The following is a 47239-nucleotide window of genomic DNA, read 5'->3' on the forward strand; positions in this document are numbered from 1 at the left end:
TGAGCGAGTTCGTGAAACAGCAGGCGCGCCAGCTCGCCTTCGGGGTAGCCCATGAAGGTGTTGAGCAGCGGGTCACCGCCGGCCCAGTTCATCCAGCCCAGGGTGGAGTACGCCGGCACCGGGTACACCGTCACTTCCAGCGTGTCGGGCAGGCTGCGGGCAAAGGCCTGCGCATCGGCCTCGCTGAAATAACCCTTGTAGCCCACACAGCCCGCCACCGGAAAGCACCAGGTGTGCAGCGTCAGCGAAAGGGCGGGCGCCGCCACCACGTTGTACACCGCCGCGCGGCGCTGCAGGTCGGCGTAGCGGTGGTAGCTGGCGTTGTCGGGCAGGCCCAGTTCAGTCACCGCAAAGGCTCGGATGCGCTGGGCCAGCAGCAGGCGCTGTTTCAGGTTGGCGGGTGTCTGGTGGTCGTCCAGCCAGTCTTGCACCGGCCTGGCTGCGTGCATCAGGCGCAGGTGCCCGGTTACCGACTGCCAGTAGTAGCCAACCCCCAGGTCGCGGCTGGCGCAGCCCGACAGGGCCAGCGCCAGCGCCAGGGCGGTCAGCGTGGCGCGCCAGCGCATCAGGTGCTCTCGGGCAGCCCGGCCACTTCAACCAGGCAGTCGTAAAACACCGGGCCATTGCCCATGTCGGTCAGCTTCTGGCTGGTGAGTTCGTTCACGTTGGTGCCAAACGGCCCCAGCTTGCGCCACCACACACCCAACCCGTTGACCACGCCCGGCCGCGCGCGCGCGCTCACCTTGACCTTGCAGCGGTATTCACCGCGGTCGTTGAACACGCGCACCATGTGCCCGGTCTGGATGCCGCGCGCCAGGGCGTCGTCGGCGTGCATCTCCAGCAGCGGTTCGCCTTCCATGTCGCGCAAGCTTTTCACGTTGACGAAGGTCGAGTTCAGAAAGTTGCGCGCTGGCGGCGAGATCATGGCCAGCGGGAAATGCGGGCTGCTGCCTGCGACCTCGAAGTTGGGCAGGTGGTCGGGCAGACCCTCTTGGCCCTGCGCGGCCAGCCGGGGGCTGAAAAAGGTGCAGCGGCCTGACGGGGTGGGGAAGCCCCCGTGGGCAAACGGCGCCTCGGGCAGGGGCAGGGTGGCGTAGCCCTGTTCCAGCAGCGTCTCAAAGCTGACCGTGTCGCCAAAGGCGGTGCGGCACAGTTGCAGGTCGTCGTCGGCAAAGCATGGGTCGTCAAAACCCAGGCGCGTGGCCAGCGCACGGAAGATGTCGGTGTTGGTGCGCGCCTGGCCCAGCGGGGCAATGGCAGGGCGGTTCAGCAGCACGTCGGTGTGGCCGTAGCTGGTGTGTATGTCCCAGTGCTCCAGCTGGGTGGTGGCCGGCAAAATGTAGTCGGCGTAGTCGGCCGTGTCGGTCTGGAAATGCTCCAGCACCACGGTGAACAGGTCGTCGCGCGCAAAGCCCTGCACCACCTTGCCCGACTCGGGCGCCACCGCCACCGGGTTGCTGTTGTAAACGATGAGCGCTTCGATGCGCGGGCCGAATTCGGGCGACGCTTCGCGCAACAGGTCGTTGCCAATGGTGGCCATGTTGATGGTGCGCGGTGTGCGCTGGCCCAGCAAATCGGGCCGGTGCAGCGCCGCACGTTGCACCGAAAAATGCCCCGATGCCGACATCAGCAAACCACCCGCTCGGTGCCGCCAGGCGCCAACCAGTGCCGGCAGGCAGGCCACGGCGCGCACCGCGTTGCCGCCGCCGCGCACGCGCTGCATGCCGTAGTTGAGCCGGATGGCTGCAGGTTTTGTGGTGCCGTAGGCGCGCGCCAGGTCGGTGATTTGCTGCACAGGCACGCCGCACACGGCGGCTGCGCGCTCGGGCGGCCATTGCAAGGCGCGCTCGCGCAGGCCTTCCCAGCCTTCGGTGTGTTGGGCGATGTAGTCGTGGTCCAGCCAATCGTGCTGGATCAGCTCGTGCATCAGGGCCAGTGCCAGCGCTGCGTCGGTGCCCGGGCGCAGCGCAATGTGTTCGTGGCATTTTTCGGCGGTTTCGCTGCGCCGGGGGTCGATGCACACCAGCCGCGCACCGTCGCGCTTGGCTTGCTGCGCCAGGCGCCAGAAATGCAGGTTGCTGGCAATCGAGTTGCTGCCCCAGATGAGAATCAGCCGGGATTCGGCAAAGTGCTCGACCTTCATGCCGACCTTGCCACCGAGTGTGTTCATCAAGCCCTCGGCGCCCGCCGATGCGCAGATGGTGCGTTCCAGGTGCGCAGCTCCCAGCCGGTTGAAAAAGCGCGCCGCCATGCCCTCGCCCTGCACCAGGCCCATGGTGCCGGCGTAGCTGTAGGGCTGAATGGCCTGCGGGTCGCGCGCCGCAATGGCCTTGAGCCGCTCGGCGATGTCGTCCAGCGCGGTGTCCCAGTCCACCGGTTCAAAGCGTCCGCTGCCTTTGGGCCCCATCCGCTTGAGCGGCTGCAGCAGGCGCTCCGGGTGGTAGCTGCGCTCGGTGTAGCGCGATACCTTGGTGCACAGTGCGCCGTCGGTGTGGCGGTGGGCCGGGTTGCCCTGCACGCGCACGGCCACACCATTCTCAACGGTGGTGATGAGCGCGCAGGTGTCTGGGCAGTCGTGCGGGCAGGCGCCTCGCACGGCTTTTTGTATCGGGCTTGTCGGCTGATGGCTGCCGGAGGTCGGTTCAGACATGGTCAAAACCAGTGTATGTTGTAGGGTACATAAGTATTCATCCCGGGGTCTGCCGCGCAGGAATCGGACAAAGAAAAACAGCATATCAGGAGAACCCGTATGCGACGTCGTGAGGTCATTTCAAACGCGGGCACGCTGCTGGGTGCGGCGGCCATGGGGGCTTGGAGCAGCACCGCGCAGGCCCAAAGTGCCGGTGTGAGCGACACACGGATCTTGCTGGGCCAGTCGGCGCCGTTCAGTGGCTCGGCCACGCAGCTGGGCTTGCAATTTCATCTGGGCGCCCAGCTGTATTTTGAAGACTTGAACGCCAAGGGCGGCGTGAACGGCCGCCGCATTGAGATCAAGCGGCTGGACGATGGCTACGAGCCCGAGCGCTGCGCGGCCAATACCAAGCAACTCATCGGCGACGATGTGTTTGCCCTGTTTGGCTATGTCGGCACCCCCACCAGCCTGGCGGCGCTGCCGCTGGCCACCGAGGCCAAAGTGCCTTTTTTTGCGCCCTTTACGGGCGCAGAGGCCTTGCGTGAACCCTTCAACCGCTACGCCATCCATGTGCGGGCTTCGTATTTCGACGAGACCGCCGCGATCGTGCGCCAGGTGACGGCAGTGGGTATCAAGAAAATTGCGGTTTTTTACCAGAACGACGCTTACGGCAAGACCGGGCTGGAGGGTGTGGCCCGCGCCATGAAGGGTCTTGGTCTGGAGCCTGCGGCCCTGGGCACGGTGGAGCGCAACACCGTTGATGTGGAGCAGGCGATCAAAACCATCATGGCGGTGAAGCCCGAAGCCATTGTGCAGATTGGCGCGTACAAGGCCTGCGCCACCTTCATTCGGCTCGCCCGCCGACAGGGGTTCGTGGGCAACTTTTACAACGTGTCGTTCGTGGGCACGCAGGCGCTCATGGATGAGCTGGGTGCCGAGGCTCGTGGCGTGGTGGTGAGCCAGGTGATGCCCTTTCCTTATGCGCCCGTGACCCGGTTGTCGGGTGACTACCTGGCCGCGTTGAAAGACAAGCGCGGAGTGGTGCCCAACTACTCGGGCATGGAAGGTTTCGTGGCGGCCAAGGTGTTTGCCGAAGCGGTGAAGCGGGCCGGGCGCGCGCTGACCCGCGATGCGTTTATTACCGCCATTCAGGGCATGCAAAATGTCAACCTGGGGGGCTTTCCGGTGGATTTTTCCCCCAGCAAACACACGGGCTCCAAGTTCGTTGAGCTGACCCTGCTGACCGAAGACGGTCGCATCCGCCGCTGATTCTCTTGCCACCACCCGGCGGTTGTTAGGGGTGTCGCCCACGGGGCGCTGGTACCGGGCGGGTCTTCGGTACCATGGTCGTTTTTCAACCTGGTGCCGGCCTGCGGCACTGAGAGGCGCCCATGCAACTGATCGACTCCATCCTGACCCAGGCGGCGGGTATTGCCGCTGTGCGGCGTGACATCCACGCCCACCCCGAACTCTGTTTTCAAGAGGTGCGCACGGCCGATGTGGTGGCCCAAAAGCTGACCGAGTGGGGCATTGAGGTGCGCCGCGGTCTGGGCACCACAGGCCTGGTGGGCATCGTGCACGGGCGCGATGGCGGCGCCTGCGGCCGGGCCATTGGCCTGCGTGCCGACATGGACGCCCTGCCCATGCAGGAGCACAACACCTTTGCACACGCCAGCCAGCACGCCGGCAAGATGCACGCCTGTGGCCACGACGGGCACACCGCCATGCTGCTGGCAGCAGCCCAGCATTTTGCCAAGCACCGCCATTTTGACGGCACGGTGGTCCTGATCTTCCAGCCGGCCGAAGAAGGCGGCGGTGGCGCACGCGAGATGATCAAGGACGGCCTTTTTGAACAGTTTCCAGTGGAAGCGGTGTTTGGCATGCACAACTGGCCCGGCCTGCCGGTGGGCACGTTTGCTGCCAGCACCGGTCCGGTGATGGCGTCCAGCAACGAGTTTCACATCGTCATACGCGGCAAGGGTGCGCACGCCGCGCTGCCGCACAACGGCATCGACCCGGTGCCCGTGGCCTGCCAGATGGTGCAGGCCTTTCAGACCATCATCACCCGCAACAAAAAGCCGGTGGACGCGGGCGTGATCTCGGTCACCATGATCCACACCGGCGAGGCCACCAACGTGGTGCCCGACAGCTGCGAGATCCAGGGCACGGTGCGCACCTTCACCTACGAGGTGCTGGACATGATCGAGCGCCGCATGGGCGAGATCGCCCAGCACACCTGCGCCGCTTTTGGTGCCACCTGCGAATTCCAGTTCAAGCGCAACTACCCGCCCACCATCAACCACCCGGTGGAGACCGCCTTTGCCCGGGCTGTGATGGCCGAGATTGTGGGAGCGGACAAGGTGCTGGACCAGGAGCCCACCATGGGCGCCGAAGACTTTGCCTACATGCTGCAAGAGCGGCCCGGTTGCTACGCCTTCATTGCCAATGGCGACGGCGCGCACCGAGAGATGGGCCACGGCGGCGGTCCCTGCATGCTGCACAACCCGAGCTACGATTTCAACGACGACCTGATACCGCTGGGTGCCACCTTCTGGGTGCGCCTGGCCGAGAAATGGCTGGCCCAGCCCCGCACCGGGGCGGGCGCATGATCAGCGCGCAAGCCGCGTTTTCGCCGTCCTACGCCCGCGCGCGGGTGCAGTTCCTGGAGGGGGCTGCCACCGCCGGCATGGCCATCACCAGCCACAACCACCCGTTGCCCGGCAGGGACGGCGAGACCCTGGCGATGGACGTGGCGATGGACGGCGCACCCGACGCCGAGCGCCTGCTCATCGTCAGCAGCGCCTGCCACGGGGCTGAAGGCTACTGTGGCTCCGGCGTGCAGGTGTTTGCCACCCACGACGCCGAATGGCGCGCACACGCCCGCGCGGCCGGGGTGGCGGTGTTGTACATCCACGCGCTCAACCCGCATGGCTTTTCATTTGTGCGCCGTGTGACCCACGAAAACGTGGACCTCAACCGCAACTTTCAGGACTTCAGCCAGCCCCTGCCGCAGAACCCGGCCTACGCCGAGCTGCATGCGCTGCTGTTGCCCCACGACTGGCCGCCGCAGCCCGACAACCAGGCCGCGATAGACGCCTATGTGGCCACCCACGGCCTGGCGCGTTACCAGGCCGCGGTGTCGCAGGGGCAGCATGCGTTTGCCGACGGCCTGTTTTTTGGCGGCACAGCGCCCACCTGGAGCAACCTGACCCTGCGCCAGGTGTTGCGCAGCCATGCGCGAAAGGCCCGCCGACTGGCCTGGATCGACCTGCACACCGGGCTGGGCCCGAGCGGTGTGGGCGAGCGCATTTGTGCGTGTCGCGACGAGCCCGCCGCGCTGGCCCGGGCCCGCCGCTGGTGGGACGGCAGCGGTCAGACGCCGGTCACCTCCATCTACGACGGCAGCTCCACGTCGGCGCGCCTGACCGGGCTGATGTGGGGTGCGGCCTACGAAGAGTGCCCGCAGGCCGAGTACACCGGCATGGCGCTGGAATACGGGACCTTGCCCATTGAAGACGTGATCAACGCTTTGCGTGGGGACCACTGGCTGCACCAGCATCCCGAAGCGCCGGCGGCGTTGCGACAGGCCATCAAGCAGCGCATGCTGGACACATTTTATGTCAACACCGATACCTGGCGCGCCCAGGTGGTGGCGCAGGCGCGGCAGGCGCTGTTTCAGGCGGTGGATGGTTTGAACACGCCCTGAGCCGGTACCCAGAGCGGTCGCCTGCCGCAGGCGCTTACGTGCGAAGCGCCACGCGGGCGGCGTCCACGTACAGCCGCTCCATGGCGTCCAGGGGTTCAAAGGCGGCGCAGCGTTCTTGCAGGCTCAGCGCTTGCTCGGCGGCGCTCTCGCCTTCCAGCATCAACAGCCCGCTCGCGTATTCACCCAGTGTGATGGGTGAGTCCGGGTTGAGCGCCAGGGCCTGCTGGTACAAGGCCAGCCCGGTGTCTTTTCGCGCGCCGTAGGTCATGCCGCCAATGAGGCTGCCCACCTTGTCGATCACTTCGGCATGAAACGCCGCCAGCGCCAGGTGGGCGTCTGCGTGGTGGGGCGCCAGCCGCAGGGTGGTTTCCAGCGCGGTTTTGATGCGCAACCCCAGCCCTTGTGCCAGCGCCTTGGCCACACTGATGCCCTGGCTGTAGCGGCCCAATGCGTAGGCTTCCCAATACCAGGCGCCAGCCAGATCGGGCGCCTGCTGTTGCTGGGCCTCGGCCCGGCTGGCCGCTGTTTTCAACAACAGCAGGCGTGCTTCTTCGCGGGGTTCGAGGTAGTTGGCGTAAATGCAGGTGGCCTTGTTGGCCACGGTGGCGCCGGCAGCATCCAAGGCCAGCCCAGCTTCTGCGGCTTGCTGAAAGTCGCCGTTGTGAAACAGCGCCCAGGCGCGCAGCACATCGGGCTCGGTCGGCAGCGGTTCCGCGTCGCCGCGGTGCAGGCGCGCCCAGTGGTCCGGCAGGCTCGCTGCGTCGAAACGGTACGCGCCCGGGTACGGGAAAGGGGGCCATTGGTGCATGTGTGTGGCTTGGACCGGTTCAGGTTGGGGCGGTGTACGCGCCGGTGAGCTGCAGCAGGTGCTGGCGCTGACTGGCTTCCAGGTAGGGCGCCAGCAGGTTGAGCACATGGTAGGCGCCGCGCATCAGCGCTTGCTGCGCGTTGTCGGGTTCCAGCGCGTTGCGGGGGTCGCGCACATATTCAAAACTCAGCCAGTAGGTCAGCACCACCACCATGCAGTGGGCGGTGGGCTCCACTTCGCGTGCGTCAATGTCGACCGCGCCGCTGCGGCTCATGCTGGCCAGCAAGGCGCGGATGGCGCGGGTCTTGTTTTTCAGCACCGCCTGAAAGTGGGTCTCGAGCATCCGGTTTTTGGACAACAGGTCGTTCAGGTCACGGTACAAAAAACGGTAAGCCCAGATGGTTTCAAACAGCGAGTGCATGAAAAACCAGGCGTCTTCTACGTTGCGCACACCATCGCTGGCATTGAGCAGCTCGCTCAGCGAGCGCTCGTAGCGTTCAAACAGCGAGTTGATGAGTTCGTCTTTGGCCGGGTAGTGGTAGTACAGGTTGCCGGGGCTGATACCGAGTTCGGCCGAGATCAGCGTGGTCGACACGTTGGGCTCACCAAAGCGGTTGAACAGTTCGAGCGTCACCTCCAGAATGCGCTCTGCGGTGCGGCGAGGGGCTTTTTTGACCATGTGGCGTGTGTCCTTTGGCCCGCTCAGTGGCTGCGCGTGGGGTGTTGGGGCAGCCCGAGTTGGTGTTGCAGCTGGTCCAGTGTGGCGTGCAGCCGCTGGGTGGCTGATGCGCCTCGCCCCTTTTGCGCCTTGGCCCGGCGCCGCGCGGGTGCCAGCAGGTGCCGCGCGGGGTCGTTCAGCGCGGCGGTGTCCAGGTGCACGCCGTGACGGGCCAGCTTCGGCGCCAGTTCGGCCTGGCGTTCGAGCAAAAGCTGCCGCGTCTGCTGGTAGGCGTGTTCGGCCATTTCGCGGCGCTGGCGGTAGCTAAAGGTGTTGGCAAAAAACAGCTCGGCATCGCGCTGGTCGGGTTCGATCAACACGATGTCGCTCTCGGGGTAGGCTCGTTCGTAGTGCTTCAGCCCCAGCGCCAGCCGCGAATGGATCATCGAGCGAAAGGTCTGGCTCATCACGGCGGGAAAGCCGCCTTCCACCAGCGAGGGGATGCGTTTGGTGCTGCGCGGGTGCTCACTGGCGTGAAACGGCACCAGCGGGTTCAGGCACAGCAGCAGGCCCACGCCCTCGTCCAGTGCCACGGTGGCGTGCAGGGTTTTCTTGAGGGCACCGTCCACATAGTACTTGCCTTCAATATTGACCGGCGGGAACAGCCCAGGCAGCGCGGCGCTGGCCTGTATGGCCCGCGAAATGGGTACGTGGTCCCAGCCTGGGCGGCCAAACGGGGCGGCGTTGCCGGTATCGAGCTGGGTGGCCACCAGCGTCAGGCGCGCACGCAACTCGCGGAAGTCGTTGCTGCGGCCCTCGCGGCTGAACAAGTGCTCAATGTGCTGGTGAATACCCTCGTTGTCGAGCAGGCCGGTGGGCAAGGCGGCACCCAGCCGCTCAAAGGCGTTGGTCAGCGGCTTGCCCTGCACACCCCAGGCCCACAGGGCGCTGCCCAGCAGGCCTGGCAGGCGCTGCAGGCGGTGTCCAAACTCGCCCCAGGCGGGCTTGAGCAGCCAGGAGGGATCGAAGTTTTCTGGATTGGGCAGGTCTTCAATGAACATGGCGCAGAGCTGGCGCGGTGTCATGCCGTTGGCCAGTCCTGCCGCAATGAAGCCCCCGGCCGACACACCCACGTAGTGGTCGCAGGCATTGAAGTCCAGACCTTGCAGGCAGTCGTCCAGGGCGCACAGCGCACCTATTTCGTAGATGGCACCCAGCGGCCCGCCACCGGCCAGGGCCACCGCAATGCGGGGGCGCGCACGCCGTTCGGTGCGCTGGCGCGCAGCAGGCGCGGTGGAGCGGGCGGGAGCTTGGCGGGCTTGCATCATGCGTTCGAGTGTAGACCTCGGAGGTTGCTGGAAGTGCTGCGCTGCAGCATGCCTGGCAGGCGTAAAAAAGGGACGTCAAGCGTCCCTTCTCGTGTCTGGCAATGCGCTGCCAGGTTGTCGTTCAGACGGCTTCGACCACGGGTTCAGCCGCCTTGCGTGGCGCGGCCTTGCGGGCCACTTTTGCTGCGGCTTTGGCCGGCGCTTTGGCCGCCGGTTTTGCAGGGGTTTTGGCGGCAGTCTTGGCTGGGGCTTTCACGGTAGCCTTGCGCGCAGCGGGCTTGGCCGCTGCCTTGACCGGGGCCTTGGTGGCCGCCTTGGCCGGCACTTTGCCGCCCAGGCGGTGCACCGCCTGGCTCAGGGTGTCAATGCGCTCCATCAGCGATTCGATGTCGCGCGCCGAGGGCACGCCAAGCTTGTTCAGCGCCTTGGCCACACGGTCTTCAAAAATGTTTTCCAGCTTGTCCCATTGGCCTGCGGCTTTGCTGGAGATGTCCGTGGCCATGTTGCTCACCCGGTTGGTGGCTTCAGAGATGCGCTCTTCGGCCACGGCCTGTGTCTTGCGCTGAATCGACAGACCCTCTTTCACCAGCGAGTCAAAGGCTTTGCCGCCTTCTTCCTGGGCCTTGGAAAAAGCGCCCAGACCGGCCAGCCAGATCTGCTGCGCCGAATCTTTGATGGCGCCCGACAGGGGCGAGTTGAAGCTGGCTGCAGCGGCTTTTTTGTCGGTGCCAGATTTCTGGATTTTCTTGACCATGGTGAACTCCAAGGAATGCGTTAAGGGTAATGTGGGCAGGGCGATTGGCCCGTGACGTGCTGGCAATGTAAGCCGGCAGGCCCCCGCCTGTGTAGGGGCGCGTGACTAAAGCGAGCGCTTGAACACATGCGGTGGACAGCGGTCGGGCAGGCGGTGTTGAGCGCGGGTTATTGCGGAATCGCCGGACCGCATTCGTGGTCAAAAATGGCGGGTTGAATGGCCGTCATTTTTCAGTACCGCGAACGCAGAAAACCGCAATCAGGAGTCCTTATGCATTATTTCGTGACCGGAGCCACCGGTTTCATTGGCAAGCGCTTGGTCAAAAAACTGCTGGAGCGCAAGGGCTCGGTGGTGCACTTTCTGATCCGCCAGGCGAGCGAAGGCAAGGTGCCCGCATTGCTCGAATACTGGGGTGTCGGCCCGGCGCGGGCCGTGCCCGTGTTTGGTGACCTGACGAGCAAAAAACTGGGCGTCAGCGCCGACGCGGTGAAAGCCCTCAAAGGCCAGGTGGACCACTTCTACCACCTGGCGGCGGTGTACGACCTCGAGGCCGACGCCGAGAGCCAGATCGCCGTGAACATTGATGGCACGCGCAACACGGTGGAGCTGGCCAAGGCCATCGGCGCGAAGCATTTCCACCATGTGTCATCCATCGCAGCAGCCGGCCTGTACGAGGGCGTGTTCCGCGAGGACATGTTTGACGAGGCCGAGAACATCGACCACCCGTATTTCATGACCAAGCACGAGAGCGAAAAGATCGTGCGCAACGAATGCAAAGTGCCCTGGAGCGTGTACCGGCCGGCGCTGGTGGTGGGCGACAGCCAGACCGGCGAGATGGACAAGATCGACGGGCCCTATTACTTCTTCAAGTTGATCCAGCGCATGCGCCAGATCTTGCCGCCCTGGATGCCCAGCGTGGGCCTGGAGGGCGGTCGTATCAACATCGTGCCGGTGGACTTCGTGGTGGATGCGCTCAACCACATCAGCCACCACAAGCGCGCCAGTGGCCAGTGCTTCCACCTGGTCGACCCCATGGGCTACCGCGTGGGCGATGTGCTCGACATTCTGAGCAAGGCCGCGCACGCGCCCAAGATGAATCTGTTCATCAACGCCGCGCTGATGGGCTTCATACCCAATAGCGTGAAGAAGGGCCTGATGGCGCTGGCACCGGTGCGCCGCGTGTACCGCGCCATCATGCAAGACCTCGGGCTGCCCGAGGACATGATGAACTTCGTCAACTACCCGACGCGGTTTGACTGCCGCGAAACGCTGGCCGCGCTCAAGGGCAGCGGCATTGCGTGCCCGAACCTCAAGGACTACGCCTGGCGCCTGTGGGATTACTGGGAACGCCACCTCGACCCGGACCTGCACATCGACCGCAGCCTGAAGGGCACGGTCGCGGGCAAGGTGGTGCTGGTCACCGGCGGCAGCTCCGGCATTGGCCTGGCAGCCGCGCACAAGTTTGCAGAAGCGGGTGCGGTGACGATCATCTGCGGGCGCGACCAGGACAAGCTAGATGAGGCCTGCAAGGAAGCCCAGGAAAAGGGCTATGCCTTCATCGCCTACGCCGCCGACATTGCGGACATGGCCGACGCAGACCGCTTTGTGCAACTGCTGATCGCCAACCACGGCGGTGTCGATTTCCTGATCAACAACGCGGGCCGCTCGATCCGCCGAGCCATTGAAGGCAGCTACGACCGCTTCCACGATTTCGAGCGCACCATGCAGCTCAACTACTTTGGCTGCCTGCGCGTGACCATGGGCCTGCTGCCGGGCATGGTGGCCAAACGCAAGGGCCATGTGGTCAACATCAGCTCCATTGGCGTGCTGACCAATGCGCCTCGGTTCAGTGCCTACGTGGCCAGCAAGGCCGCGCTGGATGCGTGGACGCGCTGCGCGTCGAGCGAGTTTGCCGACCAGGGCATCAGCTTCACCACCATCAACATGCCGCTGGTGCGCACGCCGATGATCGCGCCGACCCAGATCTACAAAAATGTGCCGACTCTGGCGCCTGAAGAGGCGGCTGACATGATCGCGCAGGCCTGCATTTTCAAGCCGGTGCGCATTGCGACGCGATTGGGCGTGACAGGGCAGGTGTTGCACGCGTTTGTGCCACGGGTCGCGCAGATCGTGATGAACACCAGTTTTCGCATGTTCCCGGATTCTTCTGCGGCGAAGGGGGAGAAGGGGGCCAAGCCACAGTTGTCGCCGGAGGCGGTGGCTATGCAGCAGATGATGCGGGGGATTCACTTCTGATTTCTTTGCCTTTGTGTTGTTCGCTTTCGTGGCTTTTGTGGCTTTTGTGGGCCGGGTCTCGGCCCGGCGGCCGCCTTACTTTTCTTTGCTTCGCCAAAGAAAAGTAAGCAAAAGAAAGGCGAACCGAAGTCCGGGCCGCTGCGCGGTGCCTTGCGCTGCTTGGTTCGAGCGGGGTCGGGCTGAACTCGCTTCGCTCAAACAACGCCCGCCCTGATCCGCTCGCCCCTGCGCTGCTCAGCCCGGCCACACGGCGTGGGTTTGGGAGCGGATTCGGGAACGGGAGCGGGTTCCCCTTTTTCATCCGTCTCCCGCTGGGCATGGGCAGGGGTGAGGGCAACGCCAGCCAGGCAGCCGAAGAAAGTGCATCCGCATCCGCATCCCGCCGTCATGCGCTGGCGAGTAGCGCAGGGCTGGGCGGAGCAGGGCGGGCGTTGTTTGAGCGAAGCGAGTTCAGCCCGACCCCGCCCAGACCGAGCAACGCAGTGTGCCCGCAGCGCAGCGAAGGGACAGCGCATCCGGCTCGCCTTTTCTTTGCTTACTTTCTTTTGGCGAAGCAAAAGAAAGTGAGGCGCCCGCCGGGGCGAGACCCGGCAAGCCACAGGAGAAGAAACGCTCCACCGACGCCTACAATTTGCCAACCCAACAGCCCCACCGGGAACCCGAAACATGACCACCCACATCCCCGTCGACCTCTCCACCATCCAACCCCGCGAAAAAGCTGAAATTCTGGCCCAGGCCTTGCCCTACATCCGCAAGTACCACGGCAAAACCATGGTCATCAAGTACGGCGGCAACGCCATGACCGACCCGGCCTTGCAGCAAGACTTTGCCGAGGACGTGGTGCTGCTCAAGCTCGTGGGCATCAACCCGGTGGTGGTGCATGGCGGTGGCCCGCAGATTGAAACGCTGTTGCAGCGCCTGGGCAAAAAAGGCGAGTTCATCCAGGGCATGCGCGTGACCGACGCCGAAACCATGGAAGTGGTCGAGTGGGTGTTGGGCGGCGAGGTGCAGCAAGACATCGTGGGCCTGATCAACGCCGCGGGTGGCAAGGCGGTGGGGTTGACCGGGCGCGACGGCGCCATGATTCGCGCCCAGAAGCTTCGCCTAGCCGATCAGCAAGACCCCAGCAGGGAGCACGACGTGGGCCAAGTGGGCGACATCGTCAGCATCGACCCGAGCGTGGTCAAGGCCTTGCAGGACGACCAGTTCATTCCCGTCGTCAGCCCGATTGGTTTTGGCGAGCACAACGAGAGCTACAACATCAACGCCGACGTGGTGGCGGCCAAGCTGGCCACCGTGCTGCAGGCTGAAAAGCTGCTCATGCTCACCAACATCCGCGGCGTGCTCGACAAAGAAGGCCAACTTTTCACCGAGTTGACGCCGCGCCGCATTGACGAGTTGTGCGAAGACGGCACCATCAGCGGCGGCATGATTCCCAAAATCGCTGGCGCGCTGGACGCGGCCAAGAGCGGTGTCAACGCGGTGCACATCATCGACGGTCGTGTGCCCCACGCGCTGCTGCTGGAAGTGTTGGGCAACGAACCTTTCGGCACCATGATCCGTTCACACTGAGGTCTTTTTCCGTGCGGCATGGGGTAGGCGGCGGGGCCGCAAACCCCTGTGCGAGAATCAAAATGTAAGCAGGGGAAGACAACCACCGGGCCGGGAACGCAGCCCGCTAGCCGAACACGAACGGACCGACTGCCCATGACACCCAACGGCCCAGAGCCCATGCCCACCGGGGCATCTGACGACACCCAACGCCACGAGACGGCTGAGCCAGCTGAAGGCGCGGCGGGGCGCAAACGCCCCAAGCCGGGTGAGCGCCGGGTGCAAATTTTGCAGGCCCTGGCCACCATGCTGGAGCAGCCGGGCGCCGAACGCATCACCACGGCGGCGCTGGCAGCGCGGCTCGGCGTGAGCGAGGCCGCCCTGTACCGCCATTTCGCCAGCAAAGCGCAAATGTTTGAAGGTTTGATCGAGTTCATCGAGCAATCGGTGTTCGGCCTGATCAACCAGCTGGGCGACCGCGAGCCCGATCCGCTGCTGCGCTCGCGCCGCCTGGTCACGCTGCTGCTGCAGTTTGGTGAAAAGAACCCTGGCATGGCGCGCGTCATGGTGGGCGACGCACTGGTGTTTGAAAACGAGCGCCTGCAGCAGCGCATGAACCTGTTTTTCGACAAGATTGAAGCCGCCCTTCGGCAGAACCTGCGCGAGGCGGCGGTGCTGGTGGGCACATCCACGCCGACCGTGGACGCGCAGGCAGACGCTTCGGTCATCACCGCGTTTTGCGCCGGCCGGCTGCAACGGTTTGCACGCAGCGGCTTCAAGCGTGTGCCCACCGAAAGCCTGGAACACAGCCTGTGTTTGCTGCTGCCGGCTGGCCGACTCTGAGCGTGAGCAGCCAGGGGCAAAGAGCAACGCATTGAACTACGGGTTAACCCTTGTCAGGCGGCTGTCCTGGCGGTTTTAGGGCTTGTGCTCTAAGCAATTCCCCATAAAAAAAGCCCTGCAATGCACCGCAGGGCTTTTTTTGCGGTAAAAATAGCACGACCGTTCGATTTATCGCGCGGTTTGCTTTTTTCGCCACCCAACGCGGCCCTGCCGCCCCCACCGCATGCGCGTCACTTCCATTGTTCGCCGTTCGCAAAGCGCCAGCGCCGCCAGCAAGCCGATGCAAAAAGGCCAGCAAACCAAGGCAGCGATTGTTGAGGCCGCCCTTGGCCTGGCCACGCAGATCGGCCTGGAAGGTTTGTCCATCGGTGCGCTGGCCGAGGTCATGCAGATGAGCAAGTCGGGCGTTTTTGCCCACTTCGGTTCGCGTGAAGAGTTGCAAATTTCGGTGGTGCGTGAGTACCACACGCGGTTTGAAGAAGAGGTGTTTTACCCCGCCATGGCTGCACCCCGCGGGTTGCCGCGCCTGCGGGCCATGTTTGACAACTGGATGAAGCGCACCTCGGTGGAAATCGACTCGGGTTGCATCTACATCAGTGGCGCGGTGGAGTTTGACGACCGCCCGGGCCCTGTGCGCGACGCGCTGGCCAGCTCGGTCAACACCTGGTTGTCGGCGATGCGCCGGGCGGTGGAACTCGCCGTGGCCGAGGGCCATCTGAACCCCGACACGGACGCCGACCAGATGGCTTTTGAAATCCATGCCCTCATTCTGGCGCTGCACTACGAAGCCCGCTTTTTGCGTAGCCCCGACTCGTTGCGCCGCGCCTTGAAAGCTTTTGAAGGCATCGTGGGGCGCTTCAGCTCACCCGTACCCGCCGCGGCCAGCCCCGCGCGCGTTTCTCGGGCGCGCAAACCCCGCGTTGCCTGACCCTTTTTCTCTCACAAACCCATTTCAGGAGTTTTTCATGCCCGTCTACAACCCGCCTTTGCGCGACATGCAGTTTGTGATGCACGAGGTGCTGCACGTCACCGACGAATTCAAGTCGATGCCCCAGCACGCCGACACCGATGTGGACACCATCAACGCGGTGCTGGAAGAGGCGGGCAAGTTCGCTTCCCAGGTCATTTTTCCGCTGAACATCAGCGGCGACACCGAGGGCTGCAAGCTCAACCGCGACACCCACGAAGTGACCACGCCCACCGGCTTCAAGGAAGCCTACAAAACCTACGTGGACGGCGGCTGGGCGGCCCTGAGCTGTGACCCGGCCTACGGCGGCCAGGGCTTGCCGCTGGTGGTGAACCAGTGCCTGTACGAAATGATGAACAGCGCCAACCAGGCCTGGACCATGTACCCTGGCCTCACGCACGGCGCCTATGCTTCGCTGCACACGCACGGCACCGACGAGCAGAAGGCCACCTACCTGCACAAAATGACCAGTGGCGAATGGACCGGCACCATGTGCCTGACCGAACCCCACTGCGGCACCGACCTGGGCCTGATGCGCACCAAGGCCGAGCCACAGGCCGACGGCACCTACAAGCTCACCGGCAACAAGATCTTCATCAGCGCCGGTGAACACGACATGGCCGACAACATCATCCACCTGGTGTTGGCCCGCCTGCCCGATGCGCCTCCCGGCATCAAGGGCGTGAGCCTGTTCATCGTGCCCAAGTTCCATGTGAACAAGGACGGCACGCTGGGCGAGCGCAACGGCATCTACTGCGGTGGCCTCGAACACAAAATGGGCATCCACGGCAATGCCACGGCGCAGATTGTGCTCGACGGCGCGGTGGGCACGCTGGTGGGCCAGCCCAATAAGGGCATGCAGGGCATGTTTGTCATGATGAACGCCGCCCGCCTGGGCGTGGGCAACCAGAGCCTGGGGCTGACCGAGGTGGCTTACCAGAACGCCCTGGCGTATGCCAAAGACCGCATCCAGATGCGCAGCCTGACCGGCCCCAAGGCCAAAGACAAACCAGCCGATCCGATCATTGTTCACCCCGATGTGCGCCGCATGCTGCTTACCGCCAAGGCCTACGCCGAAGGCGGCCGCGCGCTGGCCATTTACAGCTCGGTGCTGCTGGAAAAGTCGCACAACCACCCCGACGAAAAGGTGCGCAAAGAGAGCGACGAAATGCTGTCGCTGCTGACGCCCATCGTCAAAGCCTTCTTGACCGACAACGGCTACAACGCCGCCACCCAGTGCCAGCAGGTGTTTGGTGGCCACGGCTACATCAAGGAATGGGGCATGGAGCAGCATGTGCGCGACGCCCGCATCAACATGATTTATGAGGGTACCAACACCATCCAGAGCCTGGACTTGCTGGGCCGCAAGGTGCTGGGCAACAACGGCGCCACGCTGAAGAAGTTTGGCAAGCTGGTGGGCGCGCTGGTGCAAGAAGAGGGCGTGAACGAGAAGATGGCCGAGTTCATCAACCCCATCGCGGTGCTGGGTGAGCAGATCACCAAGTTCACCATGGAGCTGGGCTTCAAGGGCATGCAAAACGCCGACGAAGTGGGCGCCGCTGCGGTGGACTACCTGCGCGTGGCCGGCCACCTGGTGTTTGGCTATTTCTGGGCCCGCATGGCGCAGGTGGCCTTGCGCGAAATTGCCGCCGGCAACACCGACCCGTTCTATGTGGCCAAGCTGCAGACCGCGCGGTTCTACTTTGCCAAGCTGTTCCCCGAAACCGCGACGCTGATGCGCACGGCGCGCACCGGCAGCAAGGTGCTGATGGACACCGACGCGGCCTTGGCTTGAGCCGGTTGATCCCTTCCTCACGTCCCATCTTCAGAGGTGTTCACATGATCAAGACTTCCCTGGTTACCGTTGTTCTGGCGGTTTTTGCGACCGGCGCCTGGGCCCAGAGCACCCCCGTGGGCGTCTGGCATTCGATCGACGACAAGACCAAGGAGATCAAGTCCGAGATCGTCATTGCCGACAACGGTGGTGTGCTCTCTGGCAGGGTGGCCAAGCTCTTGCGCAAGGACGCCAAGCAGGACGCGGTGTGCGATCTGTGCACCGACGACCGCAAGGGCAAACCGGTGCTGGGCATGGAAATCATCCGCGATGCCAAGAAAACCGAAGGCAAGGACGTATGGGAGGGCGGCAAAATTTTGGACCCCGAAAACGGCAAGGCTTACACCCTGCGCCTGACACCGATTGAAGCCGGGAAAAAACTGGAAGTGCGCGGTTCGGTGTTCGGCATTGGGCGCACGCAAACCTGGGTTCGGGTGACCAACTGAAGTACCTCCTCCGCGCCCGGCGCGACCCCTTCAAGGGGGCGGCACCAGCAGCCGACCAAGCCGGTTCTGCGGTGCCTCTCGACCGAATCCCCCTCCAGTGCTGCCCATTGAGCAGCGCCCAAAGGAAACCAACTGATGAACCGATTTCAAGTAAAAAAAGTCGCCGTGCTCGGCGCCGGCGTGATGGGCGCGCAGATCGCTGCGCACCTGGTCAACGTCAAAGTGCCGGTGGTGCTGTTCGACCTGCCGGCCAAGGAAGGCCACAAAAACGGCATCGTGACCCGCGCCATCGACAACCTGAAAAAGCTCAAGCCCTCGCCGCTGGGCGTGGCGAGCGACGCCGAGCTGATTGGCCAGGCCAATTACGAAGAGCACATGGAGCAGCTGCGCGACTGCGACCTGATCATCGAAGCGATTGCCGAGCGCATGGACTGGAAGCTCGACCTGTACACCAAGATCGCGCCTTTCCTGGCACCGCACGCGATCGTGGCGAGCAACACCTCGGGCCTGTCGATCACGAAGCTGAGCGAAGCGCTGCCCGAGAGCATCAAACCGCATTTTTGTGGCATCCACTTCTTCAACCCGCCGCGCTACATGACGCTGGTGGAGCTGATCGCCACTCCCACCACCGAGCCGCAGGTGCTGGACGACCTGGAAGCCTTTGTCACCAGTGGGCTGGGCAAGGGCGTGGTGCGGGGCAAAGACACGCCCAACTTCATCGCCAACCGCATCGGCATTGCCGGCATGCTGGCCACGATGAAAGAGGTGGACAACTTTGGCCTGACCTTTGACGTGGTGGACGACCTGACCGGCAAGCGCCTGGGCCGCGCCAGCAGCGGCACCTTCCGCACCGCCGACGTGGTAGGGCTGGACACCATGGCCCATGTGGTCAAGACGTTGCAGGACAACCTGTCTCTGGAGACCGACCCGTTTTACGAGAGCTTCGGCACACCGCCGGTGCTCAAGGCGCTCATTGACGCTGGCCACCTGGGCCAGAAGGCCAAGGCCGGCTTCTTCAAAAAGGTGGGCCGCGACATCTTGCGCTACGAGCTGGAGAGCGGCGAATACGTGCCCGCGGGTGCCAAGGCCGACGAGGTGTATGGCCGCATGCTCAAGCGCCCGGCCGCCGAGCGCCTGAAGTTGCTGCGCAACGCCGAAGGACCGCAAGGCCAGTTTCTGTGGGCGATTCTGCGCAACAGCTTTCATTACGCCGCCGTGCATCTGGCCAGCATTGCCGACACCGCCCGCGACGTGGACCAGGCCATGCGCTGGGGCTTTGGCATGAAGCAGGGTCCGTTTGAGCTGTGGCAAGAAGCAGGCTGGCTGGACGTGGCAAAGATGGTGCAAGAGGACATTGACGCAGGCAAAGCCCTGAGCCGCGCACCCCTGCCGGACTGGGTGTTCAAAGGCCCTGTGGCCGAAGCCGGCGGCGTGCACACGGCGCAGGGTTCGTGGAACCCTAGCAAGGGCGTGTTTGAAGCGCGCCGCAGCCTGCCGGTCTACGCACGCCAGCACTTCCCCGAGCTGTTGCTCGGCGAAGCGGGTGCAAAGTTTGAAACCGCGGGCACCACCATCGAAGAAAACGACGGCCTACGTGTGTGGACGCTGGACGGCGAGTTGCTGATCGCCAGCATCAAAACCAAAATGCACGCCATCAGCCCCGACGTGTGCGAAGGCTTGATGGCGGCGGTGGACCTGGCCGAGAAGGAATACCAGGGCCTGGTGGTGTGGTCGGGCGACGAGCCCTTCAGCGCCGGTGCCGACCTGCAGGCCATGCTGCCCGCCTTCATGGCCGTGGGTGTGAGCGCCATTGAAGATGCCGAGGGCTTCATGCAGCAAACCATGCTGCGCCTGCGCTATGCCAACGTGCCGGTGGTGAGCGCCGTGCGCGGCCTGGCGCTGGGCGGTGGCTGCGAACTGGCCGTGCACAGCGCGCGCCGCGTGGTGCACATGGAAAGCTACATCGGACTGGTGGAAGTGGGCGTGGGCCTGGTCCCCGGCGCCGGTGGCCTGACCTACATCGCCCGCCGCGCCGCGGAAAACGCCGAAACCTCCACCGCCAAAGACCTGCTGCCCTTCCTGACCGAAGGCTTCACCGCAGCGGCCATGGCCAAGGTGGGTACGAGCGCGCTGGAATCGCGTCAGCTGGGTTATGTGCTGCATTCCGATGTGATCGTTCCCCACAAAGACGAGCTGCTGTTTGTGGCCCTGAACGAAGCCAAGGCCCTGTTTGTCGGCGGCTACCGTGCACCGCACAAGCGCCTGTTGCCGGTGGCGGGCCGCTCGGGCAAGGCCACCATTCTGGGCAGCCTGGTCAATATGCGCGACGGCGGTTTCATCAGCCAGCACGACTTCCACATCGCGTCGCTGATTGCGCACGTGGTGACCGGTGGCGACGTGGACCCCGGCACGCTGGTGAGCGAAGACTATTTGATGACCCTGGAGCGCCAGGCGTTTTGTTCGCTGATCGTGCATCCGAAGACGCAGGAGCGGATTCTGGGGATGCTGAACACCGGGCGGCCTGTGCGGAACTGACGCAATGCAGTCGACCGAGGCCGCAGTGACTTACCCCCTCTCCCGCGTGCGGGAGAGGGTTGGGGTGAGGGCGGACGCCAAGGTGAAAGCACGTGGGTTGCGCGGGCAGATGACCGATGCCGAGCTCCTGCTGTGGCAGCATCTTCGTGGCCGCCGTTTCCAGGATTTCAAGTTTCGCCGGCAGCGCCCGCTCGGCCCTTACATCCTCGACTTCGTTTGTCTGGAAGCAGGCCTGGTGATCGAAGTCGATGGTGGCCAGCACAGCGAGCAGCAGGCATATGACCAAGCGCGAACCACGTTGATTGAAGCCCAGGGCCTGACCGTGGTCCGGTTCTGGAACCATGAAGTGATGAATGAAACACCTGCCGTGCTGGAAAGAATCTGGCACCTGTTGCAGGCCCTCACCCCAACCCTCTCCCGCATGCGGGAGAGGGCGTAAAAACGAATACCGAAGGCACCTCCCATGAAACAGATTCAAGACGCCTACATCGTCGCCGCCACCCGCACCCCCATTGGCCGCTCGCACAAGGGTTCGTTCAAGCACCTGCGCCCCGACGACCTGCTGGCCATTGCGCTGCGCTCGGCGCTGGTCCAGGCCCCGGGTCTTGACCCGAAGGCCATTGAAGACATCATTTGTGGCTGCGCCATTCCCGAAGCGCAGCAAGGCCTGAACGTGGCGCGCATTAGCGCCATCCTGGCGGGCCTGCCCAACACGGTGGGCGGTATCACCGTGAACCGGTTTTGTGCGTCGGGCCTGTCGGCTGTGCAGATGGCGGCCGACCGCATCCGGGTCGGCGAGGCCGAGGTGATGATTGCCGCCGGTGTGGAAAGCATGAGCATGGTGCCCATGATGGGCAATTCGCCCAGCTTGTCGCCCGCCATTTTCAGCAACACCGACGACGTCGAAAAATACGGCATTGCCTACGGTATGGGCCTCACGGCCGAGAAGGTGGCGCAGCAATGGAAGGTGTCGCGCGACGCGCAAGACGCTTTTGCCGTGCAGTCGCACGCGCGCGCCGTGGCGGCCATGAAGGCGGGCGAGTTCACCGACGAAATGACGCCGGTGGAAGTGACCGAGCGCCAGGTGAACCTGGAGACCGCCGAGGTGACCACCACCACCCGCACCGTGAGCCTCGACGAAGGCGCGCGCCCCGACACCACGGCCGAGAGCCTGGCGCGCCTGCGCACGGTGTTTGCGGCCCGCGGCTCGGTCACCGCCGGCAACAGCTCGCAAACCAGCGACGGTGCGGGTGCGCTGATCCTCGCCAGCGAGTCGGCCATCAAGCGCTACAACCTCACGCCGTTGGCGCGTTTCGTGAGCTACGCCAGCCGCGGTGTGCCGCCGCACATCATGGGTATTGGTCCGGTGGAAGCCATTCCGGCCGCGCTGAAATACGCCGGCCTGCACCAGAACGACATCGACTGGTTTGAACTGAACGAAGCCTTTGCCGCGCAGTCGCTGGCGGTCATGAACACGCTGGGCCTGGACCCAGCCAAGGTCAACCCCATGGGCGGCGCGATTGCGTTGGGCCACCCGCTGGGCGCCACCGGTGCCATCCGTGCGGCCACCGTGGTGCACGCGCTGCGCCGGCACAACAAGAAGTACGGCATGGTGACGATGTGCGTGGGCATGGGGCAGGGCGCTGCGGGTATTTTTGAGCGGGTGTGAACACCCGCCCCCCCGCGCCGCTTCGCGTCACCCCCCCCCAAGGGGGGCGGCACTGGCGGCCCGGCAAAGCCGGTTCCGCGGTGCCCTTGCCGAATGCACATCGTCTCGGAGACGACTCAGGATCGGCGCCGTCTTCTGCAAACTGGGGCCCATGAACCCACACATCTTTGACCAGGCCATCGCGCTCACCGCCACCGGTGATGGCCAGTACACCGGTGCTACGTCACCCGCCTACGCCAACATGGTGGGGCCATTTGGCGGTATCACGGCGGCCACGGTGCTGAACGCGGTGATGCAGCATCCCGCCTTGCTCGGCGAGCCGCTGTCGCTCACCGTGAACTTTTGCGCCGCCCTGGCCGACGGCCCTTTCACGGTGTCTGCGCAGCCGGTGCGCACCAACCGCTCGACCCAGCACTGGGTCATGGCGATCACGCAGATCGCCGCTTCGGGCGAGGCTGAGACGGTGGTCACTGCGTCGGCCGTGACCGCCGCGCGCCGTGAAACCTGGAGTGTGGACGACGAGCCCATGCCGGCTGTTCCGACCCCGGCCGAGGTGCCGCCGTACACCGTGCCGTCACCGGTCGAGTGGATCAGGCGCTACGAGATGCGCCCTATCGAAGGCGCGATCCCGAACAGCTGGGACGGTACGGGCAGCGACAGCCTCTCGCGGCTGTGGATGCGTGAGCACCAGCCACGTTCGCTGGACCTCTGCGGCCTCGCTGCATTGGCCGATGTGTTTTTTCCGCGCATCTGGCTGCGCCGCGCCACACACGTCCCTGCGGGCACGGTGTCGATGACGGTGTATTTCCACGCGGGCTCCGCGCTGCTGGCCGAGGTGGGCCACGGCTGGGTGCTCGGCCAGGCGAGGGCGCAGGCCTTTCGTAACGGTTTTTTTGACCAGACCGCCCAGCTCTGGACCGAAGCCGGCCACCTGCTGGCCACCAGCCATCAGGTGGTGTACTACAAAAACTGAAGCTGGCTCACGGCCGGCCCAGGAACAGGTACAGCCCGGTGTAGCCGCGGGGTGCGCTCACCACGCTCAGGTACAGCGGCCCAATGCCGGTATCGGCGCCTACAAACAGACTGCTGCCCGCCCGCAAACCATCAAAGCTGATGTCGCGGCTTTGCGCCCAGGCGTTGCCCGCTTCCAGCGAGCCACCCGCAAACAGGGCTCTTGCCACCCCGATGCGCACCGGCAGGCGCTGGTAGTAGGTGAGGCGCCCAAACAGCAGGTAATTGCCCGCCACCTGGCCCACCCGGTAGCCCGACAGTTGCTGGAAGCCGCCGAGCGAATACTCGTCAAGTGCCCCGGGCGGGATCTGGCTGGCGCGTGCGAAACGCGCCCCCAGGTTGAAGGTGTGCACGCCCCAGGTCTTGACCCCGGTGGCGGTGCCTTCCATGCGGGTGAAACTGGTGCTGCTGTTGCCCTCGAAGCTGCGCCGGCCCGCCACCACCTCGCCTTTCAAGCGGTAGCCGTCCGACGGAAAGTTGGCGAAGTCGAGCTGGTCTGAAATGACGGCTGCGCGCAGGCCCACTTCGCGCCACCCCAGCGATTGCACCACCTCCTTCGGTACCAGTCCGGCCACCAGCTCGGGCGTGGTGCGCCGCTGCGAGGCCACCACGCCCACACGCATGTCACCCAGATTGCCGAGCAAACCCATGGGCCAGCCCACGTCAGCACCGACCTGAATGCCCTGGCGCTGCACGAGTGCAAGCGCATCGCCGTTGGCGCCGAACAGCTCCACCTTGCGCAGGCTCGCGTCCACATACGCCGCCGCAAAGCGCTCGCTGGCGTTGTCCAGCGGCTGGTAGATTTCAGAATACAGACCCAGGGTTTCGCCCAGCTGCACGCGGTTGCGCCATTCGGCGCCGTGCTCGTTGAGCCAGTGGCGGTTGTGGCTGATGCGCAGGTTGAAAGCGCCTTGGCCCTGGAAATCGGTGCGCAGGTCCAGGCCCACGCGCAGGTAGTTGGGGCCCCAGTCGTTGGGGCGCAGGCGAATCGTCAGGTCCTCTTCACCGCTGTTTTCACGCCGGCTCAGGCGGTAGTCCACCCGTTCGTAGTCACCGGTAGCGGCCAGTTTTTGCAGGTCGCCTTCAATCAGCGGCACGTCCACACGCAAGCCTGCCGCGGTGTCCAGGGTCACGGCCAGGCGCTGGGCGCGCTCTTCGCTCACGCCCTCAAAGCGCACGCTGGCAATGCGCCCAATGCGCTGGGTATTGGCCGCCAGCTGTGTGCGGCGCGCGTTGGCCCATTGCTGGTAACGGGTTGGCTCGGCCGCAAAGCGCACCAGGGCTTCGCTGATGCTCTGGGCGTAATCGTTGCCAATTTTGACCAGCTCGGCCGCCCGGTTGAAGTCGGCCGACGTGAGCTGACCCAGCGGCGGCAACAGCAGCAAGTCTTCTGTGGTCAGCGTGGCGATGCTGGCCTGCACGTTTTGTTCGGTCAGGATGTTGACCATCTGCGCCGTGATACCCAGCACGCTGCCCAGCGTTTCGCGCCCAGCCAGTGGGGTACCGATGTTGACCGCAATCACCACATCTGCCCCCATGCGCCGGGCCACGTTCACCGGCAGGTTGTTCACCAGCCCGCCGTCACCCAGCAGGCGGCCGTCCACTTCCAGCGGGGCAAACACGCCCGGCACCGACATGCTGGCGCGCAACGCAGCCGCCAGGTCGCCGTGTTCCATCACCACGGGTTGGCCGGTTTCCATGTCGGTGGCCACCGCGCGAAAGGGGGTGGGCAGGCCGTCAAACGTGGCCAGGTGGCGGGTTGACAGGGTGTAGCGACGCAGCAGCATTTCCAGCGAGCGGGTCGACACGGCGCCACTGGGCAGGCGAAACTCGCCGTCGCGAAAACCCAGCTGCAACACCGGCGAGAGCTCGAAGTCTTCTTCCTTGCGGCGCTGCGACAGCAGCTGGCGTGGCTCGCGGCGGTCAAACAGGTCGCCCCATTCCACCGCCAATATCTCGCGCTCCAGTTCTTCGGCGCTCATGCCGCTGGCATACAGGCCGCCAATGATTGCGCCCATGGACGTGCCCACGATCAGGTCCACCGGCACCTGCGCGGCCTCCAGCGCCTTGAGCACGCCCACATGCGCAAACCCGCGCGCACCGCCGCCCGAAAGCACCAGGCCCACCACCGGGCGGGCGGCGGTGTCTGTGCGCGGCGCAGGCTCGGCGGCCCAGAGCGGTGCGGCCAGCGCCAACGTGGCGCCGGCCAAGCCCAAGAGCAGCAGGCGGTGCAGCAAACGAAGGGAGGCGGAAGCGGTAGGCATGGGTGGGGCGCTCGGGGTGAGCGAGGTCAAAAAATGGGTGCCACGGGCAAGCCCGTTTGCGGCAGCCCAAAGTGTAGGGTGCGTGTCCCGTATTGGGCAGCTGAACCCAGACGGCGCGCACCTTTCGTGTTAATTTGCAAAGCTTGCGCAAAACCGCCACGGCGTTGTTGTCTGGTCCAGGACTTTGCGCAATGCCTGATTGGGTAACTTCCAGCTCCCGACGGTCAGCCTTCAAACCCCTGAACAGGGTTGGCGCAGGCCGTCTCCATCCAGCGACACTTCACTGACCATGAGCGATATCCTCGTCCACACCGAAGCCGGCGTTTGCACCCTCACGTTCAACCGCCCCGACAAGAAAAACTCCATCACCGCCGCCATGTACGGCGCCCTGGCCGACGCGCTGCAGGCCGCAGAAGCCGATGCCAGCGTGCGCTGCGTGGTGTTTCAGGGTGTCGAGACGGTGTTCACTGCCGGCAACGACATTGGCGATTTTCTGAACAACCCGCCCGCCACGCACGACTCGCCGGTGTTCCGCTTCCTGCGCGGAATGGCGCAGTTCCCCAAGCCCGTCATTGCCGCGGTGTGTGGCCCGGCGGTGGGCATTGGCACCACGCTGCTGTTCCATTGCGACCTGGTCTACGCCGGCGACAACGCCGCTTTTTCCATGCCCTTCGTCAACCTGGGTCTGTGCCCGGAAGCCGCTTCAAGCTTGCTGGTGCCCCAGATGCTGGGCTACCACCGCGCGGCAGAAGCGTTGCTGCTGGGCGAGCCTTTCATGGCCGAGGCGGCACTGGAAGTGGGCTTGGTCAACCGTGTGCTGCCCCCCACCGAAACGGCGGGCTATGCGCAGAGCGTGGCGCGCAAGCTGGCGGCCAAGCCCATCAGCTCGCTCATCGAGACCAAGCGCCTGATGAAAAAAGGCCAGTCACAGCAAGTGATGGCGACCATGGCCGAGGAAGGCCAGAGCTTTGGCCGCATGCTCAGCGAGCCGGCTGCGCGCGAGGCCTTCACCGCGTTCATGGAGCGCCGCAAGCCCGACTTTTCTCAGCTCTGAGCGTTCAACGTGGCGCCGCCGAAGGGCGGTGGGCTGTCAGGTTTTTGGGACCCGCGTAAGCTCGCGGGTGATGCAGCGCACGTGTAGCCGCTGCACTCTTTTTATCAGGACGATCACCATGGACGACGACCGTTGCTGCGGCACAGGCACTTGCATCATCAACGACGAAGGCCTCTGCTGGTGCGGCCAGCAGTGGAACGGCGAGCGAATGTGCTTTCCCGAAAAGACGCCCTCAGCGCCCGCCACTGAAACCACCACAGACGCAACGGACGGCGGCGGCGATTGACGCCTTAGCCGGGAAAACGCTGCGGCGTATCGCCGGGCTGCCACACCGGGTATTTCTGCATACAGGTGGCAAACAAGGCGCTGGTTTGCCAGCCTGTCAGCCAGCGCTGGCTGGCGGGCCAGGACGATGCGGTCCACCACGCGGCGTCCACTGCGGCAAACTGCCGCACAAACGGGAACACCGCCGCATCGGCCCAGCAAGGGCCATCACCACCCAGGTGCCCACTGGCCAGCAGGGCGGCTTCCAGTGGTTCGATCAGGCAACGTATCGCTTCGTTACGGTAGGCCGCCTGTGCGCGATCGGGGTGGCGCTCGGGGTATTTGTAGCGGTCCAGCCAGTGTTTGAAGTCGCTGTCGGTGGTGCTCACCAGCTGGCGTGCCAGCGCTCCGTCGCCCCGCTGCAGCCAGCTGGCGTCGCTGGCCTGCGCCAGTGCCCAGTGCATGATGTCCAGGCTCTGCGTCAACACCCCCGCGGTTTCGGTCACCAACACCGGCACGGTGGCCTGGGGCGACACCACCAGCAGCTCCGTCGGCTTGCGTTTCAGGTCCACCTCGCGCAGTTCCACGGGCACCCCGGCCTGGCACAGCGCCAGTCGCGCCCGGATGGCGTAGGGGCAGCGGCGAAACGAATACAGAACGGGCAATGCGGGCGCCACAAGCCTGGCCCCGCTGTCAGGCCGCGCCCACCAGCGCGCTGTAGGCCTGGCGTGTTTGGGGCAACACCGCGCTCAGCACCTGTTCGTGCGACGTTTTCTGTCGAGCCAGCATGCGTGCCGACGCGACCGCTTTGGAGCGGCAATACCAGTGGCAGGTGTGCTGGAACAAAAACAGCTCGGCCGACAGCGTGAACGCCTGTTCTTTGCGAGTCAGGCCAGCTGTATTTTGCAAAGCGCTGGCGAAACCCTTGGCGTGAATGGCCATGAGCTGGCGCAGGTCGAAGGTGGCTGCGGGCAGCCAGCGGCTGGCCAGGGGCACCGCCATTGGCCAGCGCAGCACGCGGGCCTGTTCTTCACCCATGTGGGCCATGTCGGCGGCCAGGCGGCCCATCTGGTCGGCCACCGACTGCTCGGTGCTCACCAGCATGCGCCAGATCGGTTCGCTGCGCTGGGGGTCGCTTTCGCCCAGCGCCCGCAGGTAGCCTTCGGTCAGGTTTTCCATCAGCTTTTCCAGCTGGTACTTGCGCAGATAGCCGCTGAGCAAGCCAATACGCTGGCGCTGCTCCATGTTTTTCATGACGAAGGCGCCCACGCCCAAGGCCAGGATGATGAGGTAAGTGTCCATGCACCTATTGTCGGGCCCCGCGCAGGGCGCCACGCGTCCCTTGCTGCCGCTTTCAGCCCCTCAATGGCTGCGCAGCAGGTGGTCGCGCAGGCTGAGCAGCAGTTTTTTGCCGGTGGCGTCGCCGCTTTCAGCAAAAAGCTCCTGGGCGGTCAGCAGCGCATAGCCCTCCGTGGCCGCCAGTGCCAGTGCGTGGTCGCTCACAAAAGCCATGGACCAGTCGGAAAAACTGCGGGCTTTCAGCGGGGCGTCCCAGATCTTGTCCACCGTCAGGTGCCGGCTGTCCCTGGTGATCGTTTCGTACAGGTTTGTGATGACCGCCCGTTCGCCTTCAATCAACTGGAGGAATTTGCCAGCGTGGTAGACCAGCATGCCCGTGATGCCGAGGGCTGTATTGTCCCTGCGGCACTGGACCAGCAACGCGTGCAGCTCGTGCGGCTTCAGTGGCTTGCTCGCGATGCTGGCGTAAACAATTTCGTGCAGGGCCATGGTGAGCGGCTTATTTTTGGGTGAATGGTGGTGTGCGTGACGCCATCAATATACGCCTTAAGCAGTAAGAGATGCGTCGCACCCCCCCGTCCGTGCCTATCGATGTGTGCCCGCAACGCTTGCGCTGGCCAGACCACTGCGCTCCAACATGCAAAAAGCCCCGGCGCTGGCGCGCAGGGGCTTGAGGAACCGGCTTTGCCTGGCGTTGTGGCCAGGCGCGCAGCGGGTTTACTGCATTTGCTGAATGCCAGCGAGCAACCAGCCACCCGAGCCCTGGCGGGGCTTGCTCAGGTGCCAGATTTCGTCAAACGTTTCGGTGGCCGCGCTGTCGCCTTCACGGGTTTCGCCAGTGAAGCGCACGCTCACCACGTAGCCGTCGGCGTTTTCTTCCACGTCGATCACGTCACCGTCGATGCGCACCACGTCGGTGTGCTGCTCAGCGGCACCGCGGTCGGCCAGGTCCATTTTCAGTTCGGCAAACATTTCTGGCGTAGTGAACTGGCGCAGGTCGTCCAGGTTGCCGGCGTCGTTGGCGGCTTGCAGTCGGATGAAGTTGACCTTGGCGTTGCGCACGAAACTGGCCACATCAAAGTCGGCCGGGATGCGGTTGCCGGAAGCAGCGTTGGCACCAATGCCAGCGCCGATCATGGAGCCGCCCGAAGCCGTGCCCGTGTAGGCCGCAGCCGGCATGGCCGCTTTGAAGGCGGGCGTTTGCTGCGAGCCACCTGCTGCGCCAGCGCCGGCGTAGGCCATGCCACCACTGGAGCCAGCCTGGGCGGCGGCGCGCTTGCGCATCACCATGCCCACCACCGCCAGCACGGCCATGATCATCAGGCCGATCATGAGCATGTTGGCCAGACCTTCACCAAAGCCCAGGTGCGAGGCCAGTGCCATCAAACCAATGCCCGCCGCCAGGCCGGCGATGGGACCCATCCATTTGCTGCGGCTGGAAGCGGCAGCGGCGGCGGCCGGTGCTGCAGCCGCAGCGCCAGGAGCGGCCGATGGCGTTTGCGCAGGGGTTGCTGTGGGCGCTTTGGCCGGGGTGGCGTCGCGCTGCATGCCCAGCGACTTGCCGCCGCCCATGCGGCGAGCCGCCTCGGCATCCATGGCCACGGTGGACAGGCCCAAGGCAAACACCATGGCCAGCAGCGAAAGGGACTTCTTCATCAAGGTCTCCGGTAAAAAGGGAATAAAACGGATTGAAGGTTAAGGCACACGCGCCGCTTTAAAAAGCAGACAAATATGGATGATTTATTCGTTAAAACGGGACATTTCTGTTGAGAATTCCAGGGTAAACCCGATGGGTGCGAGCGCTGCATGGTGGGCGGTGGGCCGGCTCAGACCTGGCGCCAGGTCCGTCGCAGGCCCACAGCCTGCTTACCCGGCGGTCTGGACGTGCAGCCGGCTGCGCGCCTTCAGGGCTTGCTGCACGGCGCGCCGCAAGGCGCTGTAGCGGCCCAGCAGGGTTTCCATGTCGGCCAGCGGCAGCATGCCTGAGGCTGCCGCAGCCAGCACGGCGGCTTTCAGCGCCTGGTAGCGCGCTTCCATGGCCTGAGGGTCCAGCGCCGTGCCGGCTGGCGCCGGTTCGTCGTGGGCGCTCAGCAGTGCCTGCGTGGCCGCCACAAAGGCCTGGTGGTGCTCCATCAGCGCGGCGTCAGCGGCCGAAGGCAGTTGCAGCGGGGCCGCGGCCAGCGCCTGGCTTGCGCAGGTTGCGTAGTAGCGCTGTATGCGCAGCAGCTCAGCCAACCGTTCGCTGCCCCGGGCGGTCAGGGCCGAGCGGCTCATGCGCTCAACAAATGCCTCCACGGCGGCGTCGAGCTGGGTCATGACGGTCTGGTCGCTCACCAGCGCGGTGGGTGCGGCGCCACCCAAGGCGGCACGCGCCATGCGCACGCACAGCTGCCCGAAGCGGGTCACCTCGCGCTCCAGCGCGTCCAGCGCCAGCGTGGGCACGGCCAACACGTTGTCGTCCAGAAAGCGGGGCTGGGCTTCGTCTTCTTCGCGTGCGCGAAAGCGCTGCAGCAGCCAGCGGGTGAGGCGGTCGGCCAGCGGCCACATGAGCAACACGCCGAGCACGTTGAAGGTGGTGTGAAACAGCGCCAGCTTGGTGGCGGGGTCGGGCGGCAGCTCCAGCGCTTCGCGTGCGGTGGTCAAGGCGGCAATGAGCCAGGGCAACAGCAGCAGCGCCACCGTGCCGGTGAGCAGGTTGAAGATCACATGGGCGGCGGCGGTGCGCCGGGCGTTGGGCGTGGCGCCAATGCCCGCCAGAGCGGTGGTCACCGCGCTGCCGATGTTGGCGCCGATCACCACCGCTGCAGCGCCTTGCGGGCCAATGAGCCCGCTCTGGGCGGCCGCCAGGGTGATGGTCATGGCCGCGCTGGACGACTGCATCAGCACCGTCATCAGCAGGCCAATGCCCAGCTGGGTCAGCACCGAAAGCGCGTCGGTGCCCTGCGGCAGGCTGATCTGGTCGCCCAGGCCCACAAAAGCCTGTTGCAGCAGGCCAATGCCCATGAACAGCAGGCCAAAGCCGGCCAGCGCCGTGCCCAGCGCGCCGCGCCGCTGGTGTTCACCGGCCAGGCGCATCACCGCGCCGAGTCCCACCAGCGGCAGCGCCAGCGCCTCCACGCTGAACTTCAGGCCCACCAGCGCCACGATCCAGCTGGTCATGGTGGTGCCCACGTTGGCGCCAAACACCACCCACACCGCGGGCGCCAGCCCCAACAGGCCGGCGTTGACAAAACCGATGGCGGCCACGCCCACCGCGGTGGACGACTGCACCATGGCTGTGACCAGTGCGCCCGACCCCAGCGCGTGCCAGCGGGTGCGTGTGGCCTTGGTCAAAATGTTGTGCAGGGCCGGGCCGGCCGCCAGCTTGAGGCCGTCGGTCATCATGGCCATGCCCAGCAGGAACAGGCCCAAGCCGCCCACCAGCAGGCTGATCGAATGCCATAGGCTGTCCATTAAAAAACCACCTCGGCCACCAGGGCAATGGCGCCAATGCACACCACGTTGAGCACCAGGCCGCAGCGCATCATGGTGGCCTGCGGCACCAGGTTGGTGGCAAACACAATGGCGTTGGGGGGCGTGGCCACGGGCAGCATGAACGCGCACGACGCCGCCACCGCGATGGCAGCCGCCAGCAGCGGCCCCGACAAGCCCAGCGCCGGCCCCACCCCCAGAAAAATCGGGATTAACAGCGCGGCGCTGGCGGTGTTGCTCACGAGCTCAGTGAGAAACACCACAAAGGCCACCACGCCCAGCAGCAGCCACAGCGCAGGCGCCCCTTGCACGGCACCCACCAGTGCGTCAGCCATGAAGGCGCTGGCGCCGCTCACCTGCATCACCTGGCTCAGCGCCAGCCCACCGCCAAACAGCAGCAGCACGCCCCAGTGCGTCTGGCCTTCGATGGTGTCCCAGTCCAGGGTGCGGCTCGCCACCAGGGCCACCAGGGCCGCGATGGCGATCCAGCTGTCCAGGTCGGCGGTGATGCCCAGCGCCTGGCCCAGCGGTGCGGAGCCGACCCAGCCCGCGGCCGTCAGACCAAAGATGGCCAGCGTGGTGCGCCGGGCGCTGGTCCATTCAAAGGCCTGCGGCTCCAGCACCATGCGTCCGCCCAGGCGCGGGCGCAGCATCAGGTAGAGCACCCCCACCATCAGGGGCATCAGCAGCGCCACCATGGGCAGGCCCAGGCGCAGCCAGTCGGCAAAGCCAATGCCCGCCTGCGCCGCCGCAATGGCGTTGGGCGGGCTGCCCACCAGCGTGCCAATGCCGCCAATGCTGGCGCTGTAGGCCACGCCCAGCAGCACAAACATGCGCTCTCGCGGACCGATGCCGTCAGGCGTGTCGGCTTCGTGTTCATCGCCGTCGCGCAGCAGTCCCAGGGCCATGGGCAGCACCATGGCGGCGGTGGCGGTGTTGCTGATCCACATGGAAAGCAGCGCGGTCAGGCCAAACAGCAGCGCCACGGCTCGGGCGCGGTGCCCGGCCGCCAGGCGCAGCACGGCGTGGGCCAGGGCGCGGTCTAGCCCTTGCTGTTGCAAGGCCGCAGCCAGCGCAAAGCCGCCCAGAAACAGAAAAATGATGGGGTGCGCAAACGACGCCAGGGCCTCGCGCATGCCCATGAGCCCGGCCGCCACGGCCAGCAGCGGCACCAGCAGCGCGGTCACGCTCAGGTGCAGCGCCTGGGTCATCCACAGCGCACCGATGAGTGTGAAAAGAGCCAAGCCCGCGCGCAGCGCGCTGGGCGCCTCGACCGCCTGGTGCACCACGGCGGCCAGCGCCACGCAGGCCAGTGCGCGCAGCAGGGGGCCGGGTGTGCTCAGCGGCATGTGCAGGCCTCCACCGAGCCGAGCGCAAAACCGTTCAACCAAGGACGCGCGCCAAAGCCGGGGGCACGCAACGCGCGGTGGGAGCGCTTCATGTTGCTGTAGACACCAACACGTCGGCGCTGCCCTCGGCCAGCATGTGTTTGGTCACGCTGCCCAGCAGCAAGTCTTCGGCTGCCGACTGACCGTGTTTGCCCAGCACCACCAGGTCGCAGTCGAGTGCCAGCTCTTGCTGGGTCATGCGCAGGGACGGGTCGCCTTCCACAATGCAAGGCTCCCAATGGCCGGCCTTGAGCCCCGCACTGGCGGCGAGTGCATGCACCTGCTGCACGGCGTGGGTGCGGGCTTGCTGGCGGTAGTGCTCAATGGTGGTGGCGTCCACGCCGGCAAAGTGCAGTTTCTCTTCAAAGGGCACCTGAAAGGCGTTGAACAACACCAGGTGAGCATGCGGCGCCACACTGCGCGCCACCGCCAGCGCCTGCAACGACCAGGGCGAAAAGTCCAGCGCCACCATCACTCGGCGGTAAGCCGCGTGGGGCGTCTGGCGCACCACCAGCACCGGGCGCGTGGTGCGGCGCAGCAAGCGTTCGGACGTGGTGCCCAGCACCTGGCGGCGCAAAAAACCCTCGCCACGCGCGCCCAGCACCAGCAGTGCGGCGTTCAGTGCCTCGGCTTTCTGGCCAATTTCGTCCAGCACCGACCCGCTGGCCAGCACCGTGCGCGCGCTCACATGCCGCGCGGTGTGCAGATCGGCCGCAAGCTGGTCGAGTTGTTGTTGGGCGTCAGCCTCCAGCTGGGTGGCCAGCGGGTGGCTGGTGCCCAGCCACTGCCGCAGGTTGTGCAGGGCGCTGGCCTGCATCACATGCATCAGTGTGAGCGGCGCACCGGTTTCATGGGCCAAGCGGGCCGCGCGCTCGGCAGCGTGCCGGGCCAGTGGCGAAAAGTCGGTCACCGCCAGGATCGGTTGCGTCGGTTTCATGGGGCTTGCTCCTTGTGGCGAATGTCGTGGGCCAGGCGTTCAGCGGCGTGGTCGGCCGCGTCGTCAAACGGGTTGAAGATACGCTGTATGCCCGCCTCAGTCATGGCGCGGCCGTGGGCCGCATCGCGCACCACACCCGCCACCTCGCCACTGTAGCGGGCCGATTGCAAGGCGTGCAGCAGCGCGCGGTTGGACTCCCACTGCGGAAAGCTCGTGATCACCCAGCGGGCGTGCTTCAGGGGCAGGCTTTCCAGAAAATCGGCGTCTTCACCGTCGCCGAAATACACCGGCAAACCACGCGCCTGCAGCGCGCGCACGGCCTCGGGGTCAAAGTCCACGCCCACGGCTTCAATGCCGGCCGCGCGCAGTTGCACCAGCAGGCGGCTGCCGTAGCGACCCAGGCCAAACACGATCACCTCGGCGGGGTTGTTTTGCGCGGGCTGCTGTTCGGCGGCAATTTCGCGAAACGGATTTTTGCGCTCAAACACGCCCAGCTAGGGCGCCAGCCGCTCGTACAGCGGTTGCGAATACAAAATCATGTAAGTGGACAGCGTGATGGTGATCAGCCCCACCAGCGTGGTGAGGCCCAGCGCCTGCACGCCGATGTGGCCCAGCGTGATGCCCATGGCCACAAACACAATGGAGAACTCGCTGATCTGCGCCACGGTCAGGCCGGCCATGAAGCCGGTGCGCTTGCGGTAACCCATGTAACCCATGATCGCCATCACGATGAGCGGGTTGCCCACCAGCACAAACACCGACAGCACGATGGCCGGCACCACCTCGGCGCCCAGGGTGGAGAAGTCGAGCTTGGCCCCCAGGTCGATGAAGAAAAACAGAAGCAGAAAGTCGCGGATGCCGGTTAGTCGGGCGTTCATGGCTTCGCGGTAAGGCGTGGTGGCCAGCGAAAAGCCGGCCATGAAGGCGCCGGCCTCTTTGCTGAATCCGGCCCATTCGCCCAGCGCCGCCAGGGCCACACCCCAGGCAATGGCAAACACCAGCAGCAGCTCTTGCGAGCGCGCCATGGACGCCACCACCACCGGCAGCACCCAGCGCATCAGCACATACATGAGCACCGCCGCCAGGGTCAGCCGCCAGCCGAGCGACAGCGCCACGTCCAGCAGGCCGGTGTCGCCGCCGCCCTCGCCCGTGCCTCGCAGCGCGCTCATGGCCATCATGGCCACCACCACGGCCAGGTCTTGCACGATCAGAAAGCCCACCGCAATGCGCCCGTGCAGGCTGTCCAGCTCGCGCTTGTCCGACAGCAGTTTCACGATGATGATGGTGCTGGAGAACGTGAGCGCCACGGCCACATAAATGGCGTCCATCAGCTCACGCCCCAACGCCAGGATGATGGCAAAACCAATGACGATGGTGAACGCCAGCTGGCCCAGCCCCGTGGCCAGCGCCACGGGCCCGATGTGGCGGATGTGGTGCAGGTCCAACTTCAAACCCACCGCAAACAGCAGCACCGCCACGCCCACCTGCGCGAGCAGGTCGATCTGGTCGTGCGCCGTCACCAGCCCCAACACGGCCGGCCCCACCACCACACCGACCACGATGTAGGCGATCAGCACCGGTTGGCGCAGCCGCACAAACACCGCGCCTGCCAAGGCACAGATCAGGAGAAGGATGGCAAATTCGGTAAAAGGTCCATGCATAGTTCAATCTTATTCACAGCGTGGTCAGGGTGGCTGTGCGGTCCGGGGACTCTTTGAGGAATGTCAAGGCTGGCGCCTGTTTGTCCAGCGCGTGACAGGTGGTTTTATTTATGCAGAGCATTTGCTTGCTGAAAATAAGGAGGGCTGCTATCGTGACCCACCATGAGCCCTGCGACCCCTGACATTGCCGCCCCCGACGCCCAACGCCGCTCGCGCGGCCGTCCGCGCAAAACCGCTGACGAGCGAGACGACGGCAACCGCCGCCAGGCGGTGCTGCACGCGGCTGCGCGCCTGTTTCGCCAGCAGGGTTTTGCCGCCACCAGCACGCGCGACATTGCCGCTGCGGCAGGCATGCGCTCGGGCTCGCCGTTTTATCACTTTGAAAACAAGGCCGCGCTGCTGGGCGCGGTGATGCAAGAAGGCATGCGCAGTGCGCTGCAACGCCAGGCCGAGGCGGTGGGTGCCGCCGCCGAAAGTGGTGCCGACGACCCGCTGCCCCTGAGCGCGCGCGAGTGCCTGCGGGTGCTGGTGCGCAGCCATTTTGAGGTGCTGCTGGGCCCCGACAGCGACTTCATTCCCGTGATGCTCTACGAATGGCGCTCGCTCAGCGAAGCGCAGCGCGCCGAGGTGAACCGTTTGAAGGCCGCGTACGAAGCCGCCTGGGTGCCGGTGTTGCAGGCGCTGCACGCCAGCGGCGAACTGCAGGGCGACCCGGGGCTGGCGCGCTTGATGATTTTTGGCGCGCTGAACTGGTCGGTGCAGTGGTACGACGCGACCCGCCAGGCCACGCTGGACGACCTGACCGAAACCGCGCTGCAGCTCTTTTTGAAGGATCCGACATGAAACCCAACGCTTCAGCGGGCGGTGCATACCGCTCGGCTTTTGCGCCCGGGCTGCTGGCGCACCGGGTGGTGGTGGTCACGGGCGGTGGCTCGGGCATTGGGCGCTGCACCGCGCACGAACTGGCCAGCCTGGGCGCCCATGTGGTGCTGATCGGGCGCAGCCTGACCAAACTGCAAGACACGGCCGGCGAGATCGTGGCCGACGGTGGTCGCGCCAGTTTTCACAGCTGCGACATCCGACAGGAAGACGCGGTGCGCACCGTGGTCACGGCCATCGTGGCGGCGCACGGGCGCATTGACGGCCTGGTGAACAACGCCGGCGGGCAGTACATCACCCCGCTGGAAAACATCAGCGCCAAGGGCTGGCAGGCGGTGATCGACACCAACCTCACCGGCGGCTTTCTGATGGCGCGCGAATGCTATGTGCAAAGCATGCAGGCGCATGGCGGATCCATCGTCAACATCGTGGCCGACATGTGGGGCTCCATGCCCGGCATGGGCCACAGCGGCGCGGCGCGTGCAGGCATGGTGAGCTTCACCGAAACGGCGGCGCTGGAATGGGCGCGCAGCGGCGTGCGGGTGAACGCCGTGGCGCCGGGTTACATCGCCTCCAGCGGCATGGACCACTACCCGCCCGAGGCCGGCGACATGCTGCGCGAGATGCGCGGCACCGTGCCCGCCGGGCGCTTTGGCAACGAGGCCGAAACGTCTGCTGCCATTGTGTTTTTGCTCTCGCCGGCGGCCAGCTTCATCAGCGGCAGCGTGCTGCGCGTGGACGGCGCCCGCCCCCAGGTGCGCATGGGTTGGGGCCAGGCGGCCGCGCCCGTTGAGGTGCAGACCCGCGACGCGGTGAACCCGTTTGATGGCTTTCACCGCTATGTGACGCCGAAGGTGTTTCAGGAATGAAAAAACACACGCTCGCCCAGAGCCCAACCCCGTTCGCCCTGAGCTTGTCGAAGGGCCCACCCACACCGGTGCCAAGGCTTCGACAGGCTCAGCCCGAACGGCGTTTTTTTCGGTTTGAGCGGAGATCGGTGGGCGCACATGTTTGAGTCTTGTTTCAACCCCCAGAGCCCGCAAGCCCAGCAACGGCGCGACGCGATGCTGGCGCGCATCGCCCAGCTGCGCGCGCTGGAAGACCGCGCCGCGCAGGCGTCGGCCAAATCGAAACCGGTGTTTGACAAGCGCGGCCAGCTGCTGCCGCGCGAGCGCCTGGCGCTGCTGCTGGACCCAGGGGCGCCATTTGTGCCCCTGTGTTCGCTGGCCGGTTTTTTGCAAGACACACCGGACCCCAACACCTCGGTGCCCGGCGGCGGCATGCTGGCCGGCATGGGCTTCATCAGCGGCGTGTGCTGCATGGTGGTGGCCAGCGATTCGGGCATTGAAGCCGGCGCCATTCAGGCGCGCGGGCTGGAAAAGATTTTGCGCGTGCAAGACGTTGCGCTGGAAAACAAGCTGCCCTTCATCCACCTGGTGGAAAGCGCGGGCGCCAACCTCACCAAATACAAGGTGGAAGGCTTTGTGCTCGGCGGCGCCCTGTTTCGCAACCTGGCGCGCCATTCGGCAGCGGGCTTGCCGGTCATCACCGTGCAGCACGGTTCGGGCACCGCCGGCGGGGCTTACATGCCGGGGCTTTCAGACGTGGTGATCATGGTGCGTGGCCGCTCGCGGGCGTTTCTGGCCGGGCCGCCGCTGCTCATGGCCGCCACCGGCGAGGTGGCTACCGAAGAAGAGCTGGGCGGGGCTGAAATGCACACCAGCGTGTCGGGGCTGGGGGAGTATCTGGCGGAGGACGACCGGGAAGCGTTGGGGCTGGCGCGGTCGGTGGTGGGGCGGTTGGCGGCGCGAGCCTCCACCCCAGCCCTCCCCCAGAGGGGGAGGGAGCCAGACGGCAGCGGTGGCTGGGGTGGGGACTGGGCGGCAAGCCCCCACTTCCCCGCCGAAGACCTCCTGTCCCTCATGCCCGCCCACCACCGCGAGCCGGTGGACATGCGCGAGGTCATGCTGCGCATCACCGACGCGTCCGACATCCTCGAGTTCAAACCGCTCTACGGCGCCGCCACGGTGTGCGCGCAAGCCCGCATCGGCGGTCATGCGGTGGGCCTCATCAGCAACAACGGCCCCATCGACGTGGCCGGCGCCAACAAGGCCACGCACTTCATCCAGTGGATGTGCCAGCTCGGCCACCCCATCATTTACCTGCAAAACACCACCGGCTACATGGTGGGCAAAGACAGCGAGCAGGGCGGCATGATCAAACACGGCAGCAAGATGATCCAGGCCGTGACCAGCGCCACCGTGCCGCAAATCACCATCCAGTGCGGCGCGTCGTTTGGTGCGGGCAACTACGGCATGTGCGGCCGGGGTTATGCGCCGCGGTTTCTGTTCAGTTGGCCCAACGCGCGCACCGCCGTGATGGGCGGCGAGCAGGCCGCGCGCACCATGCAGATCGTGGCCGAGGCCGGCATGGCGCGCAAAGGCATCACGCCCGACCCGGCACAGATGCAGGCCCAGTTTGACCAGATCGTGAACGTGTTTGAAAGCCAGGCCGACGCGTTTTACACCAGCGGCCTGGTGCTGGACGATGGCGTGATCGACCCGCGCGACACGCGCGCTGTGCTGAGCTTTTGCCTGGACACCTGCGCCGAGGCCGCAGCCCACCAGCCCCGGCCCATGCAGTTTGGCGTCGCGCGAATGTAGATCCCCCCGTTCGGGCTGAGCCTGTCGAAGCCCTCGCCAACGCGTTGGTGAACCCTTCGACAAGCTCAGGGCGAACGGCCCCGTTGACCCAGGAGACCAGCCATGCAATTCACCCACGAACACCGCGAAATTCAAAACACGCTCAAGCGCTTCATTCAAGACGAGATCAACCCGCATGTAGACGAATGGGAAGCCGCTGAAATTTTCCCCGCGCACGAGGTGTTCAAGGGCCTGGGCCAGCTGGGCTTGCTGGGGCTCACCAAGCCCGAAGCCTTTGGCGGCGCTGGCCTGGACTACAGCTACAGCCTGGCCATGGCCGAGGCGCTGGGCCACATTGACTGCGGCGGCGTGCCCATGGCCATTGGCGTGCAGACCGACATGGCCACGCCCGCGCTGGCCCGCTTTGGCGGCGATGAACTGCGCGCCCAGTTTCTGGCCCCGGCCATTGCCGGCGACATGGTGGGCTGCATTGGCGTGAGCGAGCCCGCCGCCGGCAGCGACGTGGCGGGTATCAAGACCTTTGCGCGCAAAGACGGTGACGACTACGTCATCAGCGGCCAAAAGATGTGGATCACCAACAGCCTGCAGGCCGACTGGATGTGCATGCTGGTGAACACCAGCGAAGGCCCCGCCCACAAAAACAAAAGCCTGGTGATGGTGCCCATGCGCGAAAACGGCCGGCTGCTGCCTGGCATTGAAGTGGGCAAAAAGATCAAAAAAATTGGTATGAACAGCAGCGATACCGGCCTGATCTATTTCGACGAGGTGCGCGTGCCGCAGCGCTACCGCATCGGGCAAGAGGGCGCAGGCTTCATCTACCAGATGCAGCAGTTTCAGGAAGAGCGCCTGTGGTGCGCCGCCAGCACGCTGCAAAGCCTGAGCAACTGCATCCAGTGGACGGTGGACTGGGCGCACGAGCGCAAGCTGTTTGGCGCCACGCTGGCCGACCAGCAGTGGGTGCAATTCAAGCTGGCCGAACTGAAAGCCGACGTGGAGAGCCTGCGCGCGCTCACCTACATGGCCTGCGAACACTATGTGGCCGGCGAAGACGTGACCGAATGGGCCACCATGGCCAAGCTCAAGGCCGGCCGGCTGAACCGCGTGGTGCCCGACACCTGCCTGCAGTTTTGGGGCGGCATGGGCTTTACCTGGGAAAACAAGGTTTCACGCATGTACCGCGACGGCCGCCTGGCCTCCATTGGTGGCGGGGCCGACGAGGTGATGCTGGGCATTTTGGCCAAAAGCATGGGGATGCAGAAGACCCCCCCGCGCCGCTGACGCGGCTTCCCCCAGGTGAATGCACTTCTATCTAACGGGTGATCTCTATGAGCAATTTTCTGGTGGTGCGGCATGGCGATGTGGAGCGCTGGACGCTGAACGATCCGGCGACCCGCAACGCCCTGAGCGACAGCATGGTGCTGGCGCTGTTTGAGGCGTGCCTGCGCGCCAAACACGACGAGGCGCTGCGCGTGGTGGTGCTCACCGGCGCGGCCGGCGCGTTTTGTGCCGGTGGCAGCCTGGGCAGTTTCGCCAGCGCCATTGGCCAGCCCTTGCCACCCGGCGAAACCGACCCGCTGCTGGCCGCCAACCGCAGCTTTGGCGACGTGTTGCACGCGCTCACCGAGCTGCCGCAACTGCTGGTGTGCGCGGTGGACGGACCGGCCATGGGCGGCGGCTTGGGCCTGGTGTGTTGTGCCGACCACGTGATCGCCACCGAGCGCTCGCTGTTTGGTACACCCGAGGTCACGCTGGGCCTGCCACCGGCCCAAATTGCGCCCTTTGTGTGGATGCGCCTGGGCGACGCCGCGGCGCGCCAGTGCCTGCTGCAAGGGCGCCGCTGGCTGGCTGCCGAGGCCCAGAGCCTGGGGCTGGTGAACGACCTGGCCGCCGACGGCGCGCTGGAAGCCGCACTGCACGACACCCTGCAACACCTGAACCACGCCGCACCCGGCGCCGTGGCCAGCACCAAGCGCCTGCTGCAGCGCCTGCGCGGCCGCGTGCCCGACCTGCGCGACGAAGCCGCCCTGGCCTTCGCCGCCGCCCTGCGCGGCCCGGAAGCCGAAGCCGGCCTGGTGGCCTTTGCCCGCAAGCAGCCCGCGCCTTGGGTGCACACCGGGGCGGACGGCGCATGAAACGCCTGCTGATTGCCAACCGGGGCGAAATCGCCCGCCGCGTCATCCGCACCGCCCACGCCATGGGCATTGACACCGTGGCCGTGTATTCGGACGCCGACCGCGATGCCCTGCACGTGCGCGAAGCCACCACCGCCGTGGCGCTGGGCGGCCTGAGCGCGGCCGATTCGTATCTGCGGGCAGACCTGCTGCTGGCCGCCGCCCGCGCCACGGGTGCCGACGCGGTGCACCCCGGCTATGGTTTTTTGAGCGAAGACGCAGCGTTTGCCCAGGCCGTGGTGGACGCGGGGCTGGTCTGGGTCGGGCCGCCGCCGGCCGCCATTCGTGCACTGGGCAGCAAGTCGGGCGCCAAGGCCCTGGCGCTGGCCCACGGCGTGCCGTGCTTGCCGGGTTACGCGGGCGCCGACCAAAGCCCCGAGGTGTTTGAGGCCGAGGCCGCGCGCCTGGGCTTTCCGCTCATGGTGAAGGCGGCGGCCGGTGGCGGCGGGCGCGGCATGCGCCTGGTGACCGACATGGCCCAGCTGCATCCCGCGCTGCACAGCGCCCGGTCAGAAGCTCTGGCCGGTTTTGGCAACGGCGACCTGCTGATCGAACGCGCCCTGCTGCGCCCGCGCCATGTGGAAGTGCAGGTGTTTGCCGACGCCCACGGCCACTGCATCCACCTGGGTGAACGCGACTGTTCGGTGCAGCGCCGCCACCAAAAAATCATTGAAGAAGCGCCTAGCCCGGCGGTGTCGCCCGCGCTTCGCGCCGAGCTGGGCCGCTGCGCCGTGGCGCTGGCGCAGGCGGCGGGGTATGTGGGCGCGGGGACGGTGGAGTTTTTGCTGGAGGAGGAGGGGTGTGCGAGGGCTTCGACAGGCTCAGCCCGAACGGAGGGTGGCTCAGCCCGAAACAGCTTCTTTTTGATGGAGATGAACACGCGCCTGCAAGTCGAGCACCCGGTCACGGAAATGCTCACCGGCCTCGACCTGGTCGAATGGCAACTGCGTATTGCGCGCGGCGAGCCGTTGCCGCTCACGCAAGACCATGTGCGCTGGCAAGGCCATGCCATCGAAGTGCGCCTGTGCGCCGAAGACGACGTCCACGCGCCTCACACCGGCCGCGTGCGCCATTTCAGCGCGCCCGCCGCGGCGCCTGGCCTGCGGTTTGACCACGCGCTGGAAACCGGCAGCACCGTCACCCCGTTTTATGACGCCATGCTGGGCAAACTCATCGCCCACGCGCCCACCCGCGCCGAAGCCATGGACCGCCTGGGCCACGCGCTGGCGCACACCCAGGTGCTGGGCTTGCCCACCAACCGCGCTTTTCTGGCCAGCTGCCTGCAGCACCCGGTGTTTCGCGCGGGTGGGGCGCTCATTCCGTTTCTGGCCGACCACGGCCCCGCCGTGCGCACCGCCCTGCAGCCCACCCCCGCCGCGCTGGTGGTGGCCTCGCTGGCCGCGCTCTACGCCAACGCCACCCCGGCCGCCGCGCTGCCCAGCCCCTACGCACGCAGCCTGCGCTGGCGCGTGGGCGCCGACACCCTCGCGCTCAGCGTGCAAGAAACCGGCGGCGGCGCGGTGCGGGTGGTTTTGAACGAGCAAACCCATGTGGCCCAGGTGCTGGCTGGCCTTGCGGGCGAGCGCTGCATTACGCTGGACGGCGTGGGCTGGCAGGCCCGTGCCGTGGCCCTGGGGCCGGTGGCCGGTGTGCCGCGCTGGCATGTGCAGGTCAGCGGCGGTTCACTGCCCGCAGCGCAGGCCAGCCAGGACCTGTGGCTGGACGACCTGAGCTTTGCCCCGCGCGCAGCCGCAGGCGGTGCCACCGCAGGGCGCGACCTGCGTGCCCCTTTCAACGGCAAACTGCTGGCTCTGCACGCCCAGGTGGGCGACACCGTGGTGCGCGGTGCGCCGCTGCTGGTCATTGGGTCCATGAAGCTCGAACACACCCTGGCCGCGCCGCGCGACGGCACGGTGGAAAGCCTGCACGCTGCCGTGGGCCAGCAAGTGGCGCCCGGCCAGCTGTTGGCCACCTTTGCGGTCTGATCGGCATGCCCTTCAAGGTGCTCTCACCCAGCCGCCGTGTCCGGCCCCTTCCCCCGCTGGGGGAAGGCTGGGATGGGGGCCCGCGCGCGAAAGCATGGGTGCAACGCGCAACACTTTTGCATGGCCTGTGCAACGGCACCGCCAGAGCCCCCGCCCCAACCGGCCCCCAGCGGGGCAGGGAGGTATGCACAGCAGAGCCCGCCACCCGTTCACCCAACCGCTCACACCCCAGGCGCACCCCATGAGCCACCCCAGCCCCACCGACTTCACCGCCGAAGACCGCAGCGCTCTCATCGACACCGTGCGCCGCTTTGCCACCCAGGCCATTGCGCCCCACGTGAGCGCCTGGGACGACGCGGGTGAAATTCCGCGCACGCTCTACGGCGACGCCGCCCGGCTGGGCTTGCTGGGCCTGGGCTACCCCGAAGCCTTGGGCGGCACGCCCGCGCCCTGGTCGGCGCGCAACGCCATGTCGCAAACCCTGGCACGCCACGGCGGCAGCGGCGGCGTCATGGCCAGCCTGTTTTCACACAACATTGGCTTGCCGCCCCTGCTGGCCCACGGCACGCCCGAGCAGCAGGCCGAGATCATCCCGCCCGTTTTGCGCGGTGACAACATCGCCGCGCTGGGCATCACCGAGCCCGGCGGCGGGTCGGACGTGGCCAGCCTGCGCACCACCGCCCGGCTTGACGGCAGCGACTACGTGGTCAACGGTGAAAAAGTGTTCATCACCTCGGGCATACGCGCCGACTGGATCGCGCTCGCCGTGCGCACCAACCTGCAAAGCCAGGGAGCCAGCGGCATTTCCATGCTCATGGTGCCCGGCCATTTGCCCGGCATTTCGCGCAGCCCGCTGCGCAAAATGGGCTGGCACTGTTCAGACACCGCCCACCTCAGGTTTGACGGCGTGCGCGTGCCCGCGCACTACCTGCTGGCGGAAGAGGGCGCCGGCTTTCGCATCATCATGGGCAACTTCAACGGCGAGCGCCTGGCCCTGGCCGCCATGGCGCTGGGTTTTGCCCAGGCTTGCTTTGACGAAGCCCTGGCCTGGGCCCGCCAGCGCCACACCTTCGGCGCCGCCCTTATCGAACGCCAGGCCGTTCGCCACAAGTTCATGGACATACAAATGCGCATCGCCAGCACCCAGGCCTGGGTGGACGCGCTGGGCGCCCGCGCCGATGACGGCGACCAGGGGACGGAATGGGTTGCGCAGGTCTGTCTGCTCAAAAACCACGCCACCCAGACCATGCAGTTTTGTGCCGACGCCGCCGTGCAACTGCTCGGCGGCATGGGCTACATGCACGGCACCACCAGCGAGCGCATCTACCGCGAAGTCAAGGTCATGATGATCGGCGGCGGCGCCGAAGACATCATGAAAGAACTGGCCGCCCGCCAGCTGGGGCTGTAGCGCCACTCGCCAACCCTCAAAATCACGGGTTACGTTCAAAGGTGGCGCCCAGGCGCCAGCCCTCACCAATCCCCACAATGCCCGCATGACCAAAACCACCACCCCGCCCGCTGAATTTGAAGAAGCCTTCATCACCGGCCTCAAAGCCATCTTTGAAGAAAAAATCGTCTTCAACCAGGTACTCGGCCTGAAGATCACCAGCGTGCTGCCCGAACGCGTCACCGCCCGCATCGACATGAAACCCGAGCTGGTGGGCCACTACAGCTACAACCGCATCCACGGCGGCGTCATCAGCGCCGGGCTCGACGCCATGGGCGGCCTCGCCTGCATGGCCGCCATTGGCGCGCGCCACATGGACGAAGCGCCCGAACAACGCCTGCACCGCTTCGCCAAACTCGGCACCATCGACCTGCGCATCGACTACCTGCGCCCCGGCATCGGCAGCCACTTTGAACTGCGCGCCGAAGTCATGCGCCTGGGCTCGCGCGTGGCGTCCACCCGCATGGAATTTCTGGGGCCAGACGGCAAACTGCTGTCCTGCGGCTCGGGCGCCTACATCGTGTCGTGATGCGGATGGGTGCCACATGCCACAACCGTTCGGGCTGAGCCTGTTGAAGCCCTCACGGGGTTTCTGGGTGATGCGCACGGCCCGCATGCTCTGGGCCGCGCCCAACACCCTCATTGGCCTGGCGTTAGGTCTGCTGCTGTTGCCACTGGGCGCACGCATTCGCCGGGTCGGCGGCGCGCTCGAAATCACCGCCCTGCGCCAGCCACCCCGGCGCACCTGGCCGTTCGCCGCCATCACCTTCGGCCACGTCATTGTGGGCACCCACGCGCAAGCGCTGGAGCGCCTGCGTGCGCACGAGCAGGTGCACGTGCGCCAGTGCGAACGCTGGGGCCCGCTGTTTTTACCGGCTTACCTGCTGGCCGGCGCCTGGCAGGGGCTGCGGGGGCGGCATGTGGATTGGGACAACCCGTTTGAGGTGGAGGCTCGGCGGGTTGGGGGGTGAGGGGCTGTTTGCGACCCAAATCGGGTATCCCATGCCCGCCGCATTCAAGCCCCAAACAATGCGGTCATTGGGTAGACGAGCATGCCGGGTTTTGTGGTTTACTTGTACCTGTGTTAAAAAACAGGCCTCAGCATCTAAGCCGTTGATTTGGTTGTACTTTCAGCGGGTTGAAATGACCAGAATATCCCGCACTGTCCAGAATATCCCGCAGGTTTTGCGGTATACATTACTACAAGGGCTTCCCCCCAGATTGCAAGCAGCCTCCATCCTGGGTCTATTGCGCAGCAATAGACCCAGGTATCGGTATTCCAGTTTTTCCAATCAGATCCAACATTCGCAGCAGACGGCGGGCGGTTGATGTCGTGATGCAAAGGGTGCGGACGGCGGTACTACAAACGGTCATTGGTGCTGCATCTGCTGGCAGCGGACCCTGATGAAAGACGCGCGCCGGGGGCTCCATTCGTTAGTCGGGCTTGGGGAGATTTCTCCCCCGTTATCCCCTTGAGCTAATCGAGCATTCCCCAGCGCAGGTCCAACCTTTGCACATCAACTTTAGGCCTTCACGCGGCGGACTGTGGGATCTCGGATGTCATGTCACTTCAAGTCGTGGCAGGCGTGGTTCAGGCAGGCATCTTGAACCCCTCCCCACGTTGCAACACCGCCCAGCACATGCGCGCGTTCTTGGCCGCCACGGCCACCACCGCGCGCCAGTAGCCGCGCCGCTCGGCCAGCGCGCGAGCCCAGCGGCTGACCGGGTCTTGTCTGGGGTTTGTCTTGTTCATCGCCAGCGCCAGCACCGCCCTGGCGCCCATCACCAGCAGGCTGCGCAGGTACGGGTCGCCAGCCTTGGTGATGCGGCCCAAGCGCTGTTTCCCACCTGAGCTGTACTGCCCGGGCACCAGCCCGAGCCAGGCGCAGAACTGGCGGCCGCAGGCAAAGTCGTGCCCATTGCCCACGGTGCTGACCAGCGCCGTGGACGTGGTCTCGCCAATGCCCGCCAATTGCATCAAGTGCTGCGCGGGCGTGCTTTGGCGGGCCATGGTCTGGATGTGCCGGTCGTACTGGCCAATACGTTCGTCGAGCCGGGCGACCTCGTTCAGCAGGTCCCCAATCACCGTGTTGGCCCAGCCGGGCAAATCCTCCAGGCGGGCCATGGCTTCGCGGCGCACCACGGCTGCCTTGAGCGGCAGCACGATGCCCAGCTCCGAGAGCAGACCCCGGATGCGGTTGAAGGTGGCGGTACGCTGCTCCACAAAACCCTGGCGGGCACGGTGCACCAGCAACTGGCCTTGTTGTTCAATCGATTTGATCGGTACGAAGCGCATGTTGGGCCGGGTGACGGCTTCGCAGATGGCGGCGGCATCGGCCGCGTCGTTTTTGCCGCGCTTGCCCGAGAGGCGGTAGGGGATGACGAACTTGGGCGCCATTAGGCGCACGGTGTGGCCGCACTTTGCAAACTCACGCGCCCAGTGGTGGGCGCCGGAGCAGGCTTCCATGCCGATGAGGCACGGCGGCAGCGAGGCGATGAATTCGAGCAGTTTGGCGCGCGGCACAGTGGGCCGCACCAGGGCGGGCTTGCCTGTGGCGTCCACACCATGAACGGCAAAGACATTCTTGGCGAGATCGATTCCGACGGTGACAATGGCAGACATGGACTTCCCCTTCCGCAAAAACGAGTGAGTTGATGAAAAGTTCGAGCTTCCCATCGTGGCACTCAGTTGCCGAAAACCGCAAGCCTCACGGTGCGCGGCTCGCTCGGGACGGGGAAGTCCCTTTCATTCGTTAGG

Annotated in this window: 41 protein-coding genes (1 of these 41 only partly in view); 24 read left to right on the forward strand and 17 right to left on the reverse strand. The window is 65.5% G+C overall.

Going from position 1 to position 47239, the window contains the following annotated elements:
• Together AC0GNR_RS11120 and AC0GNR_RS11125 are read right to left on the reverse strand one after the other, a co-directional pair.
• Positions 1–566, reverse strand: partial view of an aminopeptidase gene (locus tag AC0GNR_RS11120; RefSeq protein WP_472901021.1) — the 5' portion only. It extends 529 nt beyond the left edge of the window; 566 of the gene's 1095 nt are visible here — the first part of the coding sequence; the start codon lies at positions 564–566; its stop codon lies beyond the left edge, outside the window.
• Positions 566–2650 carry a molybdopterin-containing oxidoreductase family protein gene (locus AC0GNR_RS11125; protein ID WP_472901022.1) on the reverse strand — a complete coding sequence of 695 codons (2085 nt, stop codon included), beginning with the start codon at positions 2648–2650 and terminating at the stop codon, positions 566–568. The genes AC0GNR_RS11120 and AC0GNR_RS11125 overlap by 1 nt, the downstream gene beginning before the upstream one ends.
• A 99-nt stretch (positions 2651–2749) precedes the next feature.
• On the opposite strand from AC0GNR_RS11125, the gene AC0GNR_RS11130 reads away from it, so the two are divergent.
• The 3 genes from AC0GNR_RS11130 (at position 2750) to AC0GNR_RS11140 (ending at position 6338) form a co-directional block, all read left to right on the forward strand.
• The gene (locus AC0GNR_RS11130) at positions 2750–3901 is read left to right on the forward strand and encodes an ABC transporter substrate-binding protein (protein WP_472901023.1); all 1152 of its coding nucleotides are present in this window, start codon (positions 2750–2752) and stop codon (positions 3899–3901) included.
• A 122-nt stretch (positions 3902–4023) separates the two neighbouring features.
• Positions 4024–5241 carry a M20 aminoacylase family protein gene (locus AC0GNR_RS11135; protein WP_472901024.1) on the forward strand — a complete coding sequence of 406 codons (1218 nt, stop codon included), beginning with the start codon at positions 4024–4026 and terminating at the stop codon, positions 5239–5241.
• Positions 5238–6338, forward strand: a complete 1101-nt coding sequence (locus AC0GNR_RS11140) for a M14 family metallopeptidase (protein ID WP_472901025.1) — start codon at positions 5238–5240, stop codon at positions 6336–6338. The genes AC0GNR_RS11135 and AC0GNR_RS11140 overlap by 4 nt, the downstream gene beginning before the upstream one ends.
• Before the next feature lie 34 nt (positions 6339–6372).
• On the opposite strand, the gene AC0GNR_RS11145 is transcribed toward AC0GNR_RS11140, so the two are convergent.
• The 4 genes from AC0GNR_RS11145 to AC0GNR_RS11160 form a co-directional block, all read right to left on the reverse strand.
• A complete protein-coding gene (locus AC0GNR_RS11145) occupies positions 6373–7146 on the reverse strand; it encodes a hypothetical protein (protein ID WP_472901026.1) in 774 nt (257 codons plus the stop codon).
• 19 nt (positions 7147–7165) lie between these two features.
• A complete protein-coding gene (locus tag AC0GNR_RS11150) occupies positions 7166–7825 on the reverse strand; it encodes a TetR/AcrR family transcriptional regulator (RefSeq protein ID WP_472901027.1) in 660 nt (219 codons plus the stop codon).
• Positions 7826–7848: 23 nt separating this feature from the next.
• Entirely contained in the window at positions 7849–9132 is a 1284-nt protein-coding gene (locus tag AC0GNR_RS11155; RefSeq protein ID WP_472901028.1) for a patatin-like phospholipase family protein, read from the reverse strand.
• A gap of 121 nt (positions 9133–9253) precedes the next feature.
• Entirely contained in the window at positions 9254–9886 is a 633-nt protein-coding gene (locus tag AC0GNR_RS11160; RefSeq protein ID WP_472901029.1) for a phasin family protein, read from the reverse strand.
• Between the two features lie 270 nt (positions 9887–10156).
• Between AC0GNR_RS11160 and AC0GNR_RS11165 the strand changes: the two genes are divergently transcribed.
• From AC0GNR_RS11165 to AC0GNR_RS11210, 10 genes are all read left to right on the forward strand, one after another.
• Complete coding sequence (locus tag AC0GNR_RS11165) at positions 10157–12142, forward strand: SDR family oxidoreductase (RefSeq protein WP_472901030.1); 1986 nt, start codon at positions 10157–10159, stop codon at positions 12140–12142.
• A gap of 666 nt (positions 12143–12808) precedes the next feature.
• Positions 12809–13714, forward strand: coding sequence for an acetylglutamate kinase (gene argB, locus AC0GNR_RS11170; RefSeq protein ID WP_472901031.1), 906 nt, complete (start codon positions 12809–12811; stop codon positions 13712–13714).
• 135 nt (positions 13715–13849) lie between these two features.
• Positions 13850–14536 (forward strand): nucleoid occlusion factor SlmA, encoded by a 687-nt coding sequence (gene slmA / locus AC0GNR_RS11175; RefSeq protein WP_472901032.1) that lies wholly within the window; start codon positions 13850–13852, stop codon positions 14534–14536.
• Positions 14537–14759: 223 nt separating this feature from the next.
• Positions 14760–15464, forward strand: coding sequence for a TetR/AcrR family transcriptional regulator (locus tag AC0GNR_RS11180; protein WP_472901033.1), 705 nt, complete (start codon positions 14760–14762; stop codon positions 15462–15464).
• Between the two features lie 37 nt (positions 15465–15501).
• Positions 15502–17298: an acyl-CoA dehydrogenase C-terminal domain-containing protein gene (locus tag AC0GNR_RS11185; RefSeq protein ID WP_472901034.1), complete on the forward strand. Its 1797-nt coding sequence runs from the start codon at positions 15502–15504 to the stop codon at positions 17296–17298.
• A 44-nt stretch (positions 17299–17342) separates the two neighbouring features.
• Positions 17343–17783, forward strand: a complete 441-nt coding sequence (locus tag AC0GNR_RS11190; protein ID WP_472901035.1) for a DUF2147 domain-containing protein — start codon at positions 17343–17345, stop codon at positions 17781–17783.
• Between the two features lie 135 nt (positions 17784–17918).
• Positions 17919–20318, forward strand: coding sequence for a 3-hydroxyacyl-CoA dehydrogenase NAD-binding domain-containing protein (locus AC0GNR_RS11195; protein ID WP_472901036.1), 2400 nt, complete (start codon positions 17919–17921; stop codon positions 20316–20318).
• A 4-nt stretch (positions 20319–20322) separates the two neighbouring features.
• Positions 20323–20757, forward strand: coding sequence for an endonuclease domain-containing protein (locus AC0GNR_RS11200; RefSeq protein WP_472901037.1), 435 nt, complete (start codon positions 20323–20325; stop codon positions 20755–20757).
• Between the two features lie 24 nt (positions 20758–20781).
• Entirely contained in the window at positions 20782–21987 is a 1206-nt protein-coding gene (locus AC0GNR_RS11205) for an acetyl-CoA C-acyltransferase (RefSeq protein ID WP_472901038.1), read from the forward strand.
• Between the two features lie 151 nt (positions 21988–22138).
• A complete protein-coding gene (locus tag AC0GNR_RS11210; protein WP_472901039.1) occupies positions 22139–22960 on the forward strand; it encodes an acyl-CoA thioesterase in 822 nt (273 codons plus the stop codon).
• Between the two features lie 7 nt (positions 22961–22967).
• On the opposite strand, the gene AC0GNR_RS11215 is transcribed toward AC0GNR_RS11210, so the two are convergent.
• Positions 22968–25262, reverse strand: coding sequence for a patatin-like phospholipase family protein (locus AC0GNR_RS11215; protein ID WP_472901040.1), 2295 nt, complete (start codon positions 25260–25262; stop codon positions 22968–22970).
• Between the two features lie 289 nt (positions 25263–25551).
• On the opposite strand from AC0GNR_RS11215, the gene AC0GNR_RS11220 reads away from it, so the two are divergent.
• Both AC0GNR_RS11220 and AC0GNR_RS11225 read left to right on the forward strand, forming a co-directional pair.
• On the forward strand, positions 25552–26316 hold the full coding sequence (locus tag AC0GNR_RS11220) for an enoyl-CoA hydratase (protein ID WP_472901041.1): 765 nt from the start codon (positions 25552–25554) through the stop codon (positions 26314–26316).
• A 118-nt stretch (positions 26317–26434) separates the two neighbouring features.
• Positions 26435–26602, forward strand: coding sequence for a hypothetical protein (locus AC0GNR_RS11225; protein ID WP_472901042.1), 168 nt, complete (start codon positions 26435–26437; stop codon positions 26600–26602).
• A 4-nt stretch (positions 26603–26606) separates the two neighbouring features.
• Here AC0GNR_RS11225 and AC0GNR_RS11230 read toward each other — a convergent pair whose 3' ends face one another.
• The 9 genes from AC0GNR_RS11230 to AC0GNR_RS11270 form a co-directional block, all read right to left on the reverse strand.
• On the reverse strand, positions 26607–27257 hold the full coding sequence (locus tag AC0GNR_RS11230; RefSeq protein ID WP_472901043.1) for a glutathione S-transferase: 651 nt from the start codon (positions 27255–27257) through the stop codon (positions 26607–26609).
• A gap of 16 nt (positions 27258–27273) precedes the next feature.
• Positions 27274–27882: a hypothetical protein gene (locus AC0GNR_RS11235; RefSeq protein ID WP_472901044.1), complete on the reverse strand. Its 609-nt coding sequence runs from the start codon at positions 27880–27882 to the stop codon at positions 27274–27276.
• Positions 27883–27942: 60 nt separating this feature from the next.
• Positions 27943–28368, reverse strand: coding sequence for a BLUF domain-containing protein (locus tag AC0GNR_RS11240; RefSeq protein WP_472901045.1), 426 nt, complete (start codon positions 28366–28368; stop codon positions 27943–27945).
• Between the two features lie 228 nt (positions 28369–28596).
• Entirely contained in the window at positions 28597–29535 is a 939-nt protein-coding gene (locus tag AC0GNR_RS11245) for a Tim44 domain-containing protein (protein ID WP_472901046.1), read from the reverse strand.
• A 210-nt stretch (positions 29536–29745) separates the two neighbouring features.
• Complete coding sequence (locus AC0GNR_RS11250; protein WP_472901047.1) at positions 29746–31332, reverse strand: Na/Pi cotransporter family protein; 1587 nt, start codon at positions 31330–31332, stop codon at positions 29746–29748.
• The gene (locus AC0GNR_RS11255; protein ID WP_472901048.1) at positions 31332–32699 is read right to left on the reverse strand and encodes an SLC13 family permease; all 1368 of its coding nucleotides are present in this window, start codon (positions 32697–32699) and stop codon (positions 31332–31334) included. Before AC0GNR_RS11255 ends, AC0GNR_RS11250 begins: the two co-directional genes overlap by 1 nt.
• A gap of 88 nt (positions 32700–32787) precedes the next feature.
• Positions 32788–33675 carry a universal stress protein gene (locus AC0GNR_RS11260; protein WP_472901049.1) on the reverse strand — a complete coding sequence of 296 codons (888 nt, stop codon included), beginning with the start codon at positions 33673–33675 and terminating at the stop codon, positions 32788–32790.
• Positions 33672–34163, reverse strand: coding sequence for an NAD-binding protein (locus AC0GNR_RS11265; RefSeq protein WP_472901050.1), 492 nt, complete (start codon positions 34161–34163; stop codon positions 33672–33674). Before AC0GNR_RS11265 ends, AC0GNR_RS11260 begins: the two co-directional genes overlap by 4 nt.
• Positions 34164–34169: 6 nt before the next feature.
• Positions 34170–35336, reverse strand: a complete 1167-nt coding sequence (locus tag AC0GNR_RS11270) for a cation:proton antiporter (protein WP_472901051.1) — start codon at positions 35334–35336, stop codon at positions 34170–34172.
• Between the two features lie 162 nt (positions 35337–35498).
• Here AC0GNR_RS11270 and AC0GNR_RS11275 point away from each other — a divergent pair, with 162 nt between their 5' ends.
• The 9 genes from AC0GNR_RS11275 (at position 35499) to AC0GNR_RS11315 (ending at position 45452) form a co-directional block, all read left to right on the forward strand.
• Positions 35499–36179 carry a TetR/AcrR family transcriptional regulator gene (locus AC0GNR_RS11275; protein WP_472901052.1) on the forward strand — a complete coding sequence of 227 codons (681 nt, stop codon included), beginning with the start codon at positions 35499–35501 and terminating at the stop codon, positions 36177–36179.
• Complete coding sequence (locus AC0GNR_RS11280) at positions 36176–37084, forward strand: SDR family oxidoreductase (RefSeq protein ID WP_472901053.1); 909 nt, start codon at positions 36176–36178, stop codon at positions 37082–37084. The genes AC0GNR_RS11275 and AC0GNR_RS11280 overlap by 4 nt, the downstream gene beginning before the upstream one ends.
• 138 nt (positions 37085–37222) lie before the next feature.
• Positions 37223–38878, forward strand: coding sequence for an acyl-CoA carboxylase subunit beta (locus tag AC0GNR_RS11285; RefSeq protein ID WP_472901054.1), 1656 nt, complete (start codon positions 37223–37225; stop codon positions 38876–38878).
• A gap of 102 nt (positions 38879–38980) precedes the next feature.
• On the forward strand, positions 38981–40156 hold the full coding sequence (locus tag AC0GNR_RS11290; protein ID WP_472901055.1) for an acyl-CoA dehydrogenase family protein: 1176 nt from the start codon (positions 38981–38983) through the stop codon (positions 40154–40156).
• 47 nt (positions 40157–40203) lie between these two features.
• Entirely contained in the window at positions 40204–41010 is an 807-nt protein-coding gene (locus AC0GNR_RS11295; RefSeq protein WP_472901056.1) for an enoyl-CoA hydratase/isomerase family protein, read from the forward strand.
• Positions 41007–43034: an ATP-binding protein gene (locus tag AC0GNR_RS11300; protein ID WP_472901057.1), complete on the forward strand. Its 2028-nt coding sequence runs from the start codon at positions 41007–41009 to the stop codon at positions 43032–43034. The genes AC0GNR_RS11295 and AC0GNR_RS11300 overlap by 4 nt, the downstream gene beginning before the upstream one ends.
• A 241-nt stretch (positions 43035–43275) precedes the next feature.
• On the forward strand, positions 43276–44442 hold the full coding sequence (locus tag AC0GNR_RS11305) for an acyl-CoA dehydrogenase family protein (protein ID WP_472901058.1): 1167 nt from the start codon (positions 43276–43278) through the stop codon (positions 44440–44442).
• A gap of 85 nt (positions 44443–44527) precedes the next feature.
• Positions 44528–45010, forward strand: a complete 483-nt coding sequence (locus AC0GNR_RS11310; RefSeq protein ID WP_472901059.1) for a thioesterase family protein — start codon at positions 44528–44530, stop codon at positions 45008–45010.
• Between the two features lie 16 nt (positions 45011–45026).
• Entirely contained in the window at positions 45027–45452 is a 426-nt protein-coding gene (locus AC0GNR_RS11315) for a signal peptide prediction (protein WP_472901060.1), read from the forward strand.
• Between the two features lie 620 nt (positions 45453–46072).
• Here the strand turns inward: AC0GNR_RS11315 and AC0GNR_RS11320 are convergent.
• Complete coding sequence (locus tag AC0GNR_RS11320; protein ID WP_472900876.1) at positions 46073–47104, reverse strand: IS110 family RNA-guided transposase; 1032 nt, start codon at positions 47102–47104, stop codon at positions 46073–46075.
• Between the last annotated feature and the right edge of the window lie 135 nt (positions 47105–47239).

The sequence above is a fragment of the Hydrogenophaga sp. LT287 genome, assembly GCF_055702805.1.

Excerpts from the sequence above, each read along its gene's own strand:
- AC0GNR_RS11125 (WP_472901022.1), bottom strand. The coding sequence starts at position 2,650 with ATGTCTGAACCGACCTCCGGCAGCCATCAGCCGACAAGCCCGATACAA.
- AC0GNR_RS11130 (WP_472901023.1), top strand. The coding sequence starts at position 2,750 with ATGCGACGTCGTGAGGTCATTTCAAACGCGGGCACGCTGCTGGGTGCG.
- AC0GNR_RS11135 (WP_472901024.1), top strand. The coding sequence starts at position 4,024 with ATGCAACTGATCGACTCCATCCTGACCCAGGCGGCGGGTATTGCCGCT.
- AC0GNR_RS11140 (WP_472901025.1), top strand. The coding sequence starts at position 5,238 with ATGATCAGCGCGCAAGCCGCGTTTTCGCCGTCCTACGCCCGCGCGCGG.
- AC0GNR_RS11145 (WP_472901026.1), bottom strand. The coding sequence starts at position 7,146 with ATGCACCAATGGCCCCCTTTCCCGTACCCGGGCGCGTACCGTTTCGAC.
- AC0GNR_RS11150 (WP_472901027.1), bottom strand. The coding sequence starts at position 7,825 with ATGGTCAAAAAAGCCCCTCGCCGCACCGCAGAGCGCATTCTGGAGGTG.
- AC0GNR_RS11155 (WP_472901028.1), bottom strand. The coding sequence starts at position 9,132 with ATGATGCAAGCCCGCCAAGCTCCCGCCCGCTCCACCGCGCCTGCTGCG.
- AC0GNR_RS11160 (WP_472901029.1), bottom strand. The coding sequence starts at position 9,886 with ATGGTCAAGAAAATCCAGAAATCTGGCACCGACAAAAAAGCCGCTGCA.
- AC0GNR_RS11165 (WP_472901030.1), top strand. The coding sequence starts at position 10,157 with ATGCATTATTTCGTGACCGGAGCCACCGGTTTCATTGGCAAGCGCTTG.
- argB (WP_472901031.1), top strand. The coding sequence starts at position 12,809 with ATGACCACCCACATCCCCGTCGACCTCTCCACCATCCAACCCCGCGAA.
- slmA (WP_472901032.1), top strand. The coding sequence starts at position 13,850 with ATGACACCCAACGGCCCAGAGCCCATGCCCACCGGGGCATCTGACGAC.
- AC0GNR_RS11180 (WP_472901033.1), top strand. The coding sequence starts at position 14,760 with ATGCGCGTCACTTCCATTGTTCGCCGTTCGCAAAGCGCCAGCGCCGCC.
- AC0GNR_RS11185 (WP_472901034.1), top strand. The coding sequence starts at position 15,502 with ATGCCCGTCTACAACCCGCCTTTGCGCGACATGCAGTTTGTGATGCAC.
- AC0GNR_RS11190 (WP_472901035.1), top strand. The coding sequence starts at position 17,343 with ATGATCAAGACTTCCCTGGTTACCGTTGTTCTGGCGGTTTTTGCGACC.
- AC0GNR_RS11195 (WP_472901036.1), top strand. The coding sequence starts at position 17,919 with ATGAACCGATTTCAAGTAAAAAAAGTCGCCGTGCTCGGCGCCGGCGTG.
- AC0GNR_RS11200 (WP_472901037.1), top strand. The coding sequence starts at position 20,323 with ATGCAGTCGACCGAGGCCGCAGTGACTTACCCCCTCTCCCGCGTGCGG.
- AC0GNR_RS11205 (WP_472901038.1), top strand. The coding sequence starts at position 20,782 with ATGAAACAGATTCAAGACGCCTACATCGTCGCCGCCACCCGCACCCCC.
- AC0GNR_RS11210 (WP_472901039.1), top strand. The coding sequence starts at position 22,139 with ATGAACCCACACATCTTTGACCAGGCCATCGCGCTCACCGCCACCGGT.
- AC0GNR_RS11215 (WP_472901040.1), bottom strand. The coding sequence starts at position 25,262 with ATGCCTACCGCTTCCGCCTCCCTTCGTTTGCTGCACCGCCTGCTGCTC.
- AC0GNR_RS11220 (WP_472901041.1), top strand. The coding sequence starts at position 25,552 with ATGAGCGATATCCTCGTCCACACCGAAGCCGGCGTTTGCACCCTCACG.
- AC0GNR_RS11225 (WP_472901042.1), top strand. The coding sequence starts at position 26,435 with ATGGACGACGACCGTTGCTGCGGCACAGGCACTTGCATCATCAACGAC.
- AC0GNR_RS11235 (WP_472901044.1), bottom strand. The coding sequence starts at position 27,882 with ATGGACACTTACCTCATCATCCTGGCCTTGGGCGTGGGCGCCTTCGTC.
- AC0GNR_RS11240 (WP_472901045.1), bottom strand. The coding sequence starts at position 28,368 with ATGGCCCTGCACGAAATTGTTTACGCCAGCATCGCGAGCAAGCCACTG.
- AC0GNR_RS11245 (WP_472901046.1), bottom strand. The coding sequence starts at position 29,535 with ATGAAGAAGTCCCTTTCGCTGCTGGCCATGGTGTTTGCCTTGGGCCTG.
- AC0GNR_RS11250 (WP_472901047.1), bottom strand. The coding sequence starts at position 31,332 with ATGGACAGCCTATGGCATTCGATCAGCCTGCTGGTGGGCGGCTTGGGC.
- AC0GNR_RS11255 (WP_472901048.1), bottom strand. The coding sequence starts at position 32,699 with ATGCCGCTGAGCACACCCGGCCCCCTGCTGCGCGCACTGGCCTGCGTG.
- AC0GNR_RS11260 (WP_472901049.1), bottom strand. The coding sequence starts at position 33,675 with ATGAAACCGACGCAACCGATCCTGGCGGTGACCGACTTTTCGCCACTG.
- AC0GNR_RS11270 (WP_472901051.1), bottom strand. The coding sequence starts at position 35,336 with ATGCATGGACCTTTTACCGAATTTGCCATCCTTCTCCTGATCTGTGCC.
- AC0GNR_RS11275 (WP_472901052.1), top strand. The coding sequence starts at position 35,499 with ATGAGCCCTGCGACCCCTGACATTGCCGCCCCCGACGCCCAACGCCGC.
- AC0GNR_RS11280 (WP_472901053.1), top strand. The coding sequence starts at position 36,176 with ATGAAACCCAACGCTTCAGCGGGCGGTGCATACCGCTCGGCTTTTGCG.
- AC0GNR_RS11285 (WP_472901054.1), top strand. The coding sequence starts at position 37,223 with ATGTTTGAGTCTTGTTTCAACCCCCAGAGCCCGCAAGCCCAGCAACGG.
- AC0GNR_RS11290 (WP_472901055.1), top strand. The coding sequence starts at position 38,981 with ATGCAATTCACCCACGAACACCGCGAAATTCAAAACACGCTCAAGCGC.
- AC0GNR_RS11295 (WP_472901056.1), top strand. The coding sequence starts at position 40,204 with ATGAGCAATTTTCTGGTGGTGCGGCATGGCGATGTGGAGCGCTGGACG.
- AC0GNR_RS11300 (WP_472901057.1), top strand. The coding sequence starts at position 41,007 with ATGAAACGCCTGCTGATTGCCAACCGGGGCGAAATCGCCCGCCGCGTC.
- AC0GNR_RS11305 (WP_472901058.1), top strand. The coding sequence starts at position 43,276 with ATGAGCCACCCCAGCCCCACCGACTTCACCGCCGAAGACCGCAGCGCT.
- AC0GNR_RS11310 (WP_472901059.1), top strand. The coding sequence starts at position 44,528 with ATGACCAAAACCACCACCCCGCCCGCTGAATTTGAAGAAGCCTTCATC.
- AC0GNR_RS11315 (WP_472901060.1), top strand. The coding sequence starts at position 45,027 with ATGCCACAACCGTTCGGGCTGAGCCTGTTGAAGCCCTCACGGGGTTTC.
- AC0GNR_RS11320 (WP_472900876.1), bottom strand. The coding sequence starts at position 47,104 with ATGTCTGCCATTGTCACCGTCGGAATCGATCTCGCCAAGAATGTCTTT.